Annotated in this window: 51 protein-coding genes, 1 tRNA gene, 1 other RNA gene and 1 riboswitch (2 of these 54 running past the window's edge); of the genes, 34 read left to right on the top strand and 19 right to left on the bottom strand. The window is 63.9% G+C overall.

Annotation, left to right across the window (positions count from 1 at the left end):
• The 6 genes from rpsA to gyrA form a co-directional block, all read right to left on the bottom strand.
• A protein-coding gene (rpsA, locus tag ACT531_RS06405; RefSeq protein ID WP_056063647.1) for a 30S ribosomal protein S1 crosses the window boundary here: on the bottom strand, positions 1-27 show its beginning. The gene continues 1,659 nt to the left of window position 1, outside the view; 27 of the gene's 1,686 nt are visible here — the first part of the coding sequence; it begins with the start codon at positions 25-27; the stop codon falls past the left edge of the window.
• A gap of 195 nt (positions 28-222) precedes the next feature.
• The gene (locus tag ACT531_RS06400) at positions 223-2,253 is read right to left on the bottom strand and encodes a bifunctional 3-phosphoshikimate 1-carboxyvinyltransferase/cytidylate kinase (RefSeq protein ID WP_476016879.1); all 2,031 of its coding nucleotides are present in this window, start codon (positions 2,251-2,253) and stop codon (positions 223-225) included.
• A 134-nt stretch (positions 2,254-2,387) separates the two neighbouring features.
• On the bottom strand, positions 2,388-3,260 hold the full coding sequence (locus ACT531_RS06395) for a prephenate dehydrogenase (RefSeq protein ID WP_099730468.1): 873 nt from the start codon (positions 3,258-3,260) through the stop codon (positions 2,388-2,390).
• 12 nt (positions 3,261-3,272) lie between these two features.
• A complete protein-coding gene (gene pheA / locus ACT531_RS06390) occupies positions 3,273-4,370 on the bottom strand; it encodes a prephenate dehydratase (RefSeq protein WP_476016878.1) in 1,098 nt (365 codons plus the stop codon).
• A gap of 66 nt (positions 4,371-4,436) precedes the next feature.
• Complete coding sequence (gene serC / locus ACT531_RS06385; RefSeq protein WP_476016877.1) at positions 4,437-5,546, bottom strand: 3-phosphoserine/phosphohydroxythreonine transaminase; 1,110 nt, start codon at positions 5,544-5,546, stop codon at positions 4,437-4,439.
• 95 nt (positions 5,547-5,641) lie between these two features.
• Positions 5,642-8,308: a DNA gyrase subunit A gene (gene gyrA, locus ACT531_RS06380; protein WP_476016876.1), complete on the bottom strand. Its 2,667-nt coding sequence runs from the start codon at positions 8,306-8,308 to the stop codon at positions 5,642-5,644.
• Positions 8,309-8,531: 223 nt separating this feature from the next.
• On the opposite strand from gyrA, the gene ompA reads away from it, so the two are divergent.
• The 20 genes from ompA (at position 8,532) to ACT531_RS06280 (ending at position 26,947) form a co-directional block, all read left to right on the top strand.
• Positions 8,532-9,176: an outer membrane protein OmpA gene (ompA, locus tag ACT531_RS06375; protein WP_015014428.1), complete on the top strand. Its 645-nt coding sequence runs from the start codon at positions 8,532-8,534 to the stop codon at positions 9,174-9,176.
• A 90-nt stretch (positions 9,177-9,266) separates the two neighbouring features.
• Positions 9,267-9,977: a bifunctional 2-polyprenyl-6-hydroxyphenol methylase/3-demethylubiquinol 3-O-methyltransferase UbiG gene (gene ubiG, locus ACT531_RS06370; protein WP_209820171.1), complete on the top strand. Its 711-nt coding sequence runs from the start codon at positions 9,267-9,269 to the stop codon at positions 9,975-9,977.
• 1 nt (position 9,978) lies between these two features.
• Positions 9,979-10,653, top strand: coding sequence for an HAD family hydrolase (locus ACT531_RS06365; RefSeq protein ID WP_476016875.1), 675 nt, complete (start codon positions 9,979-9,981; stop codon positions 10,651-10,653).
• A gap of 13 nt (positions 10,654-10,666) precedes the next feature.
• Positions 10,667-11,053: a transfer-messenger RNA gene (gene ssrA / locus ACT531_RS06360) on the top strand.
• Between the two features lie 366 nt (positions 11,054-11,419).
• Positions 11,420-11,887 carry a Spy/CpxP family protein refolding chaperone gene (locus tag ACT531_RS06355; protein WP_291442587.1) on the top strand — a complete coding sequence of 156 codons (468 nt, stop codon included), beginning with the start codon at positions 11,420-11,422 and terminating at the stop codon, positions 11,885-11,887.
• A gap of 17 nt (positions 11,888-11,904) precedes the next feature.
• Positions 11,905-12,231, top strand: a complete 327-nt coding sequence (locus ACT531_RS06350; RefSeq protein ID WP_060986352.1) for a hypothetical protein — start codon at positions 11,905-11,907, stop codon at positions 12,229-12,231.
• Between the two features lie 17 nt (positions 12,232-12,248).
• A complete protein-coding gene (locus ACT531_RS06345) occupies positions 12,249-12,935 on the top strand; it encodes a response regulator transcription factor (RefSeq protein ID WP_110959130.1) in 687 nt (228 codons plus the stop codon).
• Complete coding sequence (locus ACT531_RS06340) at positions 12,932-14,314, top strand: sensor histidine kinase (RefSeq protein ID WP_476016874.1); 1,383 nt, start codon at positions 12,932-12,934, stop codon at positions 14,312-14,314. The genes ACT531_RS06345 and ACT531_RS06340 overlap by 4 nt, the downstream gene beginning before the upstream one ends.
• 406 nt (positions 14,315-14,720) lie before the next feature.
• Complete coding sequence (locus ACT531_RS06335; RefSeq protein ID WP_015014421.1) at positions 14,721-15,686, top strand: ABC transporter substrate-binding protein; 966 nt, start codon at positions 14,721-14,723, stop codon at positions 15,684-15,686.
• A 22-nt stretch (positions 15,687-15,708) separates the two neighbouring features.
• A complete protein-coding gene (locus tag ACT531_RS06330) occupies positions 15,709-16,545 on the top strand; it encodes an ABC transporter permease (protein WP_060986336.1) in 837 nt (278 codons plus the stop codon).
• Positions 16,542-17,321, top strand: a complete 780-nt coding sequence (locus ACT531_RS06325) for an ABC transporter ATP-binding protein (RefSeq protein ID WP_476016873.1) — start codon at positions 16,542-16,544, stop codon at positions 17,319-17,321. The genes ACT531_RS06330 and ACT531_RS06325 overlap by 4 nt, the downstream gene beginning before the upstream one ends.
• A 30-nt stretch (positions 17,322-17,351) precedes the next feature.
• Entirely contained in the window at positions 17,352-18,164 is an 813-nt protein-coding gene (gene hutC, locus ACT531_RS06320; protein WP_015014418.1) for a histidine utilization repressor, read from the top strand.
• Between the two features lie 64 nt (positions 18,165-18,228).
• Positions 18,229-19,767, top strand: a complete 1,539-nt coding sequence (hutH, locus tag ACT531_RS06315) for a histidine ammonia-lyase (protein ID WP_476016872.1) — start codon at positions 18,229-18,231, stop codon at positions 19,765-19,767.
• 39 nt (positions 19,768-19,806) lie between these two features.
• Positions 19,807-21,531: a urocanate hydratase gene (gene hutU, locus ACT531_RS06310; protein ID WP_476016871.1), complete on the top strand. Its 1,725-nt coding sequence runs from the start codon at positions 19,807-19,809 to the stop codon at positions 21,529-21,531.
• A complete protein-coding gene (locus ACT531_RS06305) occupies positions 21,532-22,389 on the top strand; it encodes a phytanoyl-CoA dioxygenase family protein (RefSeq protein WP_476016870.1) in 858 nt (285 codons plus the stop codon).
• Positions 22,389-23,021, top strand: coding sequence for a HutD/Ves family protein (locus ACT531_RS06300; protein ID WP_476016869.1), 633 nt, complete (start codon positions 22,389-22,391; stop codon positions 23,019-23,021). The genes ACT531_RS06305 and ACT531_RS06300 overlap by 1 nt, the downstream gene beginning before the upstream one ends.
• Positions 23,022-23,088: 67 nt before the next feature.
• A complete protein-coding gene (gene hutI, locus ACT531_RS06295; RefSeq protein ID WP_476016868.1) occupies positions 23,089-24,384 on the top strand; it encodes an imidazolonepropionase in 1,296 nt (431 codons plus the stop codon).
• A complete protein-coding gene (locus ACT531_RS06290) occupies positions 24,381-25,763 on the top strand; it encodes a formimidoylglutamate deiminase (RefSeq protein WP_476016867.1) in 1,383 nt (460 codons plus the stop codon). The genes hutI and ACT531_RS06290 overlap by 4 nt, the downstream gene beginning before the upstream one ends.
• Before the next feature lie 34 nt (positions 25,764-25,797).
• Positions 25,798-26,613, top strand: a complete 816-nt coding sequence (gene hutG, locus ACT531_RS06285) for an N-formylglutamate deformylase (RefSeq protein ID WP_476016866.1) — start codon at positions 25,798-25,800, stop codon at positions 26,611-26,613.
• Between the two features lie 118 nt (positions 26,614-26,731).
• The gene (locus ACT531_RS06280) at positions 26,732-26,947 is read left to right on the top strand and encodes a hypothetical protein (RefSeq protein ID WP_082753456.1); all 216 of its coding nucleotides are present in this window, start codon (positions 26,732-26,734) and stop codon (positions 26,945-26,947) included.
• Positions 26,948-26,976: 29 nt separating this feature from the next.
• Here the strand turns inward: ACT531_RS06280 and asd are convergent, their stop codons facing one another.
• On the bottom strand, positions 26,977-27,828 hold the full coding sequence (gene asd / locus ACT531_RS06275) for an archaetidylserine decarboxylase (protein WP_476016865.1): 852 nt from the start codon (positions 27,826-27,828) through the stop codon (positions 26,977-26,979).
• A gap of 182 nt (positions 27,829-28,010) precedes the next feature.
• Positions 28,011-28,101: riboswitch (cyclic di-GMP riboswitch) on the top strand.
• Between the two features lie 290 nt (positions 28,102-28,391).
• Between asd and ACT531_RS06270 the strand changes: the two genes are divergently transcribed.
• A complete protein-coding gene (locus ACT531_RS06270; RefSeq protein ID WP_476016864.1) occupies positions 28,392-30,596 on the top strand; it encodes a S53 family peptidase in 2,205 nt (734 codons plus the stop codon).
• 79 nt (positions 30,597-30,675) lie between these two features.
• On the opposite strand, the gene ACT531_RS06265 is transcribed toward ACT531_RS06270, so the two are convergent.
• From ACT531_RS06265 to ACT531_RS06245, 5 genes are all read right to left on the bottom strand, one after another.
• The gene (locus tag ACT531_RS06265; protein ID WP_015014408.1) at positions 30,676-31,389 is read right to left on the bottom strand and encodes an ABC transporter ATP-binding protein; all 714 of its coding nucleotides are present in this window, start codon (positions 31,387-31,389) and stop codon (positions 30,676-30,678) included.
• 1 nt (position 31,390) lies between these two features.
• Positions 31,391-32,164, bottom strand: coding sequence for an ABC transporter ATP-binding protein (locus tag ACT531_RS06260; RefSeq protein ID WP_476016863.1), 774 nt, complete (start codon positions 32,162-32,164; stop codon positions 31,391-31,393).
• Positions 32,157-33,155 (bottom strand): branched-chain amino acid ABC transporter permease, encoded by a 999-nt coding sequence (locus ACT531_RS06255; protein ID WP_476016862.1) that lies wholly within the window; start codon positions 33,153-33,155, stop codon positions 32,157-32,159. Before ACT531_RS06255 ends, ACT531_RS06260 begins: the two co-directional genes overlap by 8 nt.
• Before the next feature lie 82 nt (positions 33,156-33,237).
• Positions 33,238-34,101 carry a branched-chain amino acid ABC transporter permease gene (locus tag ACT531_RS06250; protein WP_015014405.1) on the bottom strand — a complete coding sequence of 288 codons (864 nt, stop codon included), beginning with the start codon at positions 34,099-34,101 and terminating at the stop codon, positions 33,238-33,240.
• A gap of 111 nt (positions 34,102-34,212) precedes the next feature.
• A complete protein-coding gene (locus ACT531_RS06245; RefSeq protein WP_015014404.1) occupies positions 34,213-35,400 on the bottom strand; it encodes an ABC transporter substrate-binding protein in 1,188 nt (395 codons plus the stop codon).
• 546 nt (positions 35,401-35,946) lie between these two features.
• Here ACT531_RS06245 and ACT531_RS06240 point away from each other — a divergent pair.
• The 4 genes from ACT531_RS06240 (at position 35,947) to ACT531_RS06225 (ending at position 38,983) form a co-directional block, all read left to right on the top strand.
• Positions 35,947-37,116 (top strand): HPP family protein, encoded by a 1,170-nt coding sequence (locus ACT531_RS06240; RefSeq protein ID WP_476016861.1) that lies wholly within the window; start codon positions 35,947-35,949, stop codon positions 37,114-37,116.
• Positions 37,117-37,418: 302 nt separating this feature from the next.
• Complete coding sequence (gene infA, locus ACT531_RS06235) at positions 37,419-37,670, top strand: translation initiation factor IF-1 (RefSeq protein WP_015014402.1); 252 nt, start codon at positions 37,419-37,421, stop codon at positions 37,668-37,670.
• A gap of 186 nt (positions 37,671-37,856) precedes the next feature.
• Positions 37,857-37,933, top strand: a tRNA-Pro gene (locus ACT531_RS06230).
• A 306-nt stretch (positions 37,934-38,239) separates the two neighbouring features.
• Positions 38,240-38,983, top strand: a complete 744-nt coding sequence (locus ACT531_RS06225; RefSeq protein ID WP_343734633.1) for an acetyltransferase domain-containing protein — start codon at positions 38,240-38,242, stop codon at positions 38,981-38,983.
• Positions 38,984-39,084: 101 nt separating this feature from the next.
• On the opposite strand, the gene ACT531_RS06220 is transcribed toward ACT531_RS06225, so the two are convergent.
• The 6 genes from ACT531_RS06220 to ACT531_RS06195 all read right to left on the bottom strand — a co-directional run bounded on the left by ACT531_RS06220 (position 39,085) and on the right by ACT531_RS06195 (position 43,817).
• Positions 39,085-39,870, bottom strand: coding sequence for a foldase protein PrsA (locus ACT531_RS06220; protein WP_015014400.1), 786 nt, complete (start codon positions 39,868-39,870; stop codon positions 39,085-39,087).
• A 68-nt stretch (positions 39,871-39,938) separates the two neighbouring features.
• On the bottom strand, positions 39,939-40,199 hold the full coding sequence (locus ACT531_RS06215) for a BolA family protein (RefSeq protein ID WP_060987418.1): 261 nt from the start codon (positions 40,197-40,199) through the stop codon (positions 39,939-39,941).
• Positions 40,200-40,214: 15 nt separating this feature from the next.
• Complete coding sequence (locus ACT531_RS06210; protein WP_015014398.1) at positions 40,215-40,754, bottom strand: septation protein A; 540 nt, start codon at positions 40,752-40,754, stop codon at positions 40,215-40,217.
• 24 nt (positions 40,755-40,778) lie between these two features.
• Positions 40,779-41,192, bottom strand: coding sequence for a peptide-methionine (R)-S-oxide reductase MsrB (gene msrB / locus ACT531_RS06205; protein WP_309824521.1), 414 nt, complete (start codon positions 41,190-41,192; stop codon positions 40,779-40,781).
• Positions 41,189-42,670, bottom strand: coding sequence for a protein adenylyltransferase SelO (locus tag ACT531_RS06200; RefSeq protein ID WP_309824519.1), 1,482 nt, complete (start codon positions 42,668-42,670; stop codon positions 41,189-41,191). Before ACT531_RS06200 ends, msrB begins: the two co-directional genes overlap by 4 nt.
• Before the next feature lie 79 nt (positions 42,671-42,749).
• Entirely contained in the window at positions 42,750-43,817 is a 1,068-nt protein-coding gene (locus ACT531_RS06195; RefSeq protein WP_309824518.1) for an AraC family transcriptional regulator, read from the bottom strand.
• Between the two features lie 185 nt (positions 43,818-44,002).
• Between ACT531_RS06195 and ACT531_RS06190 the strand changes: the two genes are divergently transcribed.
• Positions 44,003-45,724 (top strand): carboxylesterase/lipase family protein, encoded by a 1,722-nt coding sequence (locus tag ACT531_RS06190; protein ID WP_476016860.1) that lies wholly within the window; start codon positions 44,003-44,005, stop codon positions 45,722-45,724.
• 46 nt (positions 45,725-45,770) lie between these two features.
• On the opposite strand, the gene ACT531_RS06185 is transcribed toward ACT531_RS06190, so the two are convergent.
• The gene (locus ACT531_RS06185) at positions 45,771-46,457 is read right to left on the bottom strand and encodes a Crp/Fnr family transcriptional regulator (protein WP_476016859.1); all 687 of its coding nucleotides are present in this window, start codon (positions 46,455-46,457) and stop codon (positions 45,771-45,773) included.
• A 288-nt stretch (positions 46,458-46,745) separates the two neighbouring features.
• On the opposite strand from ACT531_RS06185, the gene ACT531_RS06180 reads away from it, so the two are divergent.
• From ACT531_RS06180 to ACT531_RS06145, 8 genes are all read left to right on the top strand, one after another.
• Positions 46,746-48,389 (top strand): 3-(methylthio)propionyl-CoA ligase, encoded by a 1,644-nt coding sequence (locus tag ACT531_RS06180; protein WP_476016858.1) that lies wholly within the window; start codon positions 46,746-46,748, stop codon positions 48,387-48,389.
• Between the two features lie 187 nt (positions 48,390-48,576).
• A complete protein-coding gene (locus ACT531_RS06175; RefSeq protein ID WP_060987411.1) occupies positions 48,577-49,809 on the top strand; it encodes a branched-chain amino acid ABC transporter substrate-binding protein in 1,233 nt (410 codons plus the stop codon).
• 95 nt (positions 49,810-49,904) lie between these two features.
• The gene (locus tag ACT531_RS06170) at positions 49,905-50,858 is read left to right on the top strand and encodes a branched-chain amino acid ABC transporter permease (RefSeq protein ID WP_056063520.1); all 954 of its coding nucleotides are present in this window, start codon (positions 49,905-49,907) and stop codon (positions 50,856-50,858) included.
• A gap of 4 nt (positions 50,859-50,862) precedes the next feature.
• Positions 50,863-52,185, top strand: coding sequence for a branched-chain amino acid ABC transporter permease (locus tag ACT531_RS06165; RefSeq protein WP_476016857.1), 1,323 nt, complete (start codon positions 50,863-50,865; stop codon positions 52,183-52,185).
• A 2-nt stretch (positions 52,186-52,187) separates the two neighbouring features.
• Positions 52,188-52,973, top strand: a complete 786-nt coding sequence (locus tag ACT531_RS06160; RefSeq protein ID WP_056645290.1) for an ABC transporter ATP-binding protein — start codon at positions 52,188-52,190, stop codon at positions 52,971-52,973.
• 1 nt (position 52,974) lies between these two features.
• Positions 52,975-53,670 (top strand): ABC transporter ATP-binding protein, encoded by a 696-nt coding sequence (locus ACT531_RS06155; RefSeq protein ID WP_060987409.1) that lies wholly within the window; start codon positions 52,975-52,977, stop codon positions 53,668-53,670.
• A 365-nt stretch (positions 53,671-54,035) separates the two neighbouring features.
• Entirely contained in the window at positions 54,036-56,135 is a 2,100-nt protein-coding gene (locus ACT531_RS06150) for a 3-hydroxyacyl-CoA dehydrogenase NAD-binding domain-containing protein (RefSeq protein ID WP_476016856.1), read from the top strand.
• Between the two features lie 41 nt (positions 56,136-56,176).
• Positions 56,177-56,694, top strand: partial view of an acetyl-CoA C-acyltransferase gene (locus tag ACT531_RS06145; protein WP_015014385.1) — the beginning only. Its footprint extends 658 nt past the window's final position; only the first 518 of its 1,176 coding nucleotides appear in the window; the start codon lies at positions 56,177-56,179; its stop codon lies off the right edge, out of view.

Genomic DNA, 56,694 nt, shown 5'->3' with positions numbered 1-56,694 from the left:
AAAAAGGGCGGCAAAAGATTCGGACATGTGTTTCCTTGCCACAAACAGGATTCCGGTAGCACCATTGCTACCGTTTTTATAGCTGCTTGCGGTGGTTTTTTGCGGCAGAGCCGCGGGTTAGGTTATCGATCCACACAACCTGTGCGCTGACGCGCGAGAGGGGCTGCGTGGGCCTGTGGCAAGGCCTTTCGGCACTGCCTGGAGCCCGAGGGCTCCACGTTGTCAGCGCTGCGCAGAAGCTGCGAAGGGCTGACGCTCCTGCCACCAGGCCAACACCTGTTCGACGGCTTGTTCAATCGTCAAATCGGAGTTGTCCAGGACCAGAGCGTCCTGCGCGGGCTTGAGAGGTGCAACGCTGCGGGAACTGTCCCGGGCGTCGCGCGCTTCCAGATCCGCACGAAGGTCTTCGATACTAGCCGAAAAACCCTTAGAAATCAACTGCTTATAACGGCGCTCTGCGCGGCAGGCGGCGCTGGCCGTGAGATACACCTTCAAGGGAGCCTCGGGGAAGATCACGGTGCCCATGTCGCGCCCGTCGGCCACCAGCCCCGGCAGGCGCTGAAAGCTGTGCTGCAGATCGACCAGCGCAGTGCGCACGGCGGGCAAGGCGGACACCCGCGAGGCGTTCATGCCGGCTTCTTCGGTGCGGATGGCTTCGGTCACGTCGTCGCTGCCCAGCCACACCTTGCCGCCCTCAAACCGCACCGGCAGTGTCTGTGCCAGGGTGGCGATACGGGCTTCGTGGTCAGCGTCTATGGCCAAACCTGCCCGCAGCGCGGCCAGGGCGGTGATGCGGTACATCGCGCCGGAGTCCAAAAAGCGGTAGCCCAGCCGCTGCGCCACCGCCGCAGCCACCGTACCCTTGCCCGAGGCCGTGGGGCCGTCGATGCAGATCACCGGGATGTGGGCGGTCTCGACCTGAGCGACCGAGAACAGGGCCTCGAAGTAGTCCGGGAAGGTCTTTGCCACGCACTTGGGGTCTTCGATGCGCACCGGCAGACCCGCCGGATTGAATGCGGCCAGCGAGAAGCACATGGCCACGCGGTGGTCGTCGTAGGTGTGGATGCTGGCAGCCTTCCAGTCGGTGACCTGGGCTGGGGGCGTGACGCGGATATAGTCCGCGCCTTCCTCCACCGTGGCGCCGAGCTTGGGCAGCTCGGTGGCCATGGCGGCGATGCGGTCGGTTTCCTTCACGCGCCAGCTGGCGATGTTGGTCAGCGTGGTGGTGCCTTGGGCATACAGCGCCATCACTGCCAGCGTCATGGCGGCGTCGGGGATGTGGTTGCAGTCCAGGTCGATGGCCTTCAGTGGCCAGGCACCGCGTTCGATCTGCAGCCAGTTGGGGCCGCCCGTGACCACCGCGCCCATGGCCCGGGCCGCTTCGACAAAACGGATGTCGCCCTGGATCGAATCCAGGCCCACACCCTGAATCTTGATGCCTTTTTGGCCGCTAGTGCTAGAAGTAATTGCGCCAAGCGCTATGAAATAGCTAGCGGATGAGGCGTCTGCCTCCACATGGATGCTGCCGGGCGACTGGTAGCGGCTGCCTGCCGGGATGGTGAAACGCTGCCAGTTCTGGTGCTCGACCACAATGCCAAAGCGTGCCAGCAGTTGCAGCGTGATGGCGATGTAGGGCTTGGAGATCAGCTCACCGACCACCTCGATCACGATGGCCTGCGTGCCCGCCGCCAGCGGCAGCGCCATGAGCAGCGCAGTGAGGAACTGGCTGGACACGTCGCCACGTACGCGGATGGGCTCTGCCAGTGCCAGTGCAGGCACGCCTTGGCCATGGGCGATTTTGAGCGGCGGGTAGCCGTCGTTGCCCAGGTAGTCGATCTGGCAGCCCAATTGGCGCAGCGCATCGATGAGATCGCCAATGGGGCGCTCGTGCATGCGCGGCACGCCAGACAGCTCGAACTCGCCGCCTAGCAGCGCCAGCGCCGCCGTGAGTGGGCGCATGGCCGTGGCCGCATTGCCCAAGAACAGCTTGGCGGGGGATTGGGGCACGCTGCCACCCAGGCCGGTGATGTGCACCGTGCTGCCCGCTTCATCCACCGTGCACCCGATCTGGCGCAGGGCGTCCAGCATCACGCGCGTGTCGTCGGACGCCAGCAGGTCGTGCACGGTGGTGGTGCCGTTGCTCAGCGCTGCCAGCAGCAGCACGCGGTTGGAGATGCTCTTGGAACCCGGCAGGTGGACTTCACCCGCAGCGGCTTGCAAAGGGGGGAGATCGAGGAATGCGGTGCTGTACATCAGTGTCTTTCGTCCATTTGCGCAAGTGCCCGCCGCAACTGGCGCGTCAAAGGCCAGTGCCACCGTGTAGCTGGCTTTGCCAGGCCACGGGTGGCGTCCCCCTGGGGGGAAGGCGCCGCAGGCGACTCAGGGGGTTACTTCCGCTTCGCGCCCATGCGCCAATGCGCCCGGGTTTCGCTGGCCAAGGATAGCATGTCTTCGAGCGCCTGGGCATTGCCTTTTTCCATGGCCTGCTCGATGTTGCGCAGGGCCTGCTGGAACAGCTTGGATTGGGCAATCAGCTCGTCGCGGTTGGACAGCAGGATGTCGCGCCACACTTTGGGATCGCTGGCGGCAATGCGGGTGAAGTCGCGGAACCCGGGGCCTGCGAGGGACAGAAAGTCGTCACCGTGCGTCTGGCCGGTGATGCTGTTCATCATCGCAAACGCCAGCAAATGGGGCAGGTGGCTGACGGCGGCAAAGGCCGCGTCGTGTGACTCCGGCGACATGCTGGTCACGCGGCAACCCAGTGCCGTCCAGATCTTTTCGGCGTCCTGCAACTGGGCGGTGAGGGTGCGTTCGGTGGGAGTCAGGATCACCTGGCGCCCGCTGTAGAGGTCGGCCTCCGCGTGTTCCACGCCCGACACTTCTCGCCCCGTGATGGGGTGCGCTGGCACGAAGGAGCCCACTTGGTCGCGTAGCGAGCGCTGCGCGGCCTGCACCACATCGGACTTGGTGGAACCCACATCCATGATCAGCATCTGGGGGGTGACAAGGTGCTTGATGGCCTTGAGGGTGGCTTCGGTAGCCGCCACGGGGACTGCCACCAACACAATGTCTGCGCCTGCCACGGCCAGCAGGGCAGAGGGTGCCTCGACGTCGATCACGCCCAGCTGGCGGGCGCGGTCGGTGGTGGAGGGCGACTTGCTGTACCCCACCACGCGCTTGACCAACCCGGCCTTCTTCATGGCCAAGGCGAACGAGCCTCCCATGAGTCCGCAGCCGATCAGCCCCAATTGTTCGAACATGGCGACGGCTCCTTATGACGAGACAGGGTAGGTCCCCAGGACCTTGTAGAACGCGCACAGGCTGCGCAGTTCTTCCAGCGCCCGTGCCACATGGGGCTGGGCGGGGTGACCGTCGAGATCAATGTAGAAGTAGTACTCCCACTGGCCGGTGCGGGCTGGGCGCGACTCAAAGCGCGTCATGGACACACCGTGCGTCTTGAGCGGCACCAGCAAGTCATGCACAGCGCCGGGCCGGTTGGGCACCGAGACCACCAGGCTGGTGCAGTCCTTGCCGGATGGAGGCGGTGTCTGCAGCGTGTGTGGCAGGCAGATGATGGCGAAACGCGTGCGGTTGTACGCGTCGTCCTGGATGGCATGGGAGACGATGTGCAGGCCGAACTGGGTGGCGGCACGCTCGCTGGACAGGGCCGCCCAGGCAGAGTTGGTGGTGGCCAGTCGCGCGCCTTCGGCGTTGCTGGACACCGGGCGGCGCTCGGCATGCGGCAGGTGCTTGGACAACCAGGCCTGGCATTGGGCCAGTGCCTGCGGGTGGGCCAGCACCACTTCGATGCCGTCCAGCGAATTGCTGGTGCGCAGCAGGTTGTGGCGCACCAGCAGGCTGACCTCGCCCACCACATGCGTCGGGGTGTGCAGGAACAGGTCGAGCGAGCGGGTGACCACACCCTCGGTGGAGTTCTCCACGCCCACCACGCCGTACTGCGCGCTGCCCGCCGCCGTGGCGTGGAATACCTCGTCAAAGTTGGCGCAGTACATCAGGTCGGCCGCTCCGCCGAAGAATTCAATCGCGGCCTGTTCGCAGAATGTCCCCTCCGGGCCGAGCACCGCCACGCGCTGGGGCGATTCGAGCGCCAGGCAGGCGGACATGATTTCGCGCCAGATGGCGGCCACATGCGGACCCTTGAGCGGGCCGGGATTGGCATGGGTGATTTTCTCGATGACCTGAGCCACGCGGTCGGGGCGGAAGAAAGGCGTGCCTTCGCGCTTTTTGACCTCGCCCACCTGTTCGGCCACCAGCGCCCTCTGGTTCAGCAGCGTGAGCAGTTGCTGGTCGATGCTGTCGATTTGCACGCGCAGGCTGGCGAGGTCGGGTGAGGCTTGCGGATTGTTCATGGACGGTGGGGTAGCGGTGCGTGCTCTGGGAGCCGTTTTTTTGTTGCTGTCGTGTGGGGTGCGCGCTCAGGCGTGCTTTTGCTCAAATTCTCGCATGTAGTCCACCAGCGCCTGCACGCCCGCCAATGGCATGGCGTTGTAGATGCTGGCGCGCATGCCTCCCACGGACTTGTGGCCTTTGAGCTGCAGCAGCCCGCGCTCCTTGGCGCCGGCCAGGAAGGCGTCGTTACGGCTTTCGTCACGCAGGAAGAACGGGACGTTCATGCGCGAGCGGCAGTTGGCCGCCACCTTGTTGACGTACAGCTGCGATTGGTCGATGGCGTTGTACAGCAGCGTGGCCTTGGCAATGTTGCGCTGCTCCATGGCGGCCACGCCGGTCAGGCTGCCTTCGGTCTGGCGCTTGAGCCACTGGAAGGTCAGCCCGGCGACGTAGATGCCCCAGGTGGGCGGCGTGTTGTACATCGACTGGTTGTCGGCCACGATTTTGTAGTCGAAAGCGCTGGGGCAGGCGGGCAGGGCATGGCCCAGAAGGTCGTCGCGCACGATCACCAGCGTGAGGCCTGCGGGCCCCAGGTTCTTTTGCGCTCCGCCAAAGGCAAGACCCACGCGGCTCCAGTCCACGGGCCGCGAGGCCACGTGCGAGGAGAAATCGATCACCAGCGGCGCATCGCTGCCCAGCGCCTTGAGGTCGGGCAACTGGTGGAACTCGATGCCGTTGATGGTTTCATTGCTACACAGGTGCAGGTAGCTCGCGCCCCGGCTCACCGTCCAGGAGGCTGGGTCTGGAACGGTGGTAAAGCCCGTGTCTTCGCCCGTGGCGACGATGTTGACTTCGGAGGCGTATTTGCGTGCTTCCTTTTGCGATTTTTGGCTCCAGCTGCCGGTCACCACAAAATCGACCACACCTGCGCGCGACAGGTTGAGCGGAACGATGGCGTTTTCGGCCAAGCCACCGCCTTGCATGAAGAGGATCTTGAAATGCGACGGCACGGCCAGCAGCTCGCGCAGGTCGGCTTCTGCCTTTTCGTAGATGGACTGAAACTCCTTGCCGCGGTGGCTCATCTCCATCACGCCCATGCCACTGCCGTGCCAGTCCAGCATCTCGGCGGCGGCTTGTTCCAGGACTTCGGAGGGGATGGCGGCGGGGCCAGCGGAGAAGTTGTAAGGGCGTGTCATGTTCAGGGCTAAAAATGCATCAGGCGCTTATTCAATAAGCGCCTGATGCTTCGCTTTTGATAGCGTTTGCGGGGCGTCTTCACGCCCTGCGGTGGTCAGGCGTCGGGAGCTTCGGGGGCGGAGGATGCACCGCCGCTGTCTGGGCCTGCGTCCCCATCGGCTTCTGCATCCGTCACATTGGCATCGTTCTCCACAATGCGCTGCAAGCCGCTGAGTTTGGAGCCCTCGTCCAGTGCGATCAGCGTCACGCCCTGCGTGGCACGGCCCAGCTCGCGAATCTCGCTCACGCGGGTACGCACCAGCACGCCCTTGTCGGTGATCAGCATGATCTCGTCGTCCGCGTGCACCAGCGTGGCCGCAACGACCTTGCCGTTGCGCTCGCTCTGCTGGATGGCGATCATGCCCTTGGTGCCACGACCATGACGGGTGTACTCGACGATGCTGGTGCGCTTGCCGTAGCCGTTCTCGGTGGCGGTCAGCACGCTCTGCGTTTCGTCTTCGGCGACCAGCATGGCGATCACGCTCTGGCCGTCCTCCAGCATCATGCCGCGCACACCACGCGCTGCTCGGCCCAGCGGACGCACGTCGTTCTCATCAAAGCGTACGGCCTTGCCACCGTCGCTGAACAGCATCACATCGTGCTTGCCATCGGTGAGGGCTGCGCCGATCAGGTAGTCACCGTCATCCAGGTTCACGGCGATGATGCCGCCCTTGCGGGGGTTGCTGAACTCGTCCAGCGCAGTCTTTTTCACGGTGCCCATGCTAGTCGCCATGAACACGAAACGGTCGGCCGGGAAGCTGCGCATGTCGCCCGTGAGCGGCAGCACCACGTTGATCTTCTCGCCGTCCTGCAGGGGGAACATGTTGACGATGGGGCGACCACGCGAGCCGCGCGAGCCTGCTGGCACTTCCCACACCTTGAGCCAATACAGGCGGCCACGGTTGGAGAAGCACAGGATGTAGTCGTGTGTGTTGGCGATGAAGAGCTGGTCGATCCAGTCGTCTTCCTTGGTCGCCGTGGCCTGCTTGCCGCGCCCGCCACGCTTCTGGGCGCGGTATTCGGACAGCGGCTGGCTCTTGATGTAGCCGGTGTGGCTGAGCGTGACCACCATATCGGTGGGGGTGATCAGGTCTTCGGTGGAGAGGTCCTGCGCACTGTATTCAACGATCGAGCGGCGTGCGCCCAGCTTGTGCTGGCCGAACTCCTGCTTGATGGAGGTGAGCTCGTCGCCGATGATGACTGACACGCGCTCGGGCTTGGCCAGGATGTCCAGCAGGTCTTCGATGACCGCCATGACTTCCTTGTACTCGGCCACGATCTTGTCCTGCTCCAGCCCCGTCAGGCGTTGCAGGCGCATCTGCAGGATTTCCTGGGCCTGCGTTTCGGACAGTCGGTACAGGCCGTCCTGGCCCATGCCGAATTCTTTTTCCAGGCCTTCGGGGCGGTAGTCGTCAGCGTTGACTACGCCGCCATCGGCGCGTGTGCGCGTCAGCATCTCGCGCACGAGCTTGCTGTCCCATGAGCGGGTCATCAGCTCTGCCTTGGCCACTGGGGGCGTTGGGGCGTTGCGGATAATGGCGATGAAATCGTCGATATTGGCCAGCGCTACGGCGAGGCCTTCCAGCACATGGCCACGGTCGCGTGCCTTGCGCAGCTCGAACACCGTGCGGCGAGTCACCACTTCGCGGCGGTGCTGCAGGAAGACGCTGATCAGATCCTTCAGGTTGCACAGGCGGGGCTGGCCATCAATCAGCGCCACCATGTTCATGCCGAACGTGTCCTGCAGTTGCGTCTGCTTGTACAGGTTGTTGAGCACCACCTCGGGCACTTCACCGCGCTTGAGTTCGATCACCAGGCGCATGCCGGATTTGTCCGACTCGTCCTGAATGTGGCTGATGCCTTCGATCTTCTTTTCGTGCACCAGCTCGGCCATGCGCTCCTGCAGCGTCTTCTTGTTGACCTGGTAGGGCAGCTCGTCCACGATGATTGCCTGGCGCTGGCCACGGTCGATGTCCTCGAAGTGGCACTTGGCGCGCATGACCACCTTGCCGCGCCCAGTGCGGTAGCCGTCCTTCACGCCATTGATGCCATAGATGATGCCGGCCGTAGGAAAGTCGGGCGCCGGAATGATCTCCATCAACTCGTCAATGGTCGCCTCCGGATTGCGCAGCATGTGCAAACAGGCATCGACCACTTCGTTGAGGTTGTGGGGCGGGATATTGGTGGCCATACCCACCGCAATACCAGCCGACCCATTCACCAGCAGGTTGGGCAGCTTGCTGGGCAATACCAATGGTTCTTTTTCGCTGCCGTCGTAGTTGGGGCCGAAATCGACCGTTTCCTTGTCAATATCGCCCAGCATTTCGTGCGCGATTTTGGCCAGACGGATTTCGGTGTACCGCATGGCCGCAGCGTTGTCGCCGTCCACCGATCCGAAATTACCCTGTCCGTCTACCAGCATGTGACGCAGCGAAAAATCCTGCGCCATCCGCACAATGGTGTCGTACACCGCCGAGTCGCCATGCGGGTGGTATTTACCAATCACGTCGCCAACGATACGGGCCGATTTTTTATAAGGTCGGTTCCAGTCGTTGTTGAGCTCATGCATCGCATACAGAACGCGACGGTGCACGGGCTTCAGGCCATCGCGCGCGTCGGGCAGTGCACGACCCACGATCACGCTCATCGCGTAATCGAGGTAACTGCGCCGCATCTCTTCTTCAAGGCTGATCGGCAGGGTTTCTTTGGCAAACTGGGTCATTGGGACGGCGGAGGCGGCAAAGGAGAGCCATTTTAGGCGTAAGACCGTGTAGCGACGACGCAACATATCGAAGCAATTCAGGTTTTGTCCTACGGGCCCCGAACGGCGTGCACAGCTTTTGCCCTGTTACGTATGGCACAATCGTTTGAACGCTTAGGGTGGTGGTCACCCTAGGCGTCCTGATTCGCAGCGCGGCTGCGGCTTTTTCCCCAAGAGGAGAACCATGAAGAAACTGAACAAAGTGGCGATGTTGTTTGCCTCTGCAGCGCTCGCAACCGCCGCTGGCGCACAAACCGTTGACAACTGGCGCGATGCTTCTGGCCAACTGGTCTGGAAGAACGGTACCAACGAATACTGCTGGCGCGATGCCAACTGGACGCCTGCTACGGCAGCTCCTGGCTGCGACGGCGCAATCGCTGCTCCCGCACCTGCCGCTGCACCAGCTCCTGCTGCTGCTCCAGCACCCGCTGCCGCTCCTGCACCCGCACCCGCACCAGCCCCCGCCGTTGCCACTAAGGTGACCTACGCTGCTGACGCCTTCTTCGACTTCGACAAGTCGGTGCTCAAGCCAGAAGGCAAGGCCAAGCTGGACGACCTGGTCTCCAAGGTCAAGGGTATCAACCTGGAAGTGATCATTGCCGTGGGTCACACTGACTCCGTCGGCTCCGATGCTTACAACCAGAAGCTGTCGGTGCGTCGTTCTGAAGCCGTGAAGGCTTACTTGGTGTCCAAGGGCATCGAAAAGAACCGCGTGTACACCGAAGGCAAGGGCGAAAAGCAGCCCGTGGCCGACAACAAGACTGCCGAAGGCCGTGCGAAGAACCGTCGCGTGGAAATCGAAGTGGTCGGTACCCGCGCCGCTCAGTAATCTTCGGATTGCTGCACAAAAAAGCCCCGCTTGCGGGGCTTTTTTGCGTCTGGGGCTTTTCGCGTGCTCCCTTCATGGACAATCAGCGACATGATCGAAACCGTCAATGCAGATCCGGCCGAACTGGCCAAGTTTTCAGAATTGGCCCATCGGTGGTGGGACCCTGACAGTGAATTTCGTCCATTGCATCAGATCAACCCGCTGCGGCTTGACTGGATTCATGGGCTGAGCGCCTTGACCGGCAAACGTGTGCTGGATGTGGGCTGTGGCGGGGGCATTCTGGCCGACTCCATGGCGCGCAAGGGTGCGGATGTGCTTGGCATTGATTTGGCAACCAAAGCGCTGCGCGTGGCGCAACTGCACGCCTTGGAGGCGGGCACGCAAAATGTGCAATACCGTGAAATCAGCGCCGAGGCGATGGCCGCCGAACAGCCTGCTGGTTTTGATGTGGTGACCTGCATGGAGATGCTCGAACATGTGCCGGATCCTGCCTCGGTGGTTCGTGCTTGCGCCACCTTGGTCAAACCCGGTGGCTGGGTGTTCTTCTCCACCATCAATCGCAACGCCAAAGCCTTCATGCTGGCCATCGTGGGGGCGGAATACGTGCTCAATATGCTGCCGCGCGGCACCCACGAATACGCCAAGATGATCCGTCCCAGTGAGCTGGCGGGGCATTGCCGCAGTGCAGGCCTGGATGTGCTGCAAACCAAGGGACTGGAATACAACCCCCTCACGCGTCGCTATTGGCTCAGTGCCAACACCAGCGTCAATTACCTGTTTGCGACGCGTCGTCCGGGCTGATATGGCTACCGTTTTTCATGGCATTCGCGCAGTTCTGTTTGATCTGGATGGAACTTTGATCGACAGCGCCCCAGACCTCGGCGCGGCCGCAGACAAGATGCGCACCGACCGAGGCCTGCCTTCGCTACCTCCCGCCCGATACCGCCCCATGGCGGGTGCCGGGGCTCGCGGCATGCTGGCAGAGGCCTTTGGCATGGGCCCAGATCACCCTGACTTTGCCGTTATGCGTGAAGAGTTTTTTGTGAACTACGAGTCCCGCATGTCCGAGCAGACCACCATTATTGACGGTGTGCCTGAATTGGTTCGCCAGATTCTTGGTCGCAACATGGCATGGGGCGTGGTCACCAACAAGGCTGCACGCTTTACTGACCCGCTCACTCAGGCCATCCCGCTGTTTGCCACCGCTTCGGCCGTGATCAGTGGTGACACTACGCCGCACGCCAAGCCGCATCCTGCCCCTTTGCTGGAGGCGGCTGCACGTTTGCGTGTGGCTCCTGAACACTGCATCTACGTGGGCGACGACGAGCGGGACATCGTGGCGGGCTTGGCAGCGGGCATGGGCACAGTGGCCGCCACCTACGGCTACTTGGGCGCGAGGACCGATCCTTCGGAGTGGGGCGCACACGCCGCAATTAAATCTCCTGGTGAGCTCTTGCAATTGCTCGTGAGCGCCTAAAATAGAAAGCCTAGGGGCTGTCCTGGTTTCGACGTGGGTTCGGGATCAGTGTGGTGCATGTCGAGCTTGAGTCACGCTCGTAAATCTCGATTTAACAAACTAACTGCAAACGACGAACGTTTCGCACTCGCTGCTTAATTGCCAGTGAGCCTTGCAACAGTTGGCCGATGGGCTGGGCAAGGGGGTTCTGAGCAATCAGGGCCTCCCGGCTGCAAGGATAATTACATGGGCTGGCTTCCATCCGGGTACCTTGGGTGGAGGCGAGAAAATAGGGTGCTGGCGGCCCATGTAGCGTGCGACTGCGCGACATGGGTAGCGAGATCCAAATCAGACCGCTAAACATGTAGATCTGCCTGACGAAGGCTTGCGGACGCGGGTTCAATTCCCGCCAGCTCCACCAAATAAAAACCCCCAACCGGTCACGGTTGGGGGTTTTTCCTTTTTTACGGTTTTGAGCGTCCGAGCGAGGCTTTTCGCGGTATCCGCTTGATCCGCTCATGCCCGCTGCTGCTTCCGCCATGGAAAGCCGTGATTCAGCCTCTCCGCGTCAATGTGCAGTGCTGCGTGTCTCGGCTTCGCACGGGAAACACCAGACAAAGCGAGCCCACATATTGGCATCCGCAAAATAGGCGACCCGCCAGCCTCTTTCGCCAACGCCGCCCAAGAAACAAAATGAAATAAACCGAAACTGGGTCGAGACCACGTTCCAGGCCGCCGCGGGCACCATCAGGGTCATGTTCCATACCGTCTTTGAAAGGACTGCATCATGAAACCCTGGATCAAGAAAACGCTGATGGGCATTTTTGGTGTGTCCATTGCGGTGGGTGGGCTGACGGCCTGCTCTAGCGGGCACCATCAGCGCGGTCCGATGACTGCGGAAAAGATGGCCGAAGTGCGCGGCAAGATGGTGGACCGGGTGAGCAGCAAGCTTGACCTGAACGAGGCGCAAAAGACCAAACTCAATGCGCTGGCCGATCAGCTGGAGGCCCAGCGCGCGGCGTTCATCGGCAAGACGGCAGACCCCCGTGCCGAGGTGCAGGCCATTGTCGCGGGCGACAAGTTTGACCGGGCGCGGGCGCAGTCGTTGCTTGAAGACAAGACGCGCGCGGTGCAGGCCCACAGCCCGGCAGTGGTCAACGCGATGGCTGACTTCTATGACAGTCTGAACCCAGACCAACAGCAAAAAGTGCGTGAGCTGATGCAGCGGCGCAAGGGCTGGATGGCCCGCGGCTAAAGGGCAGGGAGCATTGCATGTCACCCACGCTGGAACCTATCCACCGCCTCGCCCAGGGCGTTCGTGTGCACGGGCCTGCGCTGCTGTCGGGGATGCCGGAGCCTCATGATGAGCTGATGTCTCTGGTCTGGGGGCCGCGCTTTGACCGTGAGCATGCGATGGGCCTGGTAGCCCGCCAACCTTCGGTCGCAGCCCACACGCTGCCCGCCTTGCTGGCGGCTGCCGACCATTTTGACGCGCTCCATGCCGGCGCGCAGGGCCGCTTGCGCCGGCTCATCGTGCGTCACCGCGCATTGTGTGCGGCGGGCGCTTCTGTCGATGAACCCCGTGGGGAGCGCGCCTGACGGTGTGAGAATTGCTCATGCACCGCATATTGCTGATTGACGACGACGCGCAGTTGGGCGCGCCCTTGGCCACTTACTTCCAGCGTTTTGAGCTGGAGCTCGTGCACGCCCTTCGGCCCAGCGATGGCCTGGCGCAACTGACGGCCGGCGGCTTCGACGCTGCCATCCTCGACGTCATGCTGCCGGAAATGGATGGCTTCGAGCTGTGCCGCACCATCCGCAAGCAGGGTGACCTGCCCATTGTGATGCTGACCGCACGTGGCGAGGTGATGGACCGTGTGGTGGGGCTGGAGCTGGGGGCCGACGACTATCTGCCCAAGCCCTTCGAGCCGCGCGAGTTGGTGGCACGCCTGCAGACGGTGTTGCGCCGGCGCAGGGCGCCAGGGCCCGGTGTTGCTGCGGGCTCGCTGGAGTTTGAGGGCCTCTCCATCGATGCCGCGCGCCGCAGCGTACAGCGCCATGGCGTGGTGGTGGAGCTGACCGGCACGGAGTTCGACCTGTTGCACCTGCTGGCGCGCGAGCCGGGCAAAGTCTTCAGCCGGGACGACATCCTGAACCAGCTGCGCGGTCATGAAGCCGAGCTGTACACGCGCGCGGTGGACATCGTGGTGAGCCGGTTGCGCAAAAAGCTGGAACCGCTGGACTGCATCAAGACGCTGCGCAACGTGGGCTATTCCCTGGCCCTGCGCCGCGCTGCCCCATGAAGAAGATTTGTTCTCCTGTTCAAGACCCGAACTGCCCCTGGCACCGCCGGGCGCGCCACGCGGTGGGGCATTCGCTGCGCATTCGGCTGGTGCTGGTGTTCATGGCTTTGGCCGTGGCCGTCGCCGTCACGTTCATGGGCGGTGTGCAAAAGGCCGTGTCGGTGGGTTGGCGCGAAGCCGCACGGCCGCTGTTGATGGACTATGTGGACCGCTTGGCGGCCGAGATTGGCAGCCCGCCAAGCATCGAGCGCGCGCAGGCAATCGCCAACCGCCTGCCGCTGACCTTGCGCATCGACGGCCCGCAGATCCATTGGGCCTCGCACCCCGATCAGCAGAACCCCGACTGGATGAGCGACAAGGTCCGCCAGGAAAGCCGCTGGACCGGTGACGAGAATGGGCACAGCCTGCTGCGTCGCACGACGGCCGATGGGCACCATATCGAGTTCGGGCTGAACGCGCTGTCCTGGGACAAGCGCCCGCGCATTGCGTGGGGCACGCTCACCGTGCTGCTGCTGCTCACGGCGCTGGCCTATGTGTATGTGCGGCATCTGCTGCGGCCGCTGGATGACATTCGCCAGGGGGCGCAGCGCTTTGGCAACGGCAACTTTGCCCAGCCCATCCCGGTGCGGCATGCCCACCGGCCGGACGAGCTGGGCCAGCTGGCCGAGACCATCAACACCATGGGGGATGACATCCACCAGATGCTGGAGGCCAAGCGCGCGCTGCTGCTGGCGATGAGCCATGAGCTGCGCAGCCCCCTCACGCGGGCCCGCCTGAACACCGAGCTGCTGCCCGAAACGGCCGACGTGCAACCCCAACGCCTGGCGCTGATGCGTGACCTGGGCGAGATGGCAGGCCTCATCACCGACCTGCTGGAAAGCGAGCGCCTCGCGGGCCGCCATGCGGCGCTGCACCGCGAGCCCACCGACGTGGCCGAGCTGGCGCGCGAAGTGGTGGCCGACCTGTGCTCCCGCCATGCGGGCGCCGCAGACATTGCCTTGCACACAGCGCCGGACTTGCCCGCAGTACGGCTCGACCGATCCCGCCTGCGGCTGCTGCTGCGCAACCTGCTGGACAACAGCCTGCGCCACAGCGAGTCGGGCGCCTTCCCACCCGAACTGCACCTGCGGCTGGTGGATGAGGGCAGGGTGCTGGAGCTGGAGGTGCGTGACCATGGGCGCGGCGTGCCCCCCGAGCACCTGCCCCACCTGGCCCAGGCGTTCTACCGGCCGGACACCGCACGCCAGCGCACCACCGGTGGCGTGGGGCTGGGCTTGTACCTGTGCCGCCTGGTGGCGCAAGCGCACGATGGGCAGCTGAACATGCGCAATGCAGAGCCCGGCCTGTCGGTCGCCGTGCGTCTGCCGGTGGTGGAATAGGCCGCCAGCCGGCGGCATAGACAGGCTGGCCTCTGCGCCGGCAGGTGGCGTCGCACCGGCGCGGCCAGAGCAGCGCACAGGCCTGGTGCGCGGGAGAACTGGCCGCACCAGAGGCCATGGCAGGCCTTACAAGGCAGATTCATAGTCTTTTTGCTTTGTAGTGCAGGTATTTATTGCGCTGATAGCTATCAAATCAGGAGTAATTTCTCCCACCTGGGGCCACAAGAGAACTCGCCATCCTCCCTGGCCTCGTTCTTGCTCAAGTTCGTCACCCCCTCGCATGAGTCGGATTTTTCAGTGTTTACCCTGTATATACAGGTATGCTGATGCTGTCATCATGGCTTCCGGTACGCAGGTGCGTTCCGGTGGGCAGGGCCAAGGTACTTTCTTCAAACAGGAGCAGATGATGACTCGATCGGTTGTGAAATGGACGTCGCTGGCAGCGGCAGCAGCATGCATGATGGCGCTGGCCGCACCGGCCCAGGCGCAGGACACCAAAATCGTGCTGGGCATGTCCGGCTGGACAGGTTTTGCACCGCTCACGCTGGCCGACAAGGCCGGCATCTTCAAGAAGAATGGTCTGGACGTGGAGATCAAGATGATCCCGCAGAAGGACCGCCACCTGGCCCTGGCCTCCAAGTCGATCCAGTGCGCCGCCACCACGGTCGAGACGCACGTTGCCTGGAATGCCAACGGCGTGCCCATCGTGCAGATCTTTCAGATGGACAAGTCCTACGGCGCCGACGGTATCGCAGTGCGCGGCGACATCAAGAGCTTTGCGGACCTCAAGGGCAAGACCATCGGCGTGGATGCGCCCGGCACGGCTCCGTACTTTGGCCTGGCCTGGATGCTGAGCAAGAACGGCATGAGCCTGAAGGATGTGAAGACCACCACGCTGTCGCCCCAGGCCGCAGCACAGGCCTTTGTGGCGGGGCAGAACGACGCTGCCATGACGTACGAGCCCTACCTGTCTACCGTGCGCGAGAACCCCAGCGCCGGCAAGATCCTGGCCACCACGCTCGACTACCCCATGGTGATGGACACCGTGGGCTGCGACCCCACCTGGCTCAAGGCCAACGGCAAGGCCGCGCAGGCCCTGGCCAACTCGTACTTCCAAGCGCTGGACATGATCAAGGCCGACCCCACCAAGTCCAACGAGATCATGGGCGCGGCCGTCAAGCAGACGGGCGAGCAGTTTGCCAAGTCGTCGTCCTTCCTGCGCTGGCAGGACAAGGCCGCCAACCAGAAGTTCTTTGCGGGCGAGCTGACCAGTTTCATGAAGGACGCCACGGCCATCCTGCTGGAGGCCGGCATCATCCGCAAGGCGCCTGAAGACCTGAACGTCACCTTTGACGCCAGCTTCATCAAGTAAATAGACGGAAGAAGAGCGCTCCATGTCCGCCGTGCAACCCCTGTCCGTTTCTGAGCCAAAGGCCACCGTGCGCCGGCGCTCCCTGGCCCCGCTGGAGCCTGTGAGCAGCCGATCCCGCTGGATGCTGGGGCTGGCCTTTTTCGCCCTGTTCGTGGCGGTGTGGGCGTTCTTCACCCTGGGCGGCTTCGTGTCGCCCACCTTCCTGGCCAGCCCCGTCACCATGGTGAAAGAAGGCTGGCTGCTGTTCACCGAATATGGCTTCATCAAAGACATCGGCATGACCATCTGGCGCGTGGTCGGTGGCTTCATCCTGGCAGCGGTCATTGCCGTTCCGCTGGGCATTGCGATGGGCGCGTACAAGGGGGTCGAGGCGTTCTTCGAGCCCTTCATCTCGTTCTGCCGCTACCTGCCTGCGTCGGCTTTTATTCCACTGCTGATCCTGTGGGCGGGCATTGGCGAGGCGCAGAAAATCCTCGTCATCTTCATCGGCTCGGTCTTCCAGATCACGCTGATGGTGGCCGTCACCGTGGGCGGTGCGCGGCGCGACCTGGTGGAGGCCGCCTACACATTGGGCGCGGGCCACAAGGGTATCGTCACCCGTGTGCTCATTCCGGGCGCAGCGCCCGAGATCGCAGAAACCCTGCGCCTGGTGCTGGGCTGGGCCTGGACCTACGTGATCGTGGCCGAGCTGATCGGCTCGTCGAGCGGTATCGGCCACATGATCACCGACAGCCAGTCGCTGCTCAACACGGGCCAGATCATCTTCGGCATCATCATCATCGGCCTCATCGGGCTGGTGTCCGACTTCGCCTTCAAGGCGCTCAACCACCGTCTGTTTGCCTGGAGTTTTGTGCGATGAGCAGCGTATCCATCCAAGCCGTCTCGCGCACCTTTGAAGGGCGCAAGGGCCAGCGCACACAGGCCCTGCTGCCCGTCGATTTTGAAGTGCGTGACAACGACTTTGTCACCATCCTCGGCCCTTCGGGCTGCGGCAAGTCCACGCTGCTGCGCATCGTCGCGGGCCTGGACCACGCCTCCAGCGGCCGCGTGCTGCTGGACGGCGTGCCGGTCGAAGGCCCGGGCGCAGACCGGGGCATGGTGTTCCAGAGTTACACGCTGTTCCCCTGGCTCACCATCGAGCAGAACATTCGCTTTGGTCTGCGCGAGCGGGGTATGCCCGAAGCACAGCAAAAAGAGCGCGCCGCGTACTTCATCGCCAAGGTGGGCCTGCGTGGCTTTGAGCAGCACTTTCCCAAGCAGCTGTCGGGCGGCATGCAGCAGCGCACCGCCATTGCGCGCGCGCTGGCCAACGACCCCAAGATTTTGCTGATGGACGAGCCCTTCGGTGCGCTGGACAACCAGACCCGCGTGCTCATGCAGGAGCTGCTGCTGGGCATCTGGGAGGCCGAACGCAAGACCGTGCTCTTCGTCACCCACGACATCGACGAAGCCATCTTCATGGCCAACCGTGTGGCCGTGTTCAGCGCCCGGCCCGGCCGCATCAAGACCGAGCTGGCGGTGGACCTGCCGCACCCGCGGCACTACACGATCAAGACCAGCCCCGAGTTCATGGACCTCAAGGCGCGCCTCACCGAAGAGATCCGCGCCGAATCCATGGCAGCGGACCTGCACTGATCCGAATCCGCACCCACCCAGCATCCAGCCATGAGCGCCCGTCCATCCCGCCGCACCACCGCCGCTGCACCGCGCAGCGCCACGCCCGCCAAGGCCGTGGCCTCGGCGGCTGCGCCCGCGCAAGCCATGGCGCTGTACGAGCAGGTCAAGGACCACATCTCGCGCAAGATCCAGGAAGGCATTTGGCGCGCGGGCGACCGCCTTCCGTCCGAGAACGAACTGGTCACCCAGTTCGGCATCTCGCGCATGACGGTGAACCGCGCGCTGCGCGAACTGGTGGAGCAGGGCCGCATCGTGCGTGTGGCCGGTGTGGGCAGCTTCGTGGCCGAAGATAAGCCCCAATCCACGCTGCTGCAGATCGCCAACCTGGCGAGCGAAATCCGCCAGCGCGGGCACGACTACCGCTGCGACGTGCTGACGGTGGAGCGCACCTCCGCCACGCTGGAGGTTGCCGCCGCGCTGGACCTGCGCACCGGCGAGTCGGTGTTCCACTCGCTGTGCATCCACCGCGAAGACGGCCTGCCCGTGCAATTGGAAGACCGCCACGTCAACCCACGCCAGGTGCCCCAGTTCGCCGCGCAAGACTTCACGCAACTGCAACCTTCCGAATACCTGGTGCGCAACGTGCCCTTCGACCAGATCGAGCATGTGGTCGATGCCGTCATGCCCACCGCCGAGCAGGCCGCCCTGCTGGAGATGTCTCCGCAGGAGCCTTGCCTGCTGCTGACCCGCCGCACCTGGTCGCGCGGCGTGCCGATCACCGTGGTGCGCTGCCTGCACCCCGCCACCCGCTACCGCCTGGGCAGCCGTTTCCGCGCCGACGGCAACCCCGTCGCCGGTTAAAAGTTTTTGCCAAAAGCACAGAATTTTTTTGCTTGTACCTACTTGTATATACAGGATCAACGCCATGACACAGAACGCATCTCCCATCACCCTGCACCCCGGCCGCGTCACGCTGGCTGAGCTGCGCCGCATCCACGCTGGCCCCGTGCAGCTGGTGCTGGACGCGTCGGCCCGCGCGGGTTTGCAGAAATCCCTGGCCACGGTGCAGCGCATCGTCGATGAAGACCAGGTGGTCTATGGCATCAACACCGGCTTTGGCAAGCTGGCCAGCACCAAGATTGCGCACGACCGTTTGGCCGAACTGCAGCGCAATCTGGTGTTGTCGCACAGCGTGGGCACGGGCGACCCGCTGCCCGACGATGTGGTGCGCCTCATCCTCGCGACCAAGGCCGTGAGCCTGGCGCGCGGCCACTCGGGTGTGCGGCCCGAGCTGGTGGATGCGCTGCTGGCCCTGGCCAACGCCAATGTGCTGCCGGTGATCCCGGCCAAGGGCTCGGTGGGGGCGTCGGGCGACCTGGCGCCCTTGGCGCACCTCGCCTGTGTGCTGATCGGCGAAGGGCAGGCCAAGGTGGACGGCAAGGTGGTGTCGGGTGCCGAGGCCATGCGCTCCATTGGCCTGCAGCCCTTTGTGCTGGGCCCCAAGGAAGGGCTGGCGCTGCTCAACGGCACGCAGGTGTCCACCGCGCTCGCGCTGGCCGGTTTGTTTGGCGCCGAGAGCGTGTTTGCTGCCGCGCTGGTCGCGGGTTGCCTGTCGCTCGAAGCCATCAAGGGCTCGGTCAAGCCGTTTGACGCACGCATTCACGAAGCACGGGGCCAGGCCGGGCAGATCGCCGTGGCGGCTGCCGTGCGTGTGCTGCTGGATGGCAGCGCCATCGACCCCTCGCACCCGAACTGCGGCCGTGTGCAAGACCCATATTCGATCCGCTGTGTGCCGCAGGTGATGGGCGCGTGCCTGGACAACCTGCACCACGCTGCGCGTGTGCTGACCATCGAGGCCAATGCCGCGTCGGACAACCCCTTGGTCTTTGACAACGGCGATGTGATTTCCGGCGGCAACTTCCACGCCGAGCCCGTGGCTTTTGTGGCCGACATCATTGCGCTGGCCGTGGCAGAGATCGGTGCGATTTCTGAACGCCGCCTGTCGTTGTTGCTGGACCCGGGCCTTTCGGGCCTGCCCGCGTTCCTGATCCGCGACAGCGGTGTGAACTCCGGCTTCATGATCGCCCAGGTCACCGCCGCAGCATTGGCCGCTGAGAACCAATGCCTGGCCAACCCAAGCAGCGTGACCAGCCTGCCCACATCAGCCAACCAGGAAGACCATGTCTCCATGGCCACCTACGGCGCGCGCCGCCTGGGCGACATGGTGCGCAATGCGGCAGTGATGGTCGGCATCGAAGCCATGGCGGCCGCGCAGGGCATGGAGTTTGACCGCTCGCTCAAGAGTTCACCCCTCATCGAAGCGCAATTCGCCGCCATCCGCGAGCGCGTGGCCTACCTGGAGCAGGACCGCTACCTCGCCCCCGACATCGAAGCCATGCGCGCATGGGCCCAGCAGTCCCCCTGGCCTGCCGCGCTCACGCAGTGCCTGCCCAGCTTCGCCTGATTTTTTCCACGCACACCCACTGATTCACAGGAGTCCACCATGAACGCCAACGACGCCATCATCGCCGCCGCCTCCAACACCGACCCCCGCCACGACGCCAGCCGCGTGATCCGCGCGCCGCGCGGCAGCCAGCTCACCTGCAAGAGCTGGCTCACCGAGGCCGCCTACCGCATGATCCAGAACAACCTGGACGCCGAAGTGGCCGAGCGCCCGCAAGACCTGGTGGTGTACGGCGGCATTGGCCGTGCCGCACGCAACTGGGAGTGTTATGACCAGATCCTTGCCTCGCTCAAGGACCTGAACGACGACGAGACCCTGCTCATCCAGTCCGGCAAGCCCGTGGGCGTGTTCAAGACCCACGCCAACGCACCGCGCGTGCTGCTGGCCAACTCCAACCTCGTGCCCAAGTGGGCCAACTGGGAGCACTTCAGCGAGCTGGACCAGAAGGGCCTGTTCATGTACGGCCAGATGACCGCCGGCAGCTGGATCTACATCGGCACGCAAGGCATCGTGCAAGGAACGTACGAGACCTTTGCCGAGGCAGGCCGCAAGCACTATGGCGGGTCGCTCGAAGGCAAGTGGATTCTGACCGCAGGCCTGGGCGGCATGGGCGGCGCGCAGCCGCTGGCCGCCACGTTCGCGGGCGCGGTGTCGCTCAACATTGAGTGCCAGCAAAGCAGCATCGACTTCCGTCTGCGCACGCGCTATGTGGACAAGCAGGCGCGTGACATTGACCACGCGTTGGAGCTGATCCAGCAGCACACCGCAGCCAAAGAGGCCGTGTCGATTGCACTGCTGGGCAACGCCGCAGAAATCCTGCCCGAGCTGGTGCGCCGTGCCAAGGCCGGTGGCTTGAAGCCCGACTTGGTCACCGACCAGACCTCGGCCCACGACCTGGTCAACGGCTACCTGCCTGCAGGCTGGACGGTGGCGCAGTGGCGCGCTGCGCAGCAGGACGTAACGCAGCACGAGGTGCTGAAGAAGGCCGCTGCCAAGTCGTGCGCCGTGCACGTGCAGGCCATGCTGGACTTCCAGCACATGGGCATTCCGGTGGTGGACTACGGCAACAACATCCGCCAGGTGGCGTTCGATGAAGGCGTCAAGAACGCGTTCGACTTCCCCGGCTTTGTTCCCGCCTACATCCGCCCGCTGTTCTGTGAAGGCAAGGGCCCGTTCCGCTGGGTGGCCCTGTCGGGCGACCCAGAAGACATCCGCAAGACCGACGCCAAGATCAAGGAGCTGTTCCCCGAGAACAAGCATGTGCACCGCTGGCTCGACATGGCGGGCGAGCGCATTGCCTTCCAGGGCCTGCCCGCGCGCATCTGCTGGCTGGGCCTGGGCGAGCGCCACATCGCGGGCCTGGCCTTCAACGAGATGGTGAAGAACGGCGAGCTGAAGGCCCCCATCGTGATCGGCCGCGACCACCTGGACACCGGCAGCGTGGCCAGCCCTAACCGTGAGACCGAAGGCATGAAGGACGGCACCGACGCCGTGAGCGACTGGCCGCTGCTCAACGCCTTGCTCAACACCTCGGGCGGCGCCACCTGGGTCAGCCTGCACCACGGCGGCGGCGTGGGCATGGGCTACTCGCAGCACTCGGGCATGGTCATCGTGGCCGACGGCACCGATGCGGCAGCCGCACGGCTGGCCAATGTGCTGGTCAACGACTGCGGCAGCGGCGTGATGCGCCATGCCGACGCAGGCTACGAGCTGGCCGTGGAGACGGCCAAGAAACAGGGTCTGAAACTGCCTATGGTGAAGTGAATGGCCAGCTTTGCCAAACGTCTGCAGGAGAGACTGAGCGACGCGCAAGTCGCCGACTTCGCCCGCGACGGCGCCATCTGCATCAAGCAGCTGCTCACGCCCGATGAAGTCGCTCTGCTGCGCGACGGCATCGACGTCAACCTGGCCGCGCCCAGCCCGCGCGCCAAGCTGGCCAGCCGGCCGGATGACCCGGGCCGGTTCTTCGAGGACTTCTGTAACTGGCAGGACATTCCGCAGTTTGGCCGCTTTGTGCGCGACACGCCGCTGGCCCTGGCCGCGCAGCGCCTGATGCAGTCGCGCACCGTGCGGCTGTACCACGACCATGTGCTGGTCAAAGAGCCGGGCACGCGCCAGAAGACGCCCTGGCACCAGGACCAGCCGTACTACAACATCGACGGCATGCAGAACGTGAGCATGTGGATACCGGTGGATCCGGTGTCCCGCCCTGCGACGCTGGAGTTTGTGGCGGGATCACACAAGGGTCCGTGGCTCATGCCGCGCACCTTCATGGACAACCAGGCCAAGTGGTTCCCTGAGGGCAGCCTGCAGGACCTGCCCAACGTGGAGGCCGACCGCGATGCCTTCCCCATCGTGGGCTGGGAGATCGAGCCCGGCGACGTGGTGTGTTTCCACATGCTCACGCTGCATGCGGCGGGCGGTGTGGAAGGGCCTAATCGCCGTCGGGTGTTCTCGGTGCGCTTTCTGGGCGACGACACGCGCCATGCGCCCCGGCCCTGGAAGACCTCGCCCGAGTTCCCGGGCCTGGCCGATGAGCTGCCCGCCGGGGCTGCGATGGCCCATCCGCTGTTCCCCCTCCTGGTGGATGGCAACGACGTGCCACAGCGAGAACGGGCGTGATGCAGTTTCTGGACTTGGCCGCCACACCCTCGGTGCCCTGGAAAAACGGCGGCGGCAGCACGCGCGAGCTGGCGTGCTGGCCGCCCGGCGCGGGCATGGACAACTTTGCATGGCGCGTGAGCGTGGCCACCATCGCCCGCCCCGGGCCGTTCTCGGCCTTCCCGGGGGTGGACCGGCAGATCATGCTGCTAGAGGGCGATGGCGTACGGCTGCAAGCCGCAGCCGGGCAATGGCAGCACGCGCTGACGCAGCGCTGGGAGCCGTTTGCGTTCTCCGGCGAAGAGCCGGTGGACTGTCGCATGCTCGGCGGTGTTTCCACCGACTTCAACCTGATGCTGCGCCGGGGAGAGTGGACCGGGAGCCTGCAGGTGCTGCGCGATGCGTTGCCGCCCGCAGAGGGGGCTGCCGCTGGCCTGTGCATGGTGCTGCAGGGCACCTGGCGATGCGAGGACCGCGATACCCACCCGGCGCGGATGTTGGCAGCGGGGCAGGGCCTGTGGTGGGTGAACGAAGGGGGCGAAGCAGCGCCGTCAATCACCCCCGTGCGCAGCGCCGAAGGCGCCATGTCTGCCGATGACGCACCGGTGCTGGCCTGGGTGGCCTTGCACACGGGGCTCCGCACCATAATTTGAACCAAACGGGCTACAAGCGCTAGTGGAATATGCGCAAGTAGCTATATAAAAGATAGCAAATTGATCCATGAACACAGCAGCAGGAAGCAACCCGCAGAGCGCGGTCCCGCCAACATCTTCCGCGCCCGGTGCCGATGGCGTGTGGACCCACCTGCGGCCCGTGGCCGCGTTGTGGTCGGCGGATGTGCCGGTGCCCGAGGGCGCGCTGGCGTGTGTGGTGGTGCAGGGCGGCGCTGTGCAGTGGGTGGGCCCGCAGGCCCAGGTGCCTGCGGCGTTTGCCGCCTTGCCCCGCTTTGATGGCAAGGGTGCCATCACCACACCCGGCCTGGTCGATTGCCATACCCACCTGGTGTACGGTGGGCAGCGTGCCAACGAGTTTGCGATGCGGCTCGCAGGCGCCACGTATGAAGAGGTAGCCAAGGCGGGCGGGGGCATTGTGTCGTCGGTGCGCGCCACGCGCGAGGCCAGCGAAGACGAGCTCTTTGCCCTGGCCGCGTCGCGCCTGCAGGCGCTGCTGGACGAAGGCGTGTGTGCGATTGAGATCAAGTCCGGCTACGGCCTGGCGCTGGAGCACGAACGCAAGCAGCTGCGCGTGGCCCGTCGTCTGGGCGAGGCCTTTGGCGTGACGGTGCGCACCACCTTCCTCGGCGCGCATGCGCTGCCGCCCGAATACGCTGGAAAACCTGGAGGTAGCCAGGACTACACCGACCTTGTTTGCAACGAGATGCTGCCTGCGCTGGCGGCCGAAGGTCTTGTCGATGCCGTAGACGTGTTCTGCGAACGCATCGCCTTCACGCTGGCAGAGACCGAGCAGGTGTTCCAGGCCGCGCAACAGCTGGGCATTCCCGTCAAGCTGCATGCGGAGCAACTGTCCGACATGGGGGGCTCGGCACTGGCCGCGGGCTACGGTGCGCTGTCGTGCGACCACATCGAGCACCTGTCGGTCGACGGCATCGCTGCCATGAAGGCTGCTGGCACCGTGGCCGTGCTGCTGCCCGGCGCCTACTACACGCTGCGTGACACACACCTGCCCCCCATCGCGGCACTGCGCGCGGCGGGCGTGCCCATGGCCGTCTCTACCGACCACAACCCTGGCACCTCGCCCGCGCTCAGCCTGCTGCTCATGGCCAATATGGCCTGCACGCTGTTCCGCCTGACGGTGCCCGAGGCGCTGGCCGGCATCACCACCCACGCCGCGCGCGCGCTGGGCCTGCAAGACACGCACGGCCTCATCGCATCTGGCAGACCGGCCAACTTTGTGCTGTGGCCCGTGGGCGAGGCGGCCGAGCTGGCCTACTGGCTGGGCCAGAAGCCCGTCTGCACCATCGTGCGGCAAGGGCGCATTCACGGAGTCATGCCATGACGCAGCAGCTGTTCGCCTCCGATGCCTTGCTACCCACGGGCTGGGCGCGCAATGTGCTGATCACCTGGGATGGGGCAGGGCGCATCACTGCCGTTACGCCCAACGCGCAGCCCGCCAGTGCCGCCGTGGCCCCGGGCCCCGTGGTGCCCGGCATGCCCAACCTCCACTCGCACGCCTTCCAACGCGCGTTTGCGGGCCTGACCGAGTACCGGGGGGAAAGCCAGGACAGCTTCTGGAGCTGGCGCAACCTGATGTACCGCTTTGCGGCGCGCATCACGCCCGAATCGCTGGAGGCCATTGCGACCTGGCTGTATGTGGAGATGCTGGAGGCGGGCTACACCAGCGTGTGCGAGTTCCACTACGTGCACCACGACCAGGGCGGCACGCCCTATGCCGATGACGCCACGCTCTCGCTGGCACTGCTGCGTGCGGCGCAGCGTGCGGGCATCGGCATCACGCTGCTGCCGGTGCTGTACCAGACGAGCGGCTTTGGCGCCAAGCCACCGCGTGCGGACCAGGCACGCTTCATCCGCAGCACGGACAACATGCTCTCCTTATTGGAGCGCCTTGCGCCCGCCGCACAGGCGCAAGGGGCCGTTTTGGGCCTGGCACCGCATTCATTGCGTGCAGTGCCGCCCGACAGTCTGGCGGCTGCCGTGCAGGGCCTCACGGCACTCAATGCGCAAGCGCCCATTCACATCCATATTGCCGAGCAGACGCAGGAGGTGGATGACTGCGTGGCCTGGAGCGGCCAGCGCCCGGTGCAGTGGCTGCTGGAGCACGCACCCGTGGACGAGCGCTGGTGCCTGGTGCACGCCACGCACATGACCCCGCAGGAGTACCAGGACGCAGCCCGCACAGGCGCCGTGGCAGGCATCTGCCCCACCACCGAGGCCAATCTGGGCGACGGTATCTTCGACATGCCACTGTGGCTGCAGCATGGTGGACGCTGGGGCGTGGGCTCGGACAGCCATGCCTGCGTGAATGCGGCGGAAGAATTGTTGATGCTGGAATACGGCCAGCGCCTGTCGCTGCGGCAGCGCAATGTGCTGGCCACCGCTGCGCAACCGGAGGTGGCCACGGCCATGACCTTGCAGGCCGTGCAGGGCGGGGCGCAGGCCGCGGGCCGCGCCATTGGTGGTCTGGCCGTGGGTGAGCAGGCCGACCTGGTGGCGCTGGATGCGCAGCATGTGGCGCTGCGCGATCTGCCCGCACCCAGCATGTTGTCGGCCCATGTATTCGGCAGCCACCGCACCTCGGCCATCGACAGCGTGTGGGTGGGGGGCCAGCAGCGCATTGCGAGCGGCCGGCACACGCTGCACGATGCGGCGGCCCATGCGTTTGTGGCGGCGCGCTCGGCCACCATTGCACCCGATTGAAGCGACCGATTGAATTCATACCCGTGAGCTTGTGATGACCGATACCTCTCCACCTCCTTTTGTGTTTTATCCCGGCACTGCGCCGCTGCTGGTGTCCATGCCCCATGCAGGCACCTACGTGCCGCCCGCGCTGGCCGCGCGCTTCACCGATGAGGCCCGCCAGGTGCCCGATACCGACTGGCACATGGAGCGCCTCTATGCGTTTGCCAAAGACATGGGGGCGTCCATCCTCGTGGCCACGCACTCGCGCTATGTGGTCGACCTGAACCGCCCGCCCGATGGCGCCAGCCTGTACCCTGGGCAGAGCGTCACCGGCCTGTGCCCGGTCGATACGTTCGACGACACGCCCATCTACGCAGCAGGCGATGTACCCGATGACGCAGAAATCGCTGCGCGCCGTGAGGCCGTCTGGGCTCCATACCACGCGCAACTGCGTGCCGAGCTGGACCGCATCCGTGCGGAACACGGTGTGGCGGTGCTGTGGGACGCCCACTCCATCCGCTCGGTGCTGCCACGCTTTTTTGAAGGCAAGCTGCCCGACCTGAACCTGGGCACGGCCAACGGCGAAAGCTGCGACCCGGCGCTTGCGCAAGAGCTGCTGTCCATTGCCAAAGAGGCCCAGGGCTACACCGCCGTGCTCAACGGCCGCTTCAAGGGCGGGCACATCACGCGCCACTATGGGCAGCCCGCGCAGAACATTCACGCGGTGCAGCTGGAGATGACGCAGTGCAGCTACATGCAGGAGGCCCTGCCGTTTGACTACCTGCCCGAGGTGGCTGCGGGCGTGCAACCCCACCTGCGCCGCATGTTGGAGGCCGCGCTGGCCTTTGCGACAGCGCAATCGGTGTGAGGCTTACGCCCTCGGGCAGGAAGTATCGGTGCTAGTATGGGTCGGTCGGTCCGCCATGGACCGCCGCCTGGGCCCACATCCACGCAGGAGCCCGTCATCGCGGGAGGAGCCGCACCCCATGGACCCCACCGCGTACTACTACATGCCTTTGTTCAAGCCCGGCACCTATGTGCAATGGAACCACCAGCGCGAAACCGTGAGCCATGTGGTGGTGCGCCGCCACGCTCTTATGGTGTATCTGGTGGGGCATGAATCCGCTGTGTACCCTGAAGCGCTGCACCTCGCGCCCACCGCCTTCCGGCTCACGCGCACGCCCGACGCCGACGGTTCGTAAGCGCGTCGCGCCGGCCAAGGGGCTGAGGGTCAGCCCCCAGAGCGCTGCGCCATGGCTTCACCCAGCTGGATAGGGCGCGTGGGTGACCACTGCGGGTTGAATTGCAGCGGCCCTTGTGGGAACAGCATCACCACGGTGGAGCCGAGCAGGAAGCGGCCCATCTCGTCGCCTTTTTGCAGGCTGACCTGGCCTGGTGCGTAGTCCCACTGCCGCAGCACACCGGTGCGCGGCGGGTTCACTTGCCCGTGCCACACGGTGGCCATGCTGCCCACAATGGTCGCACCCACCAGTACCAGCACAAACGGGCCGTGGGCCGATTCAAAAAAGCACACCACGCGCTCGTTGCGCGCAAACAGGCCGGGCACGCCGCGTGCCGTGGTGGGGTTCACCGAAAACAGGTCGCCCGGCACATGCACCATGCGCGTCAGCTCGCCCGCGCAAGGCATGTGGATGCGGTGGTAGTCGCGTGGGCTCAGATAGAGCGTTGCGAAATGGCCGTTGTCAAAACGTGCCGCAGCAGCGGCGTCGCCACCCACCAAGGCGGTGGTGGAGTAGGTGTGCCCCTTGGCCTGGAAGACCTGGTCCTTGGCGATAGGGCCGAACTGGCTGATGGCGCCATCCACGGGGCAAATCAAATCGGCTTGTGCCAGTGGGCGGGCGCCAGGCTTGAGCGCCCGCGTGAAAAAGTCGTTGAACGAGGTGTAGCTGGCGATGTCAGGGTTGGCCGCCTCGGCCATGTTGACGTTGTAGCGGCCCACAAACCAGCCGATCACCGAGGTAGTGAGGCCGCCCAGCCGGGCCGATGCAAATTTGCCAGCCAAGGTGGTCAGTGCGCGTTTGGGAAGAGCGTATTGGGGCAGTACGGCGAGGCGATCAGACAAAACGTTCTTCCTGAGTCGATAGAGCAAATGATTCTAACGACGGGGGGGACTGGTGGAGACGCGGGTTATCTTGGGGCCTTGTATGGGACGCTGGATGAGAGTTCGTATCCTTCGGCAGTCAGATGATAAATTTGTAATATTTATCAAATTTATTGATTTTTGTGTTTCAAACAATTACATTTGCCCTATCAAGGCACACCCGTTCGAAAGTCGGGGTCGCAAAGCCACCGGTCTAACCCCTTTTTGAAAGGGCATGGCAGCGGGGTTGCCACGGTTCCCTAGCTTGCTTGTTTGTTTGGGGGATGCTCTTTAGCGCGTCGGCAATCTTCAGGTGTTTGCTGCCCGGGCTGTTCTCGGTGTGTGCGGTGTGATTCCCGCATGTCATGGAGAACAGAATGCCAACGCAGCCTCACCGTCATCTTTTCACTCTCAAGCCCCAGCGTGCTCGCTGGGCGTTGCTCTCCGTCGTTCCGATGGTCGTGCTGGGCTGCGGAGGCTCTGCAGACACGGACGGGTCTAGCGATGTGGCATCTACCTCCACCACACTGCAAGTGTCTGCCGACATGCTGCCGCTCGAGGCGGAAAGCTTGGGGGCGCTGCCTACCTTTCACATCGCTCCTGTGGTGCTGGAGGCTCCTGACGACGTGGACGTGCAAGATGCCAACCAGTCCGCGCGGACTGCTCCCAAGTCGCAGCCGGTCCCGGAGATGTTCAAGGCTTTGTCCACCCGCCGTCTTACGCCCTCCACCGTGGAAGAGGTGCAGCAAAAGTCGGCGAACATGAACTGGGCCGTGTCCAAGGATGCGCCGGCAGCGCCTCTCGCAGGTACCGGCGTGGTCACCACCTATTCTGTCGCTCAGGTGCGCGCGGCCTACGGTTTCGGCGCGTTGCCTGCTGTGGGAACCAAGCCGTCCGGTGCTCAGGCTGCGCAACTGGGAGCCGGGCAGACCGTGTATGTCATTGGAGCCAAGCACAACCCCAACGTGGCAGCCGAGTTAGCTGCCTTCAATCAGAAGTTCGGGTTGCCCACTTGTGCAGCCAAGGTGTTGCCTGTCACCACGGGTCTGCCGCTGGCTGCTGCATCCGCTGCGGCTGGTTGCGAATTGTGGGTGACTTACAGCACAGCATCGGGCGGCATCTCTGCTGTGGCGCCTGCCTACGATGCTGGGTGGGCCACGGAAATCGCGCTGGATGTCCAATGGGTGCATGCGATCGCACCGCTGGCTCGCATCGTTCTCGTCGAAGCGCCTGATGCATCGGTCAACAGCCTGCTGGGAGCCATACGGCTGGCTAACAGTATGGGACCAGGGGTGGTATCCATGAGCTTCGGGGCGCAGGAAGGGGCGTGGACAGCCTCTGTGGACTCTGCCTTTGCAGCTGCAGGAATGACCTATCTGGCGGCAACAGGCGATTCTGGCGCAGGAGTGAACTGGCCTTCAGTGTCTACGAATGTCATTGCGGTGGGCGGTACAACGCTGACCTACTCAGGAAGTGGGGCGCGCAGCGAGGTAAGCTGGTCGGGCACTGGCGGCGGCACCAGCGGCTTTATCGCCGTCCCGGCCTATCAGAAGTCGTCTGTACCAGGTACCGGCTCGTTGATGCGCCGCACGGTGGCCGATGTGGCCATGAATGCTGACCCTGCCACCGGCCAATATGTGGCTGTCATGCAGCCCGGAAGCAGCGCAGTGCAATGGATCAGTGCCGGCGGCACCAGCCTGGCTGCACCCATGTGGGCCGGGCTAGTGGCGGTGGCCAACGCAGGCAGGCAGCAAGCTGCGCTCCCAGTGATGGCAGGCGGGCACGCGTTGCTCTATGGGCAGATTGGCGCAGTGGCGTCGAACTATGCGAGTGGTTTTGCCGACATTCGCCTGGGCAGCCACGGCGTCTGCAGCACCTGCTCTGCAGGGCCTGGGTATGACCAGTTGACGGGCTTGGGTACTCCCAATGCCAGTGCGCTGGTGAACCTGCTGGCGGGCGCCACGGCGCCTGCACCTGCACCGGTAGTCACACCTGCCACTATCAGCGGTACTGTGGGTACGGCACTCACCTTTACCGCGTCGGTCAATGCCCCCAACCCCGTGGCCTTGAGCCTGTCGGGTGCTCCCACCGGGATGGCGATCAGCGCTTCCGGTGTGGTGGCGTGGCCCGCTCCCTTGGCAGGGGCCTTTGCTGTCACCGTCGTGGCCAAAGACACCAAGACGGGGCTCACTGGGCAAGGTGTCTACAACATCAATGTGATCGCACCGGCGGCACCGACCGTCGAAAGCGCGAGCATTGCTGGCCGCCCTGGGGTCGCCCTCTCCTTCAAGGCGAACGTCAGCGCTGCAAATCCAGTGACGTATTCCCTTGCAGCGGCTCCATCAGGAATGGTTGTGGCTGCAGATGGCGTGGTGAGCTGGTCTAAGCCAGTGGCTGGTACATACAGTGTGACACTGACGGCCAAGGACACTAAGACGGGTTTGCTGGGCAAAGGCGTTTTCACGGTGAAGATCGCTGCGGCAGGGCCGGTGATCACGGCCTCTGCCATGGTGGGCGTGGCCGGTCAACCGCTGTCTGGCAGCATCAACGTCACATCGCCGGGCGCCGCCTCGCTTGCCGTTTCCATCAGTGGTGTGCCACTGGGCATGGGCTTTGCCGTGTCTGGAAGCACCATCACAGCGAATTGGCCCAAGCCGGTAGCAGGCAGCTATCAACTGGTGGTTACTGCGAAGGACTCGGCAGGCTTGTCTTCCCAGCTGAATGTTCCGGTGACGATCAATCCACGCTAGGACGCTGAGCCGCTGCGCCTGTCGCCAGGCTCCTGCTTTGCCCGGGGTGCCCGTGACCGAGCGCAGATGGGCAAAGAACTCAAACGCCGAGATATTGTTCCAGCAGCAGGGGCTGCGCATGCAGGGCGTCCGAGCTGCCGTCAAACACCACCTGACCCTTGACCAGAATGACGTTGCGGTCGGTGATCTGCGTGACGTGCTTCCAGTTTTTGTCCACGATCACGCTGCTAATGCCGCTGTCCTTGATGAGGCTGCAGATACGCCAGATCTCGCGCGCGATCAGCGGCGCCAGGCCTTCGGTGGCTTCATCGAGGATGAGTACATCGGGGTTGGTCATCAGCGCGCGGCCGATGGTGAGCATCTGCTGCTCGCCGCCGCTGAGCTGCTGGCCGCCATGGCCCAGGCGTTCCTTCAGGCGCGGGAAGGTCTCCAGCACGCGCTCGTAGGTCCAGTCGCGCTGGCCGCGCGTGCCGGCGCGGGCGGCCATCTGCAGGTTCTCGACCACGCTCAGGTTGCCGAAGATGCCCCGGCCCTCGGGCACGTAGGCAATGCCCAGCCGGGCCACCTCGTAGGGCGGTTTGCCCGTCATATCGCGGCCGGCCACGGCCACGCTGCCGGAGCGGGGCTTGACCAGGCCCATCAGCGACTTGAGCAGGGTGCTCTTGCCCATACCGTTGCGGCCCATGAGGCCGATGGTCTCGCCCTGGCCCACGGTGAAATCAATGCCGTGCAGGATGTGGCTGCTGCCGTAGAAGGTGTGGATGCCCTTGGCATCGATCCATGGAGTGGTCATGTCAGTGGTCCTCCCCCAGGTAGGCGGCCTGCACGGTGGCATCGGCGCGCACCTCGGGCGGTGTGCCATGCGCAATCACCTCGCCGTTGACCATCACCGTCAGGCGGTCGGCCAGCGCGAACACGGCATCCATGTCGTGCTCGACCAGCATCATGGCGTGGGCGGGCTTGAGGCGTTGCAGCAGCTCCACCATGCGTTCCGCCTCGGCCACGCCCATGCCAGCCAGGGGCTCGTCGAGCAGCAGCACCTGCGGCTCGGTGGCCAGGGTCATGGCAATTTCGAGCTGGCGCTGCTCGCCGTGGCTCATGGCTCCTGCGATGGCCGTGCGCCGGTCTTTGAGGCCTGACAGCTCGATAGCGCTTTCAAGACGTGCGCTGGTTGCTCTGTTTTTGACAGTGTCCGAGCGGGTGTCCTGCCACCAGCGCAACGGGTTCCAGGGTTGCTGCGCATCGCGCGACTGGGCGGCCAGGCGCACGTTTTCGTGCACGGTGAGCGGCAGGAAGATGTTGGTCTTCTGGTAGCTGCGGCCCAGGCCCTGGCGCGAAATGCGTTCAGGCGCCCAGCCGGTCACATTGGTGCCGCCCAGCAGTACCTGGCCCGAGGTGGGGGGCAGGTCGCCCGAGAGCAGGTTGGTCAGCGTGGACTTGCCCGCGCCGTTGGGGCCGATCACCGCGTGGATCTTGCCCCGCCACAGGTCCACCGAGACACCATTGACGGCGGCCAGGCCGCCAAAGCGCTTGGTGACCTTCTGTGCAGACAACAGGACTTCAGCCATGGTGCAATCCCTCCGAGGCCTTGGCTGCACCCCGCTGCGCAAACATGCCCAGCAGCCCGCGCGGCGCGGCCACCACCACCAGCACGATGAAGCCGCCCATCAGCAGTTGCCAGTGTTTGCTGATGTCCTTGAACACGTGCAGCAGGTACTCGAACGCAAACGCACCCACGATGGCGCCTGCAAAGTTGCCCATGCCGCCCAGGATGACCATCATGATGGCATGAGCGCTCATGTGAAAGCCCATGAGTTCGGGGTTCACATAGCCGGTCTGCGCGCCCCACAGGTAACCTGCCAGGCCCGCCAGCGCCCCGGCGATGGTGAAGGCGGTGAGCTTGTAGCCCCGCGTGCCAAAGCCCATGGCGCGCATGCGGTGCTCGTTGATGCGGATACCTGCCAGCGCGCGGCCCAGCGGGCTCCACAGCAGGCGGCGCAGCAGCACGTACACCAGCACCACCAGCGCCAGTGTGAAGTAGTAGAAGGTCTTGCGGCCCTCCAGATCGAACGGCAGCCAGCCGAACAGCGACGCATCAGGCCGGAAGTTGATGTACAGGCCGTCCGATCCCCCCAGCACCTTGTTGTCGAAGAACAGGTAGAAGACCATCTGCGCAAAGGCCATCGTGACCATGATGAAGTAGATGCCGTGGGTGCGCACCACAAAGAACCCGATCACCAGTGCCACCAGGCCGGACACGGCTACGGCCAGCGGCAGCGACCACCACAGGCTGACCGGCATGTCCGCCGGCGTGAGAAAGGCGAGGGCGTAGCCCGCCACACCAAAGTACGCCGCGTGGCCCAGCGATACCAGCCCGGTCACGCCTTGCAGCAGATCCAGGCTCATGGCAAAGATGGCCATGATCATCATGCGGGTGACCATTTGCACGTAGAAGTCGCTGCCCACCACGGGGAACAGCAGCAGCGCAGCCAACCCCAGCGCGAGGGCGAACTGCACGCTGCGCGGCAGCACTTCGATATTGGCGCGGGGGGTGCTCATGAGTTGCCGCCGGGCCGCCCCAAGGCAGCGAAGGCCCCCTCGGGGGGCAGCGAGATACACGAAGTGACGAGCGTGGGGGGAGTCATTGCTTAAACAGGCCTTCAGGTTTCCACAGCAGCACCGCCGCCATCAGCATATAGACCAGCATGCCCGCTGCCTGCGGCAGCAGCACCTTGCCAAACGTATCCACAAAGCCCACCAGCAGCGCCGCAATGAGCGCACCGCGTACCGAGCCGATGCCACCGATCACCACCACCACAAAACACATGATGAGCACGGACGAGCCCATGTTGGGGTACACGCTGGACACCGGTGCAGCAACCATGCCCGCAACCGCCGCCAGGCCCACACCCAACGCAAACACGATGGCATGGATCAGCTTGATGTTCACGCCCAGGGACTCGGCCATGTCACGGTTGAAGGCACCAGCGCGGATCTTCATGCCCAGGCGAGTCTTGGAGATCAGCAGGTACAGCGCCACCGCCAGCGCGATGCACACGCCCGAGATGAACAGCCGGTAGACCGGGTAGGAGAGGGTGTCGGTGAGCGGAATCGACCAGTCCAGCACCTTGGGGATGGGCACGCCATGCACATCGTCGCCCCACAGGATGGAGCGCAGTTCTTCAAAGATGTAAATCAGCCCGAAGGTCAGCAGCACCTGGTCCAGATGGTCGCGGTGGTAGAAGTGGCGGAACAGCAGCCATTCGAGCGCCAGCCCGAAGACCACCGACAACAGCGCACCGCCTACGATGGCAAGTGCCAGGCTGCCGAAATGCCCCGACAGCGAATACGCAAGGTAAGCCCCCAGCATGTAAAAGCTGCCGTGCGCCAGGTTCACCACGCCCATGATTCCGAAGATCAGCGTGAGCCCGGCCGCCAGCATGAACAGCAGTAGGCCGTATTGCACGCTGTTGAGCAGCTGGATCAGGAACGTCGCGAAATCCATGGAGGGCTGGGTTTGGAGTGCAAAAAATCAACCCGCGCAGCACGAGGCCGGCGAAGGAAGCCCGGCATGCAAGCCGGGCGGTTGGGGCGGAAAATGGGCCGACCGAACGGCTTAGCCCATGCGGCAACCGGCGCCGCTGTCGGCCAGTGCCTTGGCGGCCACGCCGATCACCTTGTTTTCCTTGTTCTCCACCCGGCGCAGGTAGATGTCCTGCACGGGGTTGTGGGACTTGCTCATCGTCCACTTGCCGCGTGGGCTGTCGATGACGGCGCTTTCCATCGCCTTGATGACGGCTGGCTTGGCAGACAGGTCGCCCTTGACCGCGTTGGCGCCCTGCACCAGCAGCAGGCCGGTGTCGTAGCCTTGCACGGCGTACACATCGGGCTGGCTGCGGAAGGCCTTGGCGTATTCCAGGCGGAACTGCTTGTTGCGCGGTGTGTCGAGCGAGTCGCTATAGTGCATGGTGGTGATGATGCCGTCGGCCGCTGGACCCGCAGCGTCCAGCACGCCTTCGGTCAGGAAGCCCGAGCCATACAGCGGAATCTTGTCCTTGAGGCCGGCGGCCGCGTAGTCCTTGATGAACTTGGCCGCGCCGCCACCGGCAAAGAAGCAGGCCACGGCATCGGGCTTGAGCGCGGCAATCTCGGTCAGCAGCGCCTGGAATTCGACGTTGGGGAAGGGCAGGCCCAGTTCCTTGACGATGGTGCCACCCGCCTTGGTGTAGCTTTCCTTGAAGCCCTCGAAGGCCTCATCGCCAGCCGCGTACTTCCAGGTGATCCACACGGCCTTCTTGTGGCCCTTTTCGACCATGGCCTTGCCCAGCGCCAATGTGGGCTGGGAATTGCTGAACGAAGTGCGGAACACGTTGGGGGCGCACAGCGCGCGGGTGGCTGCGTGTACGCCTGCGTTGGGGATCAGGTTGAGCACGCCGGTGTCGCGCGCCACTTTCTGGATACCCATTTGCACGCCCGAGTGCACGGTACCGATCAGCACATCCACCTTGTCGCGCTGCACCAGCTTGCTGGCGTTTTCCACGCCCTTGCTGGGCTCGGACTCGTCATCCACCTTGAACCATTCGATCTCGCGCCCGCCGAGCTTGCCGCCTTGCTGGTCGATGGCCAGACGAACGCCGTTTTCAATAGCCACGCCCAGCTGAGCAAATGTGCCGGTGTAGGGCAGCATGAACCCCACGCGCACCTTGCCGCTCTGAGCACGCACGATGGAGGGCAGCAGCAGGCCCGTGGATGCTGCGCCAACGAGGGCGGCACTGCGGCTGATGACGAGGCGGCGGGTGGTCATGGGGCTTGTCTCCTTTGTTTAGGCTTAAAGTAATTTACTGCAAGCGTTCGGTGGTGAATACCTATGGGTTACCCGTACCAGCGCTCGTTTCGGGTTTCACGAGCGGGGGGGGCTTCACGGCTTTTTTTGTCTTCGCTGCTGAGAAGCCTGACGGATCGGTGCGGCATGGGTGCCAATGTGGATGGTCACTACAGCCCAACGGAAAATTTGAAACATGAATTAAAATGCATGTATTGAATTTTTGTGCAGTATAGAGCGTGTTTTTGGATTGGGGTGGCCGATTTGGGCTTGCGTTCTAGGTAGTTTCCAGCAGGGGGAGCAGCACCGACACCGATCAAGGCGCAGCAACTCCCGGTCGCACCGAAAACCTCCCGCACCTCTGCAGCATGGCGCTGCCTGCACAATCGTGGTCTGATCATGCGGTCCGTCGCATATGGTCAGACGGCCTGGCCGGGCGATAGCGTTGTGGACTGCACCGTAGCCCACCATCCCGCAGTCTGTGCCGATTTGATGCAGCTTGCCGCTGCATCCGCATTTTTATTGTGTATGCCTTCTTCTCCCTCCGACCTGTCTCCTTCCGCCCCAATCCGGCCATCTTGGGCGGCTCGCTTGACCGAATGGCTGCGTCATTTCTGGCCCGCTCCGTTGGGCATTGATGGCAAAGAGCGTCTGCGTTTTGTGGTGGGCGCGGTGATCGGTGTGCTGCTCACGGCGTGGCTCAGTCGCTGGTGGGCTCAGGGCAATGGCTCGGGCCCGTGGATGGTGGCTTCGCTGGGCGCCAGTGCCGTGCTGGTTTTCGGCATGCCTTCCAGCCCGCTGGCCCAGCCCTGGCCGGTTTTGGGGGGCAGCACGTTGTCGGCGCTGGTCGGGGCGGTCTGTTCTGCGTTGATTTCAGACAAGGCGTTGGCGGGGGCTGTGGCTGTGGGGCTGGCGATTGCGCTCATGGTGCCTTTGCGTTGTCTGCATCCGCCAGGCGGGGCCATGGCCTTGTACGTGGTGCTCACTTCGGGCGATGGCTGGCACCTGGCCGCGTTTCCGGTGCTCTTCAACGTGGTGCTGCTATTGATTGCCGCTGTGGTCTACAACGGGTTGACGGGCCGCCGCTATCCACACCCTCAGCGCGTCGCGCCGAAGGCGGCAGCGAGCCAGGGGGGCTTCACTGCATCGGACGTGGATGCGGCGCTGGCTCATTACAACCAGGTGCTCGATGTGAGCCGTGCGGACCTGGAAGGCCTGTTGCACTTGGCGGGTCGTGCGGCTTTCCAGCGGACGCTGGGAGAATTGCGCTGCGCGGACATCATGTCGAGCCCGCCGTACGCTGTGGAGGCCGGCGTTTCGCTCAAAGAAGCGTGGGCGCTGATGCGGCTGCAGCAGATCAAGGCACTGCCCGTGGTGGACGCCCAGCGCCACGTCATCGGCATCGTGACGGTGGCGGACTTCATGCGGCTGGCCAATCTGGACACCCACGAAGGGTTGGGGCAGCGCCTGCGCACGCTGGTCATGGGGCGCGGCGGGCAGCCCCAGACTGTGGGCGAGATCATGTCGCACCCGGTGCAGGTAGCGCGTGCAGGGCAGCACGCGATGGATCTGGTCCCCCTGTTTTCGCAGGGTGGCCACCACCACATCCCCATCGTGGATGACGTGGACCACCTCGTGGGCATCATCACCCAGACCGACCTGGTGCGTACGTTGGCCTCCGCAGTGCAGGCGCGATAGCGGGCGGCAGCTGCGGTCTCGATGGACGGGCGCGGCGCCCACGCCACAGAGGGCCCCGGCCGTGCCATGGGCAACTTACAGGTTGTCGCGGTACAATCGACAGACTTTGCGCAGCGCTGACGCCTGTTCATTGACGCCGTCTCCCGGCCCTCTGCCTGATCTGCGCCCTGGGTGCAGCGACTCCCACCGCCCGCCATGCACCGTGTGTCGAGTTTCGACAACGCTGCAGCTGCCGTGGTGAATGCAAAAAACCGCTCAGGCGCCGACCACAGAACATTTGCTTTGAAGAGATAGAGAAACACATGGCCAAAGAAGAACTCATTGAAATGCAGGGCTCCGTCACGGAAGTCTTGCCGGACTCGCGCTTTCGCGTCACGCTGGACAACGGTCACCAACTGATCGCCTACACCGGCGGCAAGATGCGCAAGCACCACATCCGCATCCTGGCGGGTGACAAGGTGTCGCTCGAAATGTCGCCTTATGACCTGACCAAGGGCCGCATCACCTTCCGCCACCTGGCAGGTCGTGGCCCTGGCCCGTCGTCCAGCCGCTGATCGTTTTTTTTCCCGGTCCGTGGTAGATCGGGGAAGGTGTTTGATTTTTCTGGTTCGTCTTTCGCCACGTCGCGGCTCTTTGGTCGTGTTCCTTTCATCTCTTCGCCTTGCCACTTTCTAAAAAAAGTCAAAAAAGCAGGCGTTGAGTCCAAAACAGGGGATTTGGCGGGTTAGAATACGAGCTGTCGGAGCGTAGCGCAGCCTGGTAGCGCATCTGCTTTGGGAGCAGAGGGTCGCGAGTTCGAATCCCGCCGCTCCGACCAATGTTTGAAGGCCTTGCAGCACATGCTGCAAGGCCTTTTTTCTTGCTCGCTTCAAGGCACCGCGTCGGAACAAACAGGTTCAGTGGCGGCGGATCAAAGCCATGTTCAGCGGGTATGTCGGCAGGCATGCCGAATCTCCGTACCATTGGCTCCATCGCCCACAGACGCCCGTAGACACTCATTTGCACCTGACCCTGCCTGTGTACCGCGCACAGGTGCTTGGCCGCTACCCCCATGACCCTTTCCGCGCATTCCAAGGCCGCTGAGGCTTCTGCAACGCAGCCCCATGTGCCTGACTCCCTTGCCATGCGTCGTTACGACACCGTCGATGCATTGCGTGGCGTAGCGATGGTGTGGATGACGGTGTTCCACTTCTGTTTTGATCTGAGCCACTTCGGCCTGTGGCCACAGAACTTTCGTGTGGATCCTTTCTGGACCACGCAGCGCACCTTGATCGTGAGCCTGTTCCTGTTCTGTGCAGGGCTGGGGCAGGCCATCGCCTGGCACCAGGGGCAGGGCTGGCGCAGGTTTGGGCGTCGGTGGATGCAGATCGCCGGGTGCGCATTGCTCGTATCTGCCGGGTCGTTTGTGATGTTTCCAGCCAGCTTCATCTATTTTGGTGTGCTGCACGGCATGGCGGTGATGTTGCTCATCGCTCGCTGTACCGCTGGTTGGGGGCGCTGGCTGTGGCTGGCCGGGTTGGTTGCGGTGGCCTTGCCGTGGGCCGCGCAGCAGCTTCTGACGGGGGTATGGGCAGATGCCGCGCCCTGGTTCAATGGACGAGCACTGAATTGGCTGGGGCTGGTGTCGCGCAAGCCGTTCACTGAAGACTATGTGCCCGTGTTGCCGTGGCTCGGTGTGCTCTGGTGGGGGCTCGCGGCAGGCCAGTGGGCGGTGCGAGCGCGCAAGGGTTGGCTGCACTGGCGGCTACCCGCCGGGCTCACGCCGCTGGCAACGCTGGGGCGGTGGAGCCTGAGCTACTACATGGCCCATCAGCCGGTGATGATTGGCCTGCTGATGGCCGTGGTGTGGGTGATGGGGCGGACTTGAGCCTTGTGAATTAAGTGGGGATTGCGGCACAGCCCGAGCCCATAAAAAAACGCGACCGAGGTCGCGTTTTTTGTTGCAAGAACGGCTGAGTGCCAGTTGGCTTATTCCACCTTGGCCTTGGCGCGCAGGTCTTCCTGGAACTTGGCCAGCTTTTGCTGTTGCAGCTGCTGTGCGACTTGTGGCTTCACCTCTTCGAGCTTGGGCAGCTCGGCCTGGCGCACGTCGTCCAGGCGGATGATGTGCCAGCCAAACTGGCTCTTCACGGGCGTCTCGGTCATCTTGCCCTTTTCGAGCTTGACCAGCGCTTCGGTGAATTCGCTCACGTAGCTCGATGGGTTGGCCCAATCGAGGTCGCCGCCCTTAGCGCCGGACCCTGGGTCCTTGGACTGCTTCTTGGCGATGTCTTCAAACTTCGCGCCCTTCTTGATGGACGCGATGATGGCCTTGGCGTCGGCTTCCTTTTCCACCAGGATGTGGCGGGCCTTGTATTCCTTGCCGCTGTTGGCAGCCACGAACTTGTCGTATTCGGCCTGGATTTCAGCGTCTGTGACGGGGTTCGTCTTCTGGAAGTCGGCGAACAGTTCGCGGATCAGAATGGCCTGGCGGGCCAGTTCCAGCTGGGACTTGTAGTCGGCCGAGGTTTCCAGGCCGCGCTTTTGGGCTTCCTGCATGAAGATTTCACGGGCGATGACTTCTTCCTTGATCTGGCCTTCGATGTCGGGCGTCACAGGGCGGCCCGAGCGTTCCACCTGCTGCTTGAGCGCTTCGACACGCTCCTTGGGAACCGCCTTGCCGTTGACGATGGCGACATTCTGGGCGGAAACGGGCAGGGCCAACGTGCCCAGCACGGCAGCGGCCACCAGGCCGGACAGGAGCTGTTTCTTCATGCGAAATCCAAAAAAATAAGGGGTTTGTTTGCCAGCTGAAATCCGGCAGCTATGGATCTGGGGCCGGTTCAGAGAACTTCAATGGCGAGGGCGTGAACGCCTTGGTCAATAAATTCTTGCAGCGCATCATACACAAGGCGGTGTTGGGCCACGCGGGTGCGTCCTGTAAAGAAAGGTGACGCGATCCGCACCCGAAAATGGGTGCCAAATCCGGTGCCGTTGGCACCTGCATGGCCTGCGTGGGCCGCGCTTTCGTCCAGCACCTCCAGGTGGCTGGGGGTGAGGCGGTCGGCCAGTGTCTGGTGCATCTGGTCTGCGATGGAGGTCATGGGCTTTGTGCGCGTTCAGGTGGTAGGCTCATCGCCCTTGAGGTGGGGGGCGATGTAGATGCCCTGAGCCACCAGGAAGACCAGCGGAAAGACATAGCCCCAGAGCTTGAAGTCCACCCAGGCCTCGGTGCTGAAGTTCATCACCACGTAGGCGTTGATGGCCGACATGAATGCGCAATAGACGATCCAGGCCACGTTCAGGCGCTGCCAGACGGTATCGGGCAAGTCCAGCTGGCTCCCCAACAGCATCTTGAGAAAGTTCTTCTTGAGCGCCCACAGCGCCACCGCCAGGGCCATCGACATCGCACCGTAGAGCACAGTGGGTTTCCACTTGATGAACCGGTCGTCCTGCAGCACCAGCGTGAGCGTGCCGAACAGCAGGATCAGCACCAGGGTGACCTTGTGCATGGTCTGCAGGCGCCGGTCGATGGCATAGATGATGGCCATCTGCAAGGCCGTGGCCGCCATGAGCACTGCGGTGCCTACGTAGATGCCGTAGAACTTGTAGGCCCCGAAGAACAGCAGGATGGGGAAGAAGTCGATCAGAATTTTCATGGAGTCAGCAAGAAATGCCGGGCTTCAGCGGTCTCCGGACTCGAAGTCCAGCGATGCCGAGTTCATGCAATACCGCAGCCCGGTAGGCGCTGGGCCGTCTTCAAACACATGGCCCAGGTGCGCCCCGCATTGTGCACACACCGTTTCGGTGCGGACCATGCCATGGCTGCGGTCCACGATTTCGGTGATGGCGCCGGGGATGGCTTCGGAAAAGCTGGGCCAGCCGCAGCCCGCATCAAACTTGGTGACCGAGTCGAACAGCTTGGCGCCGCAGCAGATGCAGTGGTAGCTGCCGTCAGCCCAGTGGGCTTCGTACTTGCCGGTGAAGGGGCGCTCGGTGGCGGCATGGCGCGTGACCTGGAAGGCCACGGGTTCGGCGCCTTTTTCGCGCAGCACGGCTTGCCATTCGGCATCTGTCTTCTGGATAGGGTGGGTCATGATGAACAGCTGATCTCGATGGAAGACGCCCAGTCGGGCGGGAAGGCGGCGTAGGCGTCGTGCCCCGGGTGCTCGTCAAACGGGCGCTCCAGCAGCCGCTGCAGGGTTTGGAGTTCGCCAAAGTCGCCAAGTTTCGCCGCACGGATGACCTGTTCGCCCAGGTGGTTGCGCAGCACGAACTTGGGATTGGTTTTAAGCATCAAATCGGCTTGATGCGCTACATCCATATGCCTCGAATGCTCTGAATATAGTAGCAACCATTGGTCACAGCCGGCGCGGTCTGCAAACAGGTCGCGTACGGGCTCCATGTCTTGGGTGCCCACGGCGTGCGACAGGCGGCGCCAGAAGATGGGGTAGTCCACCCCGTTCTGGGCCAGCAGCAGCAAGATGCCGTCGATGAGTGCGCCATCGCCATCGCTGGCCTCTACCAACCCCAGCTTGGCGCGCATTTGGGCCATGAAGGCTTCTGGGAAAACCGTCTTGTAAGACTCCAGCGCCTGCTTGGCCAGGTCCTGGTCCTCGATCAGGGGCAGCAGCGCCTGCGCCAGGCAAAACAGGTTCCAGTACGCCACATTGGGCTGGTGGTTGTAAGCGTAGCGGCCTTGCGAGTCGCTGTGGTTGCACACGTGGCCGGGCACAAAAGCGTCCAGAAACTGGAAGGGCCCGTAGTCAATCGTCAGGCCCAGGATGCTCATGTTGTCGGTGTTCATCACACCGTGGCAAAAGCCCACGGCCTGCCACTGCGCCATGAGGCGCGCGGTGCGCTCGCTCACCGCCTGCAGCAGGGCAGCGTAGGGGTTGCCTGCCAGGCCGGTGCCGTCCCGGCATTCGGGGTAGTAGCGGTCGATGACGTAGTCGGCCAGCGTTTGCAGCGCGGCCTCCTGGCCGTTGGCTGCAAAGTGTTCAAAGTGGCCAAAGCGCACAAAGCTGCGTGCCACGCGGGTGACGACAGCAGCGGTCTCTATCTCCTCGCGGCGCACCGGCCCGGGGGACCCGGTGATGCACAGCGCGCGCGATGTCGGCACACCCAGGCCGTGCATGGCTTCGCTGCACAAAAATTCACGGATGCTGGAGCGCAATACCGCGCGGCCATCGCCCATGCGTGAATAGGGCGTTCGGCCTGCACCCTTGAGCTGGACCTCCCACCCCGAGGCTGTCTCACCGAGCAAGATGGCGCGCCCATCGCCCAGCTGGCCGGCCCAGACGCCAAACTGGTGTCCGCTGTACACGCTGGCCAGGGGGCGCGAACCTGCCAGCAGGCGGTTACCGGTGAAGGCCTGCAGGGCCTCGTCGCTGTGCAGGGCGGCTTCATCCAGCCCCAGCAGTTGCGCCACGGCGGGGCTGGTCCCTACCCAATGGGGCGAGGGCAGAGGGGTGGGGCGCAGTTCGGTGAAAAAGTCGGGGCCCAGCGCGGCAAAGCGGTGGTCCCAGGCGAGGCCGAGGTCGGTGCGGGCGTCGCTGTCGGCGGTCAGGGTCATGGGCTGGATTGTCTCGCAGGCCGGATGTCCCGGCGCCCACAGGGCCATGGCAGGGTGGGCAGGGTCAGCACTGCAACCGCTAGAGCGACGCTGCTGCGGCCAGGAAGATTGGGCCGGGGGCAGGCTGCAGCAACTGCTGGCGGTACTGGCCTGGTGGCATGCCGAACCAGCGCTTGCAGGCCCTGAACAGGTTGCTCTGGTCGCTGAACCCCAGCTGGTCGGCCACCTCGGCCAGGCTGCGGCGTGGGTCGGCCAGGTACTGGCGGGCCAGCTCGCTGCGGGTGTCGTCCAGCAGTTGCTGAAAACTCACCGACTCTGCCTGCAGCCGGCGCTGCAGGGTGCGGTCGGTCAGGTGCAGGCGTGCCGCCACGTCCTCCCGGCGGGGTTCGCCCAGGTGCAGCATGCGCGATATCTCGGTGCGCACCTTGGCGCTGACCAGCGACTGGCCCAGCGGGCCCAGTTGTCCCAGCTCGGCCTCCACCAGTTGTTCGTGCAGCGCCCACAGGCTGGGGTTGTGGGTGGGGATGGGTTGCAGCAGATCGGCTTCTGCCATCAGAAAGCGGTTCACCGGCTGGCCAAAGCGGGGTGGCACGCCGAATGCCGCGCGATGCCGCGTGTCGTCGGCCGGTGCTGGGGTGACCAGCTCCACGGCCAAGGGTGTGAGGTCGCGCCGGGTGAGCCAGTCGCACAGCGTCAGCAGGGTGAGCACCGCAAACTCCACCCGCTGCCGCGGTATGGGGCGCGAGGCGCCGATGTGGTTGAGCACCAACCAGTAGCCGCGCGGGTCCCGCTCCATCGAGAACGTGGTGGCGTCCGAGATCAGCGCCATGTGCCGGTCCAGGTGTCTGAAGCCTTCGAGAAGGTTGGGTCCCGAGGCGAGTGCATGGCCCACCAAGTCCAGCTTGCCGTAGCGCGCAGCCAGTTGGCGGTCCAGGCCCAGCCCTGGGCGGGCGTAGTGCTGGGCCGCAGCCTCCCACAAGCGACTGACGCGGTCCACATCCACGCGGGTGTGGGGATGTTGCAGGCTTTCCAGATCGATGTCGGCCTGAGCACACAGAGCCTGCACTGGCAGGCCCTCGGCCGCAAACAGCTCGGCAATACCGCGCACCCAGGCGGCAGAGCTGGTGCGCTGCGGCAGCGGGTTCATGGGCAAGCCCCTGTCTCAGGGTTTACGCGCGGGTGGTGTTCTGAAGTCACTGTTTTGGTGTGGTTGCGATAGTGGGTTGTAGGCCAGGCGTTTCCACAATCGGCGCCGAGGTCGGGCCTAGGCGCGAGTGTGATGCGTTCTGCAGGCCCGCCCCATTCCTGAAAACCCCGAAGGAGACAAACAACATGGCCCATTTTGCAAAGAGCCTGCGCTGGGGCGCAGCCTGTCTTGCCGCTGTGATGACCACGGCGTGTGGTGGCTCTGGCGGTACGCCGCCCGAACTGCGCGAAACCCGCTACGGCATGGTGCGCGGCACGGACGACAGCGCCACCAGCGGCACCTATGCCTGGAAGGGCGTTCCCTACGCCCAACCCCCCGTGGGGCCCCTGCGCTGGCAGCCGCCTGCAGAGCCTGCCGCCTGGACGGGCGAGCGCAGCGCCACCCGCTTTGGCAACGCCTGCCTCCAGATGGGCCGCATTTACGGACCAGGGGCCAACAACCGCTTTGACGACACGATTGGCCAGACGCTGAACACGCCCCTGGGCAGCGAAGACTGCCTGACCCTCAACATCTGGCGCCCTGCTACCGCGCAGGACAACCTGCCGGTGCTGGTGTTCATCCATGGCGGCAGTGCCATCTCGGGCTACACCGCTGACCCGGTGTACGACGGCGCGGCGCTGGCCAAGTCAGCCAATGCCGTCGTGGTCACAGCCAACTACCGGCTTGATGTGCTGGGGTATCTGCAGTTGCCCGCGCTGCATGCGGGCAACAACGGCAGCGGAGGCAATGCCTATACCGGCAACTATGCGTTGCTGGACGTGGTGCAGGCGCTGCGGTTCGTGCAGGGCAACATCGCCCGGTTTGGCGGCAATGCAGGCAATGTCACGTTGATGGGGCAGTCGGCGGGGGCCATCAATGCCTTGGCGCTGCTGACGGCGCCGCAGGCCAGCGGTCTGTTTCACAAACTGGTGCCGATCAGCGGGGGAATCTCCCTGGCGACCAACTTGCCCGCCGGGTCCATCCCCACACTCAACCCGGTCTCCCGCTATGCCACGCAGGCCAGCCAGCTGCTGGCGCATCTGGCCGTGGCCGATGGCTTGGCGCCCGCATTGCCAGAAGCCCAGGCCCTGGTGGCCGGCTGGACCCCCGCGCAGATGGCCAGCTACCTGCGCGGCAAGGATGCGCGGGTCATCCTGCAGACGGTGCTGGCAAAGGGGCTGACAGGCTCCGGCCCTATCCCGGACGGTGTGGTGGTGCCGGCCGATCCGATTGCCGAGATCGGGGCGGGGCGTTATCAGAAGGTGCCCGTGCTGTCCGGCTACACGGCCGAGGAGGGCAAGCTGTTTGCCCCGTTCCTGGTGCTGCTGGGCGGCAAGCCTGGCATGAAGATCGGCGATGCAGAGCGCTTTGCGATGATGCAGCGCTTCGACCCTGATGCCCCCACCACCCTCACTGCGGCGGACATTCTGGATGCGTCCTACCTGCCGGTGACAGCCCCGGGCACGGGCTACAACGCACGCACCCAGCTGCTGGGCAATGTGTTCATTGGCGCCAGCCGCGACAACCTGCTGAACGCCCTGCGCAGCCAGCAGAGCAATGTGTGGAACTACCAGTTCAACTGGGCCCAGCAGCCCGCACCGTGGAACGATGTGTACGGCGCGGCCCATGCGTTCGACCTGCCGTTTGTGTTTGGCAACTTCGGTCCCTCGGTGTTTGCGAAGGCGACCAACAGCACCGCCAACCAGCCGGGGCGCCTGGCCTTGTCGCGAGCCATGATGGACAGCTTGCGGGCGTTTGTGCACACCGGTGATCCCAACAACGCCACGCTGGGCCAGACCTGGCAGCCCTGGCCCCGCAAGTTCATCTTTGATGCGGACCAGAAGGCGGTGCGCCTGAGCGTTCAATGACCCTCGCGCTACAGATGCTGAACAGCTCTTGGCCGAATGCGGCTGGTCAGTGTGCGGCCGTGGCGGCGAGGTATGCGTTCAGCGCCTCGTCGTCCACGATGGCCACACGCCCGAAGTCCAGCGACACGATGCCCATGCCCTCCAGCGAGCGCAGCACCTTGTTCACGGTCTGCCGCGACAGGCCCACCAGTTGCCCCAGCTCCTCCTGCGTGAGGTTGAGCCGCCGCGTACTGCGCCAGAACAGGCGGCTCAAGTACAGCGCCACGCGGTGCTCGGTGGACTGGGTGCGCCCGGTTTCGATGATGGTCATGGCCTGGCCCAGCCGCATGTTCAGATGCAGCACGAGGAACTGGTTGAACGCCAGGCTGGTCTCGCGCAGCGTGGCAAACAGCGGCAGGGGCAGGCACAGCAGGGTGGTGGGGCGCAGTGCCACCACGTGGTACCGGCGGGGCTCGGGCTTCATGGCCGAGCCCTCGCCAAACCATTCACCGTCAGGCACGCCGATGAAGGCGGATGACCGGCCCTTGCTGGTGGGGCTCTGCAGCATCACCAGGCCTGACAGCACGGCATGCCAGCCCTGCACGGCGCTGCCGGCTGGCATCATCACCGCGCCCTTGTCGGCCTGCTCGGCAAACACCTCTTCGCGCAGCCGCTCCTGCATGGCGGCAGGCAGGCCCGCGAACCAGGGCTGGGCGGCGATGAAGCGTTGGGCAGAAGGTGCGGCGCAGAGCATGGGCCTGATTGTCGCTGCAGCGGTGCCTGCGGTTCAGGGTATTCCCTTGCCCTTTGTCAGTGGGACGACAAGTGTTGGCAGCCATGCCTGTCGGGCGCACACTCCGCAGCGGTTCACGGGGTCCGGCGATGGTGCAGCCATGCCGCCTCCGATGCCACGCCAGCGCGGTGGTGCGGCGTGCGTGGGTTCATCCCAGTGGCGTGCGGGGGCACGACGCGGGCGACACCCGGATGCCGGTACGCGCGCTACGATGACCGTTCCATTCACTACAACATCCAAGGAGTATTCATGCTGGGCTTGATGCAGAGTCAACCGTTGCTGATTTCGTCGCTGATCGAATTCGCAGAGCGCCACCACGGCGACGCCGAAATCGTGTCCCGACGGGTGGAGGGGGACATCCATCGCTACACGTACCGCGACCTCGCCGCACGTGCCCGCCGCCTGGCCAATGCGCTGGATGACCTGAAGCTCCAGTTCAGCGACCGGGTGGCCACGCTGGCCTGGAACGGCTATCGCCACATGGAGATGTATTTCGGCGTGAGCGGATCGGGCCGGGTGCTCCACACCGTCAATCCACGCCTGCACCCCGACCAGATCGCCTGGATCATCAACCACGCCGAAGACCAGGTGCTGTGTTTTGACACCACCTTCCTGCCCCTGGTGCAGGCGGTACATGCCAAGTGCCCCACTGTCAAGAAATGGGTCGCCCTGTGCGACGCCGACAAGCTGCCTGCCGACACAGGTATTCCCGGCCTGACCAGCTACGAAGCCTGGATTGGCGCGCGCTCGTCCGACTACGCTTGGCCCGAGTTTGACGAGAACTCCGCATCCAGCATGTGCTACACCAGCGGCACCACGGGCAACCCCAAGGCCGCGCTGTACAGCCACCGTTCCACCACGCTGCACGCCTACGCTGCGGCGCTGCCCGACGTCATGTGCCTCTCGGCCCGCGACTCGGTGCTGCCGGTGGTGCCCATGTTCCACGTCAATGCCTGGGGCATTCCGTACTCGGCTGCACTCACAGGCTGCAAGCTGGTGTTCCCCGGCCCGGCGATGGATGGCAAGTCGATCTACGAACTCATCGAAGCGGAGAAGGTGAGCTATGCCGCAGGCGTGCCCACCGTGTGGCAGATGATGCTGGGCCACATGAAGCCTGCAGGCCTCAAGTTCTCCACCCTGCGCCGTACGGTCATCGGCGGCTCGGCCTGCCCGCCCGCCATGATCCACGCGTTCAAGGAAGACTACGGCGTGGAGGTGCTTCACGCCTGGGGCATGACCGAGATGAGCCCGTTGGGCACGCTGTGCACGCTCAAGAACAAGCACCTCGCCATGTCCAAGGACGAGCAGATGAAGATCCTGCAAAAGCAGGGCCGTGCGATTTATGGTGTGGACATGAAGATCGTGGGGGGCGACGGTAACGAGCTGCCCTGGGACGGAAAGACCTACGGGGATTTGCTGGTCAAGGGCCCCTGGATTGTGGGCAGCTACTTCAAGGGCGAGGGCGGCGACCCGCTGGTGCGCGACGCGCAGGGCCGGGGCTGGTTCCCCACCGGTGATGTGGCCACCATCGATGCCGACGGCTTCATGCAGATCACGGACCGCAGCAAGGACGTGATCAAGTCCGGCGGCGAATGGATCAGCTCCATCGACATCGAGAACATTGCCATGGCCCATCCCGCCATTGCCATGGCAGCGTGTGTGGGTATGCCGCACCCCAAGTGGGACGAACGCCCCATCGTGGCCGTGGTCAAGCGCTCCGGTGCGGAGGTCACGCGCGAAGAGCTGCTGGCCTTCTACGAAGGCAAGACGGCCAAGTGGCAGATCCCCGATGACGTGGTGTTTGTCGATGCCATTCCGCTGGGTGCCACCGGCAAGATGCTCAAGACCAAGCTGCGTGAGCAGCTCAAGGATTACAAGCTTCCCGGCCTGTGATCAGGGTGGGGCAATGCATGTGTGTGCATCGTTTGCGAACGCCATTTTTTGCACTGCCCCAGGCTGGTGCGCGCTCGGGGGAGCGCTGCGCCAGTCACGTGTGCGACGCTGGTAGGGGCAATCCCTGAGCATCGCTTTGTTGCAACGCGGTACGCTGCGTTGTGTCGATTTACAAGGAGACAAAAGCATGAAGTTCGCTATTAAGGCTGTAGCAGCCTCGGTAATCTTGGCAAGCGCTGGCGGGGCCTTCGCTCAAAAGGGCGAGACGGTCAAAATCGCCTGGCTCGACCCCCTGTCTGGCCTGATGGCAGCCGTGGGAACGAACCAGCTCAAGAGCTTCCAGTTCATCGCTGAAGAGTTCAACAAGAAGAACCCTGCCGGCGTCAAATTTGAAATCATCGGCATCGACAACAAACTGAGCCCGCAGGAAACCACCAGCGCACTGCGCTCGGCCATGGACCAGGGCGCGCGCTACGTGGTGCAGGGCAATGGCTCTGGCCCGGCCCTCGCCATCATGGACGCGCTGGAAAAGCACAACGCGCGCAATCCCGGCAAGGAAGTCCTGTTCCTGAACTACGCCGCTGTGGACCCAGACCTCACCAACAGCAAGTGCAGCTACTGGCACTTCCGTCTGGACGCAGACACCTCCATGAAGATGGAAGCGCTGACGACCTACATGAAGGACCTGCCAGAGGTCAAGAAGGTCTACCTGATCAACCAGAACTACTCGCACGGCCACCAGGTCTCCAAGTTCGCCAAGGAGATGATGCAGCGCAAGCGCCCCGACGTGCAGTTCGTGGGGGACGACCTGCATCCTCTCGCCCAGGTGCGTGACTTCTCGCCCTACATCGCCAAGATCAAGGCATCGGGCGCTGACAGCGTGATCACCGGCAACTGGGGCTCTGACCTGGCGCTGCTGATCAAGGCCGCGAACGACGCAGGTCTGAACAACGTCAACTTCTACACCTACTACGGCTCGGTCACGGGCAGCCCGACCGCCATGGGCGCCGCTGCCGCAGGCCGCGTGTACATGGTGGCTTATGCCCACATGAACCTGCCTGGCCCGCTGAACCAGATCGTGGTGGACTACAAGAAGAAGTTCAACGACGACATGTACACCGGTGCCGTGTACCACGCCTTCACCATGCTGTCAGAAGGCTTCGTGAAGGCCAAGTCCACCGACCCCGTCAAGGTGGCTGCAGCGTTCGAAGGCATGAAGTTCAAGAGCTTCAACGGTGAAGTCGAGATGCGCAAGACCGACCACCAGTTGCAGCAGGGCCTGTTCATTTCCAAGTGGGAAAAAGCCGGCGGCAAGTACCCCATCGACTCGGAAAACACCGGCTACACCTTCGTGCCGCTGAAGTACTACGAACCCTACGTGGCCAGCACGCCCACGTCGTGCCAGATGAAGCGCCCCTGATGTGGCGCTGGCGCTGGGACCCTGTTCCCAGCCGTCAGAACTTCGAGGCCCGACGTACTCGGGCCTTTTTTTTCCCTCCGTGATGAAAAATTCCAATGAATCCTGAGTTTTTCGTGATCTCTTTGCTGAACGGCGTGAGCTACGGGCTCCTGCTTTTCATGCTGAGTTCCGGCCTCACGCTGATCTTCAGCATGATGGGCGTGCTCAACTTTGCACACACCAGCTTTTACATGCTGGGTGCCTATTTCGCGTTCACCATCTCCGGGGTGGTGGGCTTCTGGCCAGCGCTGGTGCTGGCTCCGCTCGTGGTGTTTGTGCTGGGCGCTGCATTTGAGCGCTATGCCTTGCGCCGGGTGCACAAGTTCGGCCATGTGCCCGAGCTACTGGTCACGTTCGGCCTGTCGTACCTGATCCTGGAAGTAGTGCAGCTGGTTTGGGGCCGCTCCACGGTGCCCTACGGCCTGCCCGAGCAACTGCAGGGGCCGCTGTTCTCGCTTTACGGCACCCAGTTTCCCAAGTCGCGTTCGTTTGTGATGCTGGTGGCGCTGTTGATGCTGCTGTCGGTATGGCTGCTGCTCACCCGCACACGCATCGGGCTGGTGATCCAGGCGGCTCTCAAGTACCCAGAGATGGTCGAGGCGCTGGGCCACAACGTGCCGCGCGTGTTCATGCTGGTGTTTGGCGGCGGTGCCGCGCTAGCGGGCCTGGCAGGCGTGATCGGCGGCAACACCTATGTCACCGAGCCTGCGATGGCCGCATCCGTGGGCTCCATCATCTTCGTGGTGGTGGTGGTCGGCGGCATGGGGTCGCTGGCAGGGGCCTTCATTGCTTCGCTGCTGATCGGTGTGGTGCAGACCTTTGCCGTGGCGCTGGACTACTCGCTGATCCACGTCTTCAAGGCAGTGGGTGTGGCCGTGACCGACCAGACCTTCGGCTACCCCTTGCTCAAGCTCACGATTTCCCAGGTGGCGCCCATCCTGCCGTACCTGTTCCTCGTGCTGATCCTGATCTTCCGCCCCAAGGGCCTGTTGGGCACGCGGGAGGACTGAAGCCATGAATTCGACCACTCATCCTGTTTCTGGTGCCACGTCGCACTACCGGTTCAAGCCCTGGAACGTGGGGCGCTTTGTGATCTGGACGCTGTTTGCTGTCGCACTGATCGTCGCGCCCATGCTGTTTCGCAGCAGCCTGGCGCTGACCATGCTCTCGCAGATCGGCTACCTCATCATCATCTGCCTGTCGTACAACATGTTGCTGGGGCAGGGCGGCATGCTGAGCTTCGGCCACGCGGTGTACACCGGCCTGGGCTCGTTCATTGCGATCCATGCGATGAACATGGCGGGCAAGGGCAGCTTCAGCATTCCCCTGGTGCTCATCCCCATCGTGGGCGGACTGGCGGGGGCGTTCTTTGCGATCTTGCTGGGTTTTGTCACGACCAAAAAGTCGGGCACCACGTTCGCCATGATCACACTGGGCATTGGCGAGTTGGTGGCATCGATGGCGCTGATGTTCCCCGAGTTCTTCGGGGGCGAAGGCGGCATCACCACCGACCGTGTGTACGGCCAGTCGTTCTTTGGCATCACCTTCGGTCCTGCGATTCAGGTGTACTACCTGATTGCCGTGTACTGCTTCATTTGCACGGCGGCGATGTTTGCCTTCACCGGCACACCGCTGGGCCGCATCCTGAATGCCGTGCGTGACAACCCTGAGCGTGTGGAGTTCATTGGCTACAACACGCAGCGTGTGCGCTACTTCGCGTTCATCATCGCGGGCTTCTTTGCCGGCATTGGTGGTGGCCTGGCCACGATCAACTTCGAGATCGTGACGGGTGCCGACAGCCTGAACGTGGTGCGCTCGGGTGGCTACCTGCTGTTCACCTTCCTGGGCGGGGCCACGTTCTTCTTCGGTCCCATCATTGGTGCGGTGTTGCTCGTGCTGGCGTCGGTGCTGCTGTCCGAGCTGTCCAAGGCCTGGCTGCTATACCTGGGGCTGGTGTTCCTGTTCATGGTGATGTACGCACCCGGCGGCGTGGCCAGCCTGATCATGATGAACCTGCGCCTGGCCAAGTTTGGCAAGCTGCGCAAGCTGTGGACCTCGTACCTGGCCCTGGGCGGTACCGCCCTGGTGGGTGTGATGGGCGCAGCCTGCATGATCGAGATGACCTACCACCTGCAGCTCAATGCAGCGCTGGGGCCAGAGCTGACCTTCCTGGGCGCCACGCTCAATGCCAAGGGCTTCACCAGCTGGTTTGGCGCGGTGTTTGTGATGGTGACGGGCTTTGCCCTGTTCGAACTCTGCCGCCGCCAGTTTGTGCGCCAGTGGAGCCGGATCCAGGAAGAAATAGAACATGAAATCAAGCGTGGGGAGGCTTTGTAACCATGGCGGCTGACAACGCAACCTATGCGCTCGAACTGCGCGACCTGCGCAAGAGCTTTGGCAAGACCGAGATCATCCGCGGCGCCAACCTGGCCGTCGCGCCCGGTGAGCGCGTGGCCATCATCGGCCCCAACGGTGCCGGCAAGTCCACGCTGTTCAATCTGATCAGCGGGCGCTTCGCGCCCACCAGTGGCGACGTGATCCTGAACGGCCAGCGCATCAATGGCATGGCGCCGTACGAGATCAACCGGCGCGGTCTTTCGCGCAGCTTCCAGATCACCAACATCTTCCCCAAGCTGTCGGTGTTCGAGAACCTGCGCTGCGGCGTGTTGTGGAGCATGGGCTACAAGTACACGTTCCTGCGCTTCCTGTCGAACCTGCACGATGCCAACGAGCGCGCCAAGCAGCTCATGGAAATGATCAAGCTCGACAAGAAGCGCGACACGCTGGCCATGAACCTCACCTACGCCGAGCAACGCGCGCTGGAGATCGGCATCACCATCGCGGGCGGTGCCAACGTGATCTTGCTGGACGAGCCCACGGCCGGCATGAGCAAGACCGAAACCTCGCGCTTCATCCACCTCATCAAGGAAGTGACCGAGGGCCGTACGCTGCTGACCGTGGAGCACGACATGGGTGTGGTATTCGGTCTGGCCGACAAGATCGCTGTGGTGGTGTACGGCGAGGTGATCGCCTTTGACACGCCCGACAAGGTACGCGCCAACCAGCGCGTTCAAGAGGCCTACCTGGGATCGGTCATCGCGGAAGAGCAGGGGGCGGGACACTGACATGCTGAAAATCGAAAATCTCCACGCCTACTACGGCAAAAGCCATGTGCTGCATGGCGTGACCTTTGACGTGCAGCCCGGCGAAATCGTGGCCCTGCTGGGGCGCAATGGCTCGGGCCGCTCCACCACCGCCAAGGCCATCATGGGCCTGGTGGACTGGGAAGGTACCCTCAACTGGAAGGGGCAGGACCTCAACGGCAAAAAGGCCTACGAGATTGCGCACCTGGGGGTGGGCTACGTGCCGGAAAGCCGCGACGTGTTCCCCAACCTCACCGTGCACCAGAACCTGATGCTCGGCCAGAAGGGCAGTGGCAAGAACAGCCGCTGGTCGTTCGACGACATGTACGAGATGTTCCCCCGCCTCAAGGAGCGCCAGCACACCGAGGCGGGCGTGATGTCCGGCGGCGAGCAGCAGATGCTGACCCTGTGCCGCACGCTCATGGGCGACCCCGACCTGATCATCATTGACGAGCCCACAGAGGGTCTCGCGCCCAAGATCGTCGAGCTGGTAGGCCAGTACCTGCAGACCATCAAGTCGCGCGGTATCTCGGTGCTGCTGATCGAGCAGAAGCTGACCATCGCGATGAAGATCTCGGACCGCGCACTTGTGATGGGGCACGGCTCCATCGTGTTCCAGGGCACACCGGACAGCCTGCGGGCCGACAGCTACATCCGCAAAGAGTGGCTTGAAGTTTAGCGGGGCGATCCCCCTGAGGTGCTGCGCGCCTTCCCCCCTTCTCTCGAATCGCTGCGCGATTCGGGAAGGGGGACGCAGCCCTCGCTGCGGGGCGGCCCTTGCTCGGCTGCCCTGGTCTCGGGGCGCGCCAGTTTCTAAGGTCCGGGGCAGGGCGGACGCACTGGAAGGCGCTCCGCCAACTGTGATCTATAGAGGTGCCCGGTCTTCGGTGGCGCCTTTTTTTTGCCTGCCGGAATCTGCTCTTCTGGGGATGTCTGATACCCCCTTGTCCCGCCCGGGACAAATTGACACGCCAAATGGTTTTGAAGTCTCTACAATAAAAACGCACGATCGTTCTTTTTCACTTTCCAAGGAACAACAGCACCATGACCGCTGAATACAAAGTCCACGGCTCCGTTGCCGTGATCACCATGACCAACCCTCCCGTCAACGGACTCGGTCTGGCGACCCGCCAGGGCATCGTGGACGGCCTTGGCCGTGCCAATGCCGATGCAGCGGTCACCTCCATCGTGATCACCGGCGCCGGTGGTGCGTTCTCTGGCGGCGCCGACATCAAGGAGTTCGGCACCGACAAGTCGCTGCAAGAACCCAACCTGCTGTCGGTGATTGCCGCCATCGAAAACTCGGCCAAGCCCGTCGTGGCCGCCATGCACAGCGTCGCCATGGGCGGCGGGCTGGAGCTGGCCCTGGGCTGCCACTACCGCATTGCAGCGCCTGGCTGCTCGATCGCACTGCCCGAAGTCAAGCTGGGCCTGATCCCCGGCGCAGGTGGCACGCAGCGCCTGCCCCGCGTGATTGGTGTCGAAGCCGCGCTCAACCTCATCGTGAGCGGCGAGCCCGTCAAGAGCGAAATGATCGGCGCCGTGCCCGGCCAAAAGCTGTTCGACAAGATGGCCGCATCGGCCGAGTCGCTGGCGGCAGAAGCCCTGGAGTTTGCGCAGAGCGTGGCCGATGCCCGTCCTCTGCCCCTGGTGCGCAACCTGCCTTGCAAGCACCCCGAAGGCGATGCGTACTTCCAGTTCGCGCGCAACATGGTCAAGGGCATGGCCAAGAACTTCCCCGCGCCCGCCAAGTGTGTGGACGCTGTTGAAGCTGCCACCAAGAAGAAGTTTGCCGAAGGCATGCTGGTCGAGCGCGAAATCTTCATCAACCTGATGTGGACGCCTGAGTCGCGCGCACTGCGCCACCTGTTCATGGCAGAGCGTGCAGCCAGCAAGATTCCCGATGTCGCATCCGACACCCCCAAGCGTGACATCAAGCTGGTGGGCGTGATTGGCGCCGGCACCATGGGCGGCGGCATTTCCATGAACTTCCTGAACGCGGGCATCCCCGTCAAGATTCTGGAAATGAAGCAGGAAGCCCTGGACCGTGGCGTGGCCACGATCAAGAAGAACTACGAAGCCCAGGTCAAGAAGGGCAAGCTGAAGCAAGACAAGTACGAGCAGCGCATGGCCCTGCTGAGCACCACGCTGAGCTACGACGACCTCAAGGACTGCGACCTGATCATCGAGGCCGTGTTCGAAGAGATGGGCGTGAAGGAAGCGGTGTTCAAGCAGCTCGACGCTGTGGCCAAGCCTGGCGCCATCCTGGCCTCCAACACTTCCACACTCGACGTGGACAAGATCGCCGCCTTCACCAAGCGTCCGCAGGACGTGGTGGGCATGCACTTCTTCAGCCCCGCCAACGTGATGAAGTTGCTGGAGGTGGTGCGTGGCAAGGAGACCGCCAAGGACGTGCTGGCCACCGTGATGGCCATCGGCAAGAAGATCAAGAAGACCTCGGTGGTCTCGGGCGTGTGCGATGGCTTCATCGGCAACCGCATGATCGAGCAGTACAGCCGCCAGGCCGGCTTCCTGCTGGACGAAGGCTGCACGCCGCAGCAGGTGGACAAGGCCATCGAGAAGTTCGGCTTTGCCATGGGCCCGTTCCGCATGGGCGACCTGGCCGGCAACGACATCGGCTGGGCCATCCGCAAGCGCCGCGCCGTCGAGCGCGCCGACATGAAGTACAGCCGCACCGCCGACAAGCTGTGTGAGCTGGGCCGCTTTGGCCAGAAGACCGGCGCAGGCTGGTACGACTACCAGGCCGGCAAGCGCGATGCGATCCCGAGCGACCTGGTCAACACGATGATCGAAGACCACCGCAAGGAACTCGGCATCACGCCGCGCAAAATTTCGGACGAAGAAATCGTGCAGCGCCTGGTGTTCGCTCTGGTCAACGAAGGTGCGCACATCCTGGAAGACGGCATTGCCAGCAAGTCCGGCGACATCGACATGGTGTACCTGACCGGCTACGGCTTCCCCATCCACCGTGGCGGCCCCATGCACTACGCCAGCGAAGTGGGTCTGTTCAACGTGGTGCAGGCCATGGACCGTTTTGCCAAGAACCCGCTGGACGACGCAGCGTTCTGGAAGCCCGCTCCGCTGCTGGCCAAGCTGGCCGCCGAAGGCAAGGCCTTCCAGTAAGCCGCCCGCGTGCACCCATCTACAGAATCAAAGGAATTCACATGACCTCCGCAGTGATTGTTTCCACCGCCCGCACGCCACTCGCCAAGAGCTGGAAGGGTTCGTTCAACATGACGCACGGCGCCACCCTGGGCGGCCATGCCGTGCAGCACGCCGTATTGCGCGCCGGCATCGACGGTGCTGACGTGGACGACGTCATCATGGGTTGCGCTACGCCCGAAGGCGCCACTGGCAGCAACATCGCACGCCAGATCGCGCTGAAGGCCGGCCTGCCCATCACGGCATCGGGCGTGACCGTCAACCGTTTCTGCTCGTCGGGCCTGCAGACCATCGCCATGGCTGCCCAGCGCATCATCGCGGGCGAGGCCGATGTGTTTGTGGCCGGGGGCGTCGAAAGCATCTCCTGCGTGCAGCAAGAGATGAACCTGCACATGATCCAGGACCTGGCCCTGGCCAAGCAAAAGCCAGAGATCTACTGGAGCATGCTGCAGACCGCCGAGCAAGTGGCCAAGCGCTACAACATCGGCCGCGAAGCCATGGACGAATACGGCGCTGCCAG

The organism is Acidovorax sp. DMC1 (genome assembly GCF_056314325.1).
The sequence above is the reverse complement of the archived record's forward strand: the minus strand, read 5'-3'. Positions and strand labels throughout refer to the sequence as shown.

What these genes read in the sequence shown, in the direction of transcription:
- ACT531_RS06400 (WP_476016879.1), bottom strand. Translation starts at nt 2,253, where the DNA reads ATGTACAGCACCGCATTCCTCGATCTCCCCCCTTTGCAAGCCGCTGCG.
- ACT531_RS06395 (WP_099730468.1), bottom strand. Translation starts at nt 3,260, where the DNA reads ATGTTCGAACAATTGGGGCTGATCGGCTGCGGACTCATGGGAGGCTCG.
- pheA (WP_476016878.1), bottom strand. Translation starts at nt 4,370, where the DNA reads ATGAACAATCCGCAAGCCTCACCCGACCTCGCCAGCCTGCGCGTGCAA.
- serC (WP_476016877.1), bottom strand. Translation starts at nt 5,546, where the DNA reads ATGACACGCCCTTACAACTTCTCCGCTGGCCCCGCCGCCATCCCCTCC.
- gyrA (WP_476016876.1), bottom strand. Translation starts at nt 8,308, where the DNA reads ATGACCCAGTTTGCCAAAGAAACCCTGCCGATCAGCCTTGAAGAAGAG.
- ompA (WP_015014428.1), top strand. Translation starts at nt 8,532, where the DNA reads ATGAAGAAACTGAACAAAGTGGCGATGTTGTTTGCCTCTGCAGCGCTC.
- ubiG (WP_209820171.1), top strand. Translation starts at nt 9,267, where the DNA reads ATGATCGAAACCGTCAATGCAGATCCGGCCGAACTGGCCAAGTTTTCA.
- ACT531_RS06365 (WP_476016875.1), top strand. Translation starts at nt 9,979, where the DNA reads ATGGCTACCGTTTTTCATGGCATTCGCGCAGTTCTGTTTGATCTGGAT.
- ACT531_RS06355 (WP_291442587.1), top strand. Translation starts at nt 11,420, where the DNA reads ATGAAACCCTGGATCAAGAAAACGCTGATGGGCATTTTTGGTGTGTCC.
- ACT531_RS06350 (WP_060986352.1), top strand. Translation starts at nt 11,905, where the DNA reads ATGTCACCCACGCTGGAACCTATCCACCGCCTCGCCCAGGGCGTTCGT.
- ACT531_RS06345 (WP_110959130.1), top strand. Translation starts at nt 12,249, where the DNA reads ATGCACCGCATATTGCTGATTGACGACGACGCGCAGTTGGGCGCGCCC.
- ACT531_RS06340 (WP_476016874.1), top strand. Translation starts at nt 12,932, where the DNA reads ATGAAGAAGATTTGTTCTCCTGTTCAAGACCCGAACTGCCCCTGGCAC.
- ACT531_RS06335 (WP_015014421.1), top strand. Translation starts at nt 14,721, where the DNA reads ATGACTCGATCGGTTGTGAAATGGACGTCGCTGGCAGCGGCAGCAGCA.
- ACT531_RS06330 (WP_060986336.1), top strand. Translation starts at nt 15,709, where the DNA reads ATGTCCGCCGTGCAACCCCTGTCCGTTTCTGAGCCAAAGGCCACCGTG.
- ACT531_RS06325 (WP_476016873.1), top strand. Translation starts at nt 16,542, where the DNA reads ATGAGCAGCGTATCCATCCAAGCCGTCTCGCGCACCTTTGAAGGGCGC.
- hutC (WP_015014418.1), top strand. Translation starts at nt 17,352, where the DNA reads ATGAGCGCCCGTCCATCCCGCCGCACCACCGCCGCTGCACCGCGCAGC.
- hutH (WP_476016872.1), top strand. Translation starts at nt 18,229, where the DNA reads ATGACACAGAACGCATCTCCCATCACCCTGCACCCCGGCCGCGTCACG.
- hutU (WP_476016871.1), top strand. Translation starts at nt 19,807, where the DNA reads ATGAACGCCAACGACGCCATCATCGCCGCCGCCTCCAACACCGACCCC.
- ACT531_RS06305 (WP_476016870.1), top strand. Translation starts at nt 21,532, where the DNA reads ATGGCCAGCTTTGCCAAACGTCTGCAGGAGAGACTGAGCGACGCGCAA.
- ACT531_RS06300 (WP_476016869.1), top strand. Translation starts at nt 22,389, where the DNA reads ATGCAGTTTCTGGACTTGGCCGCCACACCCTCGGTGCCCTGGAAAAAC.
- hutI (WP_476016868.1), top strand. Translation starts at nt 23,089, where the DNA reads ATGAACACAGCAGCAGGAAGCAACCCGCAGAGCGCGGTCCCGCCAACA.
- ACT531_RS06290 (WP_476016867.1), top strand. Translation starts at nt 24,381, where the DNA reads ATGACGCAGCAGCTGTTCGCCTCCGATGCCTTGCTACCCACGGGCTGG.
- hutG (WP_476016866.1), top strand. Translation starts at nt 25,798, where the DNA reads ATGACCGATACCTCTCCACCTCCTTTTGTGTTTTATCCCGGCACTGCG.
- ACT531_RS06280 (WP_082753456.1), top strand. Translation starts at nt 26,732, where the DNA reads ATGGACCCCACCGCGTACTACTACATGCCTTTGTTCAAGCCCGGCACC.
- ACT531_RS06270 (WP_476016864.1), top strand. Translation starts at nt 28,392, where the DNA reads ATGCTGCCGCTCGAGGCGGAAAGCTTGGGGGCGCTGCCTACCTTTCAC.
- ACT531_RS06265 (WP_015014408.1), bottom strand. Translation starts at nt 31,389, where the DNA reads ATGACCACTCCATGGATCGATGCCAAGGGCATCCACACCTTCTACGGC.
- ACT531_RS06260 (WP_476016863.1), bottom strand. Translation starts at nt 32,164, where the DNA reads ATGGCTGAAGTCCTGTTGTCTGCACAGAAGGTCACCAAGCGCTTTGGC.
- ACT531_RS06255 (WP_476016862.1), bottom strand. Translation starts at nt 33,155, where the DNA reads ATGAGCACCCCCCGCGCCAATATCGAAGTGCTGCCGCGCAGCGTGCAG.
- ACT531_RS06250 (WP_015014405.1), bottom strand. Translation starts at nt 34,101, where the DNA reads ATGGATTTCGCGACGTTCCTGATCCAGCTGCTCAACAGCGTGCAATAC.
- ACT531_RS06245 (WP_015014404.1), bottom strand. Translation starts at nt 35,400, where the DNA reads ATGACCACCCGCCGCCTCGTCATCAGCCGCAGTGCCGCCCTCGTTGGC.
- ACT531_RS06240 (WP_476016861.1), top strand. Translation starts at nt 35,947, where the DNA reads ATGCCTTCTTCTCCCTCCGACCTGTCTCCTTCCGCCCCAATCCGGCCA.
- infA (WP_015014402.1), top strand. Translation starts at nt 37,419, where the DNA reads ATGGCCAAAGAAGAACTCATTGAAATGCAGGGCTCCGTCACGGAAGTC.
- ACT531_RS06225 (WP_343734633.1), top strand. Translation starts at nt 38,240, where the DNA reads ATGCGTCGTTACGACACCGTCGATGCATTGCGTGGCGTAGCGATGGTG.
- ACT531_RS06220 (WP_015014400.1), bottom strand. Translation starts at nt 39,870, where the DNA reads ATGAAGAAACAGCTCCTGTCCGGCCTGGTGGCCGCTGCCGTGCTGGGC.
- ACT531_RS06215 (WP_060987418.1), bottom strand. Translation starts at nt 40,199, where the DNA reads ATGACCTCCATCGCAGACCAGATGCACCAGACACTGGCCGACCGCCTC.
- ACT531_RS06210 (WP_015014398.1), bottom strand. Translation starts at nt 40,754, where the DNA reads ATGAAAATTCTGATCGACTTCTTCCCCATCCTGCTGTTCTTCGGGGCC.
- msrB (WP_309824521.1), bottom strand. Translation starts at nt 41,192, where the DNA reads ATGACCCACCCTATCCAGAAGACAGATGCCGAATGGCAAGCCGTGCTG.
- ACT531_RS06200 (WP_309824519.1), bottom strand. Translation starts at nt 42,670, where the DNA reads ATGACCCTGACCGCCGACAGCGACGCCCGCACCGACCTCGGCCTCGCC.
- ACT531_RS06195 (WP_309824518.1), bottom strand. Translation starts at nt 43,817, where the DNA reads ATGAACCCGCTGCCGCAGCGCACCAGCTCTGCCGCCTGGGTGCGCGGT.
- ACT531_RS06190 (WP_476016860.1), top strand. Translation starts at nt 44,003, where the DNA reads ATGGCCCATTTTGCAAAGAGCCTGCGCTGGGGCGCAGCCTGTCTTGCC.
- ACT531_RS06185 (WP_476016859.1), bottom strand. Translation starts at nt 46,457, where the DNA reads ATGCTCTGCGCCGCACCTTCTGCCCAACGCTTCATCGCCGCCCAGCCC.
- ACT531_RS06180 (WP_476016858.1), top strand. Translation starts at nt 46,746, where the DNA reads ATGCTGGGCTTGATGCAGAGTCAACCGTTGCTGATTTCGTCGCTGATC.
- ACT531_RS06175 (WP_060987411.1), top strand. Translation starts at nt 48,577, where the DNA reads ATGAAGTTCGCTATTAAGGCTGTAGCAGCCTCGGTAATCTTGGCAAGC.
- ACT531_RS06170 (WP_056063520.1), top strand. Translation starts at nt 49,905, where the DNA reads ATGAATCCTGAGTTTTTCGTGATCTCTTTGCTGAACGGCGTGAGCTAC.
- ACT531_RS06165 (WP_476016857.1), top strand. Translation starts at nt 50,863, where the DNA reads ATGAATTCGACCACTCATCCTGTTTCTGGTGCCACGTCGCACTACCGG.
- ACT531_RS06160 (WP_056645290.1), top strand. Translation starts at nt 52,188, where the DNA reads ATGGCGGCTGACAACGCAACCTATGCGCTCGAACTGCGCGACCTGCGC.
- ACT531_RS06155 (WP_060987409.1), top strand. Translation starts at nt 52,975, where the DNA reads ATGCTGAAAATCGAAAATCTCCACGCCTACTACGGCAAAAGCCATGTG.
- ACT531_RS06150 (WP_476016856.1), top strand. Translation starts at nt 54,036, where the DNA reads ATGACCGCTGAATACAAAGTCCACGGCTCCGTTGCCGTGATCACCATG.